52 protein-coding genes and 1 tRNA gene (1 of these 53 running past the window's edge) are annotated in these 57,671 nt (G+C 39.0%); 24 read left to right on the forward strand and 29 right to left on the reverse strand.

The annotated features are described in order from the left end of the window. Positions 1-323: 323 nt before the first annotated feature. The 3 genes from H5180_RS17190 to arsJ all read left to right on the forward strand — a co-directional run bounded on the left by H5180_RS17190 (position 324) and on the right by arsJ (position 3,512). Positions 324-1,166, forward strand: coding sequence for a metalloregulator ArsR/SmtB family transcription factor (locus H5180_RS17190; protein ID WP_182758698.1), 843 nt, complete (start codon positions 324-326; stop codon positions 1,164-1,166). Positions 1,167-1,265: 99 nt separating this feature from the next. Continuing rightward, on the forward strand, positions 1,266-2,276 hold the full coding sequence (locus H5180_RS17195) for an ArsJ-associated glyceraldehyde-3-phosphate dehydrogenase (RefSeq protein ID WP_145238745.1): 1,011 nt from the start codon (positions 1,266-1,268) through the stop codon (positions 2,274-2,276). Between the two features lie 6 nt (positions 2,277-2,282). Next, the gene (gene arsJ, locus H5180_RS17200) at positions 2,283-3,512 is read left to right on the forward strand and encodes an organoarsenical effux MFS transporter ArsJ (RefSeq protein WP_182758699.1); all 1,230 of its coding nucleotides are present in this window, start codon (positions 2,283-2,285) and stop codon (positions 3,510-3,512) included. Here the strand turns inward: arsJ and H5180_RS17205 are convergent. Further along, on the reverse strand, positions 3,506-4,273 hold the full coding sequence (locus tag H5180_RS17205) for an EAL domain-containing protein (protein WP_182732028.1): 768 nt from the start codon (positions 4,271-4,273) through the stop codon (positions 3,506-3,508). The genes arsJ and H5180_RS17205 overlap by 7 nt on opposite strands. Before the next feature lie 350 nt (positions 4,274-4,623). Here H5180_RS17205 and H5180_RS17210 point away from each other — a divergent pair, with 350 nt between their 5' ends. Both H5180_RS17210 and H5180_RS17215 read left to right on the forward strand, forming a co-directional pair. Continuing rightward, a complete protein-coding gene (locus H5180_RS17210) occupies positions 4,624-5,061 on the forward strand; it encodes a hypothetical protein (RefSeq protein ID WP_182735831.1) in 438 nt (145 codons plus the stop codon). Positions 5,062-5,342: 281 nt separating this feature from the next. After that, positions 5,343-6,659: a tyrosine-type recombinase/integrase gene (locus H5180_RS17215; RefSeq protein ID WP_182758700.1), complete on the forward strand. Its 1,317-nt coding sequence runs from the start codon at positions 5,343-5,345 to the stop codon at positions 6,657-6,659. A 52-nt stretch (positions 6,660-6,711) separates the two neighbouring features. On the opposite strand, the gene H5180_RS17220 is transcribed toward H5180_RS17215, so the two are convergent. The 5 genes from H5180_RS17220 to H5180_RS17240 form a co-directional block, all read right to left on the reverse strand. Further along, complete coding sequence (locus H5180_RS17220; protein WP_182758701.1) at positions 6,712-8,736, reverse strand: C39 family peptidase; 2,025 nt, start codon at positions 8,734-8,736, stop codon at positions 6,712-6,714. 55 nt (positions 8,737-8,791) lie between these two features. After that, entirely contained in the window at positions 8,792-8,956 is a 165-nt protein-coding gene (locus H5180_RS17225; protein WP_171034671.1) for a hypothetical protein, read from the reverse strand. A 222-nt stretch (positions 8,957-9,178) separates the two neighbouring features. Further along, entirely contained in the window at positions 9,179-9,523 is a 345-nt protein-coding gene (locus tag H5180_RS17230) for a hypothetical protein (protein WP_182758702.1), read from the reverse strand. Positions 9,524-9,764: 241 nt separating this feature from the next. Then, on the reverse strand, positions 9,765-10,631 hold the full coding sequence (locus H5180_RS17235) for a hypothetical protein (protein ID WP_182758703.1): 867 nt from the start codon (positions 10,629-10,631) through the stop codon (positions 9,765-9,767). Then, on the reverse strand, positions 10,631-10,858 hold the full coding sequence (locus H5180_RS17240; protein ID WP_138588601.1) for an AlpA family transcriptional regulator: 228 nt from the start codon (positions 10,856-10,858) through the stop codon (positions 10,631-10,633). The genes H5180_RS17235 and H5180_RS17240 overlap by 1 nt, the downstream gene beginning before the upstream one ends. A 214-nt stretch (positions 10,859-11,072) precedes the next feature. Here H5180_RS17240 and H5180_RS17245 point away from each other — a divergent pair, with 214 nt between their 5' ends. Then, the gene (locus tag H5180_RS17245) at positions 11,073-11,273 is read left to right on the forward strand and encodes a hypothetical protein (RefSeq protein WP_182758704.1); all 201 of its coding nucleotides are present in this window, start codon (positions 11,073-11,075) and stop codon (positions 11,271-11,273) included. 269 nt (positions 11,274-11,542) lie between these two features. Here the strand turns inward: H5180_RS17245 and H5180_RS17250 are convergent, their stop codons facing one another. Together H5180_RS17250 and H5180_RS17255 are read right to left on the reverse strand one after the other, a co-directional pair. Further along, entirely contained in the window at positions 11,543-11,920 is a 378-nt protein-coding gene (locus H5180_RS17250; RefSeq protein ID WP_182758705.1) for a hypothetical protein, read from the reverse strand. A 59-nt stretch (positions 11,921-11,979) separates the two neighbouring features. Next, complete coding sequence (locus H5180_RS17255; protein WP_182758706.1) at positions 11,980-12,189, reverse strand: hypothetical protein; 210 nt, start codon at positions 12,187-12,189, stop codon at positions 11,980-11,982. Positions 12,190-12,304: 115 nt separating this feature from the next. Here H5180_RS17255 and H5180_RS17260 point away from each other — a divergent pair, with 115 nt between their 5' ends. Continuing rightward, entirely contained in the window at positions 12,305-12,586 is a 282-nt protein-coding gene (locus H5180_RS17260; RefSeq protein ID WP_182758707.1) for a helix-turn-helix domain-containing protein, read from the forward strand. A gap of 23 nt (positions 12,587-12,609) precedes the next feature. Here H5180_RS17260 and H5180_RS17265 read toward each other — a convergent pair whose 3' ends face one another. Further along, positions 12,610-13,530, reverse strand: a complete 921-nt coding sequence (locus tag H5180_RS17265; protein ID WP_182758708.1) for a hypothetical protein — start codon at positions 13,528-13,530, stop codon at positions 12,610-12,612. Between the two features lie 491 nt (positions 13,531-14,021). On the opposite strand from H5180_RS17265, the gene H5180_RS17270 reads away from it, so the two are divergent. The 3 genes from H5180_RS17270 (at position 14,022) to H5180_RS17280 (ending at position 19,391) form a co-directional block, all read left to right on the forward strand. Then, complete coding sequence (locus tag H5180_RS17270) at positions 14,022-14,243, forward strand: hypothetical protein (protein WP_182758709.1); 222 nt, start codon at positions 14,022-14,024, stop codon at positions 14,241-14,243. Beyond that, a complete protein-coding gene (locus tag H5180_RS17275) occupies positions 14,236-15,117 on the forward strand; it encodes a site-specific integrase (protein ID WP_182758710.1) in 882 nt (293 codons plus the stop codon). Before H5180_RS17270 ends, H5180_RS17275 begins: the two co-directional genes overlap by 8 nt. A gap of 224 nt (positions 15,118-15,341) precedes the next feature. Then, positions 15,342-19,391 carry a hypothetical protein gene (locus H5180_RS17280; RefSeq protein WP_182758711.1) on the forward strand — a complete coding sequence of 1,350 codons (4,050 nt, stop codon included), beginning with the start codon at positions 15,342-15,344 and terminating at the stop codon, positions 19,389-19,391. A gap of 150 nt (positions 19,392-19,541) precedes the next feature. On the opposite strand, the gene H5180_RS17285 is transcribed toward H5180_RS17280, so the two are convergent. From H5180_RS17285 to H5180_RS17315, 7 genes are all read right to left on the reverse strand, one after another. Then, positions 19,542-19,618, reverse strand: a tRNA-Ile gene (locus tag H5180_RS17285). Between the two features lie 282 nt (positions 19,619-19,900). Next, on the reverse strand, positions 19,901-20,251 hold the full coding sequence (locus tag H5180_RS17290) for a low molecular weight protein tyrosine phosphatase family protein (RefSeq protein WP_182758712.1): 351 nt from the start codon (positions 20,249-20,251) through the stop codon (positions 19,901-19,903). Then, positions 20,251-20,952 carry a peptide chain release factor H gene (gene prfH / locus H5180_RS17295; RefSeq protein ID WP_145238719.1) on the reverse strand — a complete coding sequence of 234 codons (702 nt, stop codon included), beginning with the start codon at positions 20,950-20,952 and terminating at the stop codon, positions 20,251-20,253. The genes H5180_RS17290 and prfH overlap by 1 nt, the downstream gene beginning before the upstream one ends. Beyond that, a complete protein-coding gene (locus H5180_RS17300; protein ID WP_182758713.1) occupies positions 20,949-22,139 on the reverse strand; it encodes an RNA ligase RtcB family protein in 1,191 nt (396 codons plus the stop codon). The genes prfH and H5180_RS17300 overlap by 4 nt, the downstream gene beginning before the upstream one ends. Positions 22,140-22,552: 413 nt before the next feature. Further along, complete coding sequence (locus H5180_RS17305; RefSeq protein ID WP_182758714.1) at positions 22,553-23,308, reverse strand: NUDIX hydrolase; 756 nt, start codon at positions 23,306-23,308, stop codon at positions 22,553-22,555. A gap of 166 nt (positions 23,309-23,474) precedes the next feature. Continuing rightward, a complete protein-coding gene (locus tag H5180_RS17310) occupies positions 23,475-24,128 on the reverse strand; it encodes a hypothetical protein (protein ID WP_182758715.1) in 654 nt (217 codons plus the stop codon). Between the two features lie 254 nt (positions 24,129-24,382). Next, a complete protein-coding gene (locus H5180_RS17315; protein WP_182758716.1) occupies positions 24,383-25,567 on the reverse strand; it encodes an NAD(P)/FAD-dependent oxidoreductase in 1,185 nt (394 codons plus the stop codon). A gap of 324 nt (positions 25,568-25,891) precedes the next feature. Between H5180_RS17315 and H5180_RS17320 the strand changes: the two genes are divergently transcribed. Next, the gene (locus H5180_RS17320) at positions 25,892-28,018 is read left to right on the forward strand and encodes a S8 family peptidase (RefSeq protein ID WP_182758717.1); all 2,127 of its coding nucleotides are present in this window, start codon (positions 25,892-25,894) and stop codon (positions 28,016-28,018) included. Positions 28,019-28,126: 108 nt separating this feature from the next. Here H5180_RS17320 and H5180_RS17325 read toward each other — a convergent pair whose 3' ends face one another. From H5180_RS17325 to prlC, 5 genes are all read right to left on the reverse strand, one after another. Then, entirely contained in the window at positions 28,127-28,600 is a 474-nt protein-coding gene (locus tag H5180_RS17325) for a peroxiredoxin (RefSeq protein ID WP_145238704.1), read from the reverse strand. Between the two features lie 105 nt (positions 28,601-28,705). Beyond that, the gene (locus tag H5180_RS17330; protein ID WP_145238702.1) at positions 28,706-30,631 is read right to left on the reverse strand and encodes a methyl-accepting chemotaxis protein; all 1,926 of its coding nucleotides are present in this window, start codon (positions 30,629-30,631) and stop codon (positions 28,706-28,708) included. Between the two features lie 121 nt (positions 30,632-30,752). After that, positions 30,753-31,508: a class I SAM-dependent methyltransferase gene (locus H5180_RS17335; RefSeq protein WP_145238699.1), complete on the reverse strand. Its 756-nt coding sequence runs from the start codon at positions 31,506-31,508 to the stop codon at positions 30,753-30,755. A 57-nt stretch (positions 31,509-31,565) separates the two neighbouring features. Beyond that, positions 31,566-32,747, reverse strand: a complete 1,182-nt coding sequence (locus H5180_RS17340; protein ID WP_145238696.1) for a two-component system response regulator — start codon at positions 32,745-32,747, stop codon at positions 31,566-31,568. Positions 32,748-32,873: 126 nt separating this feature from the next. Beyond that, positions 32,874-34,925: an oligopeptidase A gene (gene prlC / locus H5180_RS17345; protein WP_145238693.1), complete on the reverse strand. Its 2,052-nt coding sequence runs from the start codon at positions 34,923-34,925 to the stop codon at positions 32,874-32,876. A 131-nt stretch (positions 34,926-35,056) separates the two neighbouring features. Between prlC and gorA the strand changes: the two genes are divergently transcribed. The 5 genes from gorA to H5180_RS17370 all read left to right on the forward strand — a co-directional run bounded on the left by gorA (position 35,057) and on the right by H5180_RS17370 (position 41,942). Continuing rightward, positions 35,057-36,415, forward strand: a complete 1,359-nt coding sequence (gene gorA, locus H5180_RS17350; RefSeq protein ID WP_145238690.1) for a glutathione-disulfide reductase — start codon at positions 35,057-35,059, stop codon at positions 36,413-36,415. A 93-nt stretch (positions 36,416-36,508) separates the two neighbouring features. Then, the gene (locus tag H5180_RS17355) at positions 36,509-37,729 is read left to right on the forward strand and encodes a site-specific integrase (protein WP_008467214.1); all 1,221 of its coding nucleotides are present in this window, start codon (positions 36,509-36,511) and stop codon (positions 37,727-37,729) included. Next, positions 37,726-39,429, forward strand: a complete 1,704-nt coding sequence (locus tag H5180_RS17360; RefSeq protein ID WP_182758718.1) for a hypothetical protein — start codon at positions 37,726-37,728, stop codon at positions 39,427-39,429. Before H5180_RS17355 ends, H5180_RS17360 begins: the two co-directional genes overlap by 4 nt. A 9-nt stretch (positions 39,430-39,438) precedes the next feature. Further along, positions 39,439-41,526: an integrase gene (locus tag H5180_RS17365; protein WP_182758719.1), complete on the forward strand. Its 2,088-nt coding sequence runs from the start codon at positions 39,439-39,441 to the stop codon at positions 41,524-41,526. Continuing rightward, positions 41,523-41,942 carry a hypothetical protein gene (locus tag H5180_RS17370; RefSeq protein ID WP_064668647.1) on the forward strand — a complete coding sequence of 140 codons (420 nt, stop codon included), beginning with the start codon at positions 41,523-41,525 and terminating at the stop codon, positions 41,940-41,942. Before H5180_RS17365 ends, H5180_RS17370 begins: the two co-directional genes overlap by 4 nt. 285 nt (positions 41,943-42,227) lie before the next feature. Here H5180_RS17370 and H5180_RS17375 read toward each other — a convergent pair whose 3' ends face one another. Both H5180_RS17375 and H5180_RS17380 read right to left on the reverse strand, forming a co-directional pair. Further along, positions 42,228-43,628 carry a heavy metal sensor histidine kinase gene (locus H5180_RS17375; protein ID WP_182758720.1) on the reverse strand — a complete coding sequence of 467 codons (1,401 nt, stop codon included), beginning with the start codon at positions 43,626-43,628 and terminating at the stop codon, positions 42,228-42,230. After that, complete coding sequence (locus H5180_RS17380; RefSeq protein WP_182758721.1) at positions 43,618-44,304, reverse strand: heavy metal response regulator transcription factor; 687 nt, start codon at positions 44,302-44,304, stop codon at positions 43,618-43,620. Before H5180_RS17380 ends, H5180_RS17375 begins: the two co-directional genes overlap by 11 nt. Before the next feature lie 166 nt (positions 44,305-44,470). On the opposite strand from H5180_RS17380, the gene H5180_RS17385 reads away from it, so the two are divergent. From H5180_RS17385 to H5180_RS17420, 8 genes are all read left to right on the forward strand, one after another. Beyond that, positions 44,471-46,285 (forward strand): copper resistance system multicopper oxidase, encoded by a 1,815-nt coding sequence (locus H5180_RS17385; RefSeq protein WP_024589686.1) that lies wholly within the window; start codon positions 44,471-44,473, stop codon positions 46,283-46,285. Further along, positions 46,282-47,145: a copper resistance protein B gene (locus H5180_RS17390; protein WP_024606961.1), complete on the forward strand. Its 864-nt coding sequence runs from the start codon at positions 46,282-46,284 to the stop codon at positions 47,143-47,145. The genes H5180_RS17385 and H5180_RS17390 overlap by 4 nt, the downstream gene beginning before the upstream one ends. A gap of 22 nt (positions 47,146-47,167) precedes the next feature. Then, a complete protein-coding gene (locus H5180_RS17395; RefSeq protein ID WP_024589684.1) occupies positions 47,168-47,575 on the forward strand; it encodes a copper resistance CopC family protein in 408 nt (135 codons plus the stop codon). A gap of 11 nt (positions 47,576-47,586) precedes the next feature. Then, complete coding sequence (locus H5180_RS17400) at positions 47,587-48,492, forward strand: copper resistance D family protein (RefSeq protein WP_182758738.1); 906 nt, start codon at positions 47,587-47,589, stop codon at positions 48,490-48,492. A gap of 20 nt (positions 48,493-48,512) precedes the next feature. Next, positions 48,513-49,001, forward strand: coding sequence for a DUF4440 domain-containing protein (locus H5180_RS17405; protein WP_002963268.1), 489 nt, complete (start codon positions 48,513-48,515; stop codon positions 48,999-49,001). Between the two features lie 9 nt (positions 49,002-49,010). Next, the gene (locus tag H5180_RS17410; RefSeq protein WP_182758722.1) at positions 49,011-49,535 is read left to right on the forward strand and encodes a DUF411 domain-containing protein; all 525 of its coding nucleotides are present in this window, start codon (positions 49,011-49,013) and stop codon (positions 49,533-49,535) included. Between the two features lie 142 nt (positions 49,536-49,677). Further along, positions 49,678-50,187 (forward strand): DUF305 domain-containing protein, encoded by a 510-nt coding sequence (locus H5180_RS17415; RefSeq protein ID WP_016900198.1) that lies wholly within the window; start codon positions 49,678-49,680, stop codon positions 50,185-50,187. Between the two features lie 33 nt (positions 50,188-50,220). After that, positions 50,221-50,952, forward strand: coding sequence for a MauE/DoxX family redox-associated membrane protein (locus tag H5180_RS17420; protein WP_182758723.1), 732 nt, complete (start codon positions 50,221-50,223; stop codon positions 50,950-50,952). Between the two features lie 216 nt (positions 50,953-51,168). Here the strand turns inward: H5180_RS17420 and H5180_RS17425 are convergent, their stop codons facing one another. The 6 genes in view from H5180_RS17425 to H5180_RS17450 are tightly spaced (at most 25 nt apart) and all read right to left on the reverse strand, a layout consistent with a single transcriptional unit that may run on beyond the window. Further along, positions 51,169-51,495, reverse strand: coding sequence for a DUF6488 family protein (locus H5180_RS17425; RefSeq protein ID WP_016900200.1), 327 nt, complete (start codon positions 51,493-51,495; stop codon positions 51,169-51,171). A 25-nt stretch (positions 51,496-51,520) separates the two neighbouring features. Beyond that, positions 51,521-52,051, reverse strand: coding sequence for a hypothetical protein (locus H5180_RS17430; RefSeq protein ID WP_165724355.1), 531 nt, complete (start codon positions 52,049-52,051; stop codon positions 51,521-51,523). A gap of 13 nt (positions 52,052-52,064) precedes the next feature. Further along, entirely contained in the window at positions 52,065-52,760 is a 696-nt protein-coding gene (locus H5180_RS17435; protein WP_165724357.1) for a HupE/UreJ family protein, read from the reverse strand. Then, positions 52,750-55,893, reverse strand: a complete 3,144-nt coding sequence (locus tag H5180_RS17440) for an efflux RND transporter permease subunit (RefSeq protein WP_182758724.1) — start codon at positions 55,891-55,893, stop codon at positions 52,750-52,752. Before H5180_RS17440 ends, H5180_RS17435 begins: the two co-directional genes overlap by 11 nt. A gap of 9 nt (positions 55,894-55,902) precedes the next feature. Further along, positions 55,903-57,141: an efflux RND transporter periplasmic adaptor subunit gene (locus H5180_RS17445; protein ID WP_182758725.1), complete on the reverse strand. Its 1,239-nt coding sequence runs from the start codon at positions 57,139-57,141 to the stop codon at positions 55,903-55,905. Positions 57,142-57,149: 8 nt separating this feature from the next. Continuing rightward, positions 57,150-57,671 carry the final stretch of a TolC family protein gene (locus H5180_RS17450; protein ID WP_182758726.1) on the reverse strand. 759 nt of this gene lie beyond the right edge of the window, so the window shows 522 of its 1,281 coding nt (coding positions 760-1,281); the start codon falls outside the window, past its right edge; its stop codon occupies positions 57,150-57,152.

A 57,671-nucleotide genomic window follows, 5' to 3' on the forward strand; every position in this document is an offset into this window, starting at 1 on the left:
TAAACTCAAGTTTTACTCGACTAACTGATTAACTCTTGCCTCGCTAAGCGTTGCTGTCTGCCGTCTCAGTGGGGTCGCATTATAGGGCGCGGCGAATTTTACGCAAGCGTTTTTTAAAGAAAACTATAAAAAACATGCCTTACGCTTGCTTTTTAGCCAAGATGCTTAAAAACACATCTAAAAAATAGATAATCGCTATTGTTTAATCCTTCTAAAATAGGGTTTCACATTCATATACGTTGATATTAATAACACTAGTATTGTATATATGAAATTTCATATATACACTTAATGGATATTGTCAGTCAGAATATTTAATTTACATGTCCCAAAGTAATAGTTCAAAGCAAAGTGTGCTCTTTCTGTGCACTGAGAATTCAGCCCGTTCACAAATGGCAGAAGTATTACTGAGAAATAAAGCGGGAGAGATTTTTGATGTTTATAGTGCTGGGATCGCTCCTAAAGATATTGATCCTAGAACAATTAATTGTTTGCAAAAGTTTAACTTGCCGATAACTGAGCTCAGCGCAAAACATATAGCTGAGTTTACAGATAAGACTTTTGATTATGTTATTACGCTATGTGAAAGAGCAAACAATGAATGCAGAGCTTATAAAGGCGCACTGTTGCAACTTGCGTGGGATATTGCAGATCCAAAAGTAATGGTAGGTTTAGAGCCCTTTGTCGCAACCCTCTATGAACTTGATAAACGACTGGATATGTTTATTGACGTACACGGTAATATTAATAACCTGCAATCACATCAGTATGTGCCACTATGTAGTAGTACCATCTCAGATCAAGATAACGAGTTATCGATAGATCCAAGCATATTTTATAAATGCTTAACTGATCAGATCCGATTAAAAACTTTAATGTTAACCAACTACTATGGCGAGTTATGTGTTTGCGAATTAATGGTAGCACTGCAAGAGCAAAGCCAACCAAAGGTATCGCGTAACTTAGCCGTATTAAAGAAAGCCGGCATCATTACAGATAGAAAGCACGGACAATGGGTGTTTTACCAAATTAATCCAAGATTGCCACAATGGAGCAAGACGATTATTAGTACAACCACTGAAAGTAATCTCCATCTGATCATCAACAGCCTTAAGCGATTAGCGACTATGCATAAACGACCTAATAAATTGAGCTTTTGCAGTTAACGATAACTTTAATAAACACAGCACAATTTAACATTGGCTAACGTAATGAAGCGCTAGCTTTACCGCACTTACAACCCAACAATTAATCAGGATGTAATTATGACAGTAAAAGTAGGTATAAATGGTTTTGGCCGTATGGGTCGATTATCAATGCGCGCAGCATTTGATTGGCATGATATAGAAATTGTCCATATTAACGATCCAGGCGGTAATGCTGAAACATTCGCTCATTTAATGACGTTTGATTCAGTACACGGTAAATGGCATCACGAAGCAAGTCATACTGAAGATACTATTATAATTAATGGTAAAACAATTGCTTTTACGCAAAACACTAAAACAGAACAGACTGATTGGTCTAACTGTGATGTCGTTATTGAAGCGTCGGGTAAAATTAAAACCAAGGCACTACTGCAAGCTTACCTAGATCAAGGTGTAAAACGCGTTGTTGTTACAGCACCAGTAAAAGAAGAGGGTATTTTAAATGTAGTAATAGGTGTAAACGACCACCTTTATAATAAAGAGATTTACCCAATCATTACCGCTGCATCATGCACAACTAACTGCTTAGCACCAGTAGTAAAAGTTATTCATGAAAAGATTGGCATCAAGCATGGCTCAATCACCACCATTCATGACATAACCAACACCCAAACAATTATTGATGCGCCGCATAAAGACTTACGCCGTGCACGTTCATGCGGCACAAGTTTGATCCCCACTACAACTGGTTCAGCTACTGCAATAACGCATATATTTCCAGAGTTAAAAGGTAAACTAAATGGCCATGCTATTCGCGTACCGCTAACTAACGCATCAATTACTGACTGTGTATTTGAACTTGAGCGCGGTACCACCGTTGCTGAAGTAAATAAATTACTTAAGGATGCTGCTGAAAATGAACTAAAAGGCATTATGGGCTACGAAGAACGCCCACTGGTATCTATTGACTACAAAACCGATCCTCGTTCCAGCATCATTGATGCGCTATCAACCATGGTGATCAACGACACTCAAGTAAAACTTTATGTGTGGTACGACAATGAATGGGGCTACGCGAACCGAACTGCGGAACTGGTACGTAAAGTTGGTCTAGCTGACAAGGAATAATTAACCGTGGATCGATTCACAGCACTCTCCCCACAAATAAAACAATATTTGATCATTACCGGTAATTACTGGGCATTTACTTTAACTGATGGCGCCTTGCGGATGCTCGTGGTGCTGTATTTTTATCAATTAGGTTACAGCCCACTTAGTATTGCTATGTTGTTTTTGTTTTATGAAATTTTTGGTGTGATCACCAATTTAGTGGGCGGATGGCTGGGAGCTCGATTCGGCCTGAATAAAACCATGAACATTGGCTTAGCATTACAAATTGTGTCTTTGGCAATGCTTATGGCACCTGTAGATACACTCACCGTAATTTATGTGATGGCTGCGCAGGCGCTTTCAGGGATCGCAAAAGATCTGAATAAAATGAGCGCCAAAAGCGCTATTAAGTTACTAGTACCAAAAGACGCGCAAGGCCAGCTTTTCAAATGGGTGGCTATTTTAACGGGTTCTAAAAATGCGTTAAAAGGTGTTGGCTTCTTTTTAGGTGGCGTACTGCTGACTTTGCTAGAGTTTCATGGCGCAATGCTAATCATGATCTGCATGCTCACTATGGTTTGGCTATTTAGTTTATTCGCATTAAAAGAAGATTTAGGCAAAGCTAAAAATAAAGCCAAATTTAGTGAGCTATTCTCTAAGAGCAAAGCAATTAATGTACTTTCTGCGGCACGACTATTTTTATTTGCCGCCAGAGATGTTTGGTTTGTTGTGGCGCTACCGGTATTTTTAGCGGCTACATTTGCCTGGGATCACTGGTGGGTTGGCGGCTTTATGGCATGCTGGATTATTGGTTATGGCATAGTGCAGTCTTTTGCGCCTTATATTACAAACATAATGAGTACAGGAAAAAAATCAGTTCAGGTGCCCTGTGGCCGTAGCGCTTTTTTATGGGCCAGTTACTTAACAGCTATACCGGCCATGATTGCCTTAGCTCTGCATTTTGACTTTTATATACAAGCATCCGTTATTATCGGTTTACTGATATTTGGTGCGGTGTTTGCGATTAACTCATCATTGCATAGCTATTTAATTGTAAGCCTTGCTGATAGCGATGGCGTGTCACTTGATGTGGGCTTTTACTATATGGCAAATGCCATGGGCAGATTATTAGGCACAGTGCTTTCGGGCTGGGTATATCAACAACACGGGCTAGAAGCTTGCTTGTGGATCTCAAGCTGCTTTATTGCCCTAGCAGCATTGTTATCGCTCGCGTTACCAAAGAGTAATCAATAATCATTAAAATCAATCGTTGGTAAACTCTCAAAACCTGGTTTTGCAAATAAATAGCCTTGCATTAATTCTATGCCCGCTGCTTTTAGCCAAGTATATTCCTGAAGAGTCTCTATCCCTTCAGCTAGCGGAGTGATATTTAGATCACGAAACATATTTAAGCTATGGGTCACAATTGCTTGGCGTACTTTATCTGAATCTATATTGCGAATAAGCTCCATATCTAACTTAATAATATCAGTCTGAAAATCGGCTAATAAATTAAGTCCTGAATAACCAGATCCAAAATCATCCGTGGCTGTTGTAAAACCTAACGACTGGTAATACTCAACCACTCGCTTTATATGAGCACTATCTTCTATTTTCTCAACTTCAGTAAACTCAAACATAATACGTTGAGTAGGAAAATTATATTTTTTAGCGGCTTCTAATGTAGTACGAATACAGCGTTCTGGCTTATAAATAGCATTAGGTAAGAAATTAATGCTTAACATCGAATCAACGCCTAGTTTTGCGGCTAATGCAATTGCCTTAATGCGACAGAGCTGGTCAAAAGTATAACGATTAGCATCATTCACTTTAGAAATAACTGAATACGCAGATTCATTATTTAAACCACGAACAAGTGCCTCGTAACCAAAAATAGAGTTAGTTTGGCAATTTATTATTGGTTGAAATGCCATTGTAAAATCAAAACCAAGGCTTTCTTCATCCGTGCAATTGCTACACAACACTCTATCGCATTCCATTGATTTATCATTCACTAATTAAACCTCCCCAATCTTTTATCTTAAGGTTAGTTGTTATTTTACAACACCGCAATCAATCTTACAGAATTACAGCAAGGAGTAATTCTTCGAGAACTTTTAAAACAAACAGCTTGTTTGTCAACAGCTAAACTGATGAGAATATTTTTTACAAAAAAGTATCCAAAATATTGAGGCAAATTATCACACCTTTAAGGAAATAGCATTAAATGCCATTAACATAACCTTTAATTAGTAATATTTAATCTTAAAAATACAGACCCTATTTTTTGGAACGAAAAGTGCATAAAAATATTTATTCAGACCTGAACTAAAATCAGTCAATTTTTTATCACGTAGAGGACTTTATGAAGTTGAATGCTTTTCATCCACAAATACAAATTGAATCACATAATATAAAGCAAAATAATTTAAATACACAATCGACTACAAGCAACGTAGATGTAAAGTCTCAGAATGATAAAACAAGCACTTCTGAAAACAGAAATATTGCGAACACTGACAGTAAAGAAGATGATGAAACCAAACAGCCTGAGGAAACTTCGCAGGAACAAACTCTAAAGAACATAGATCAACTACAGAATAAAATAAAAACGGTAAAAAATGACGAAACATTATCTAAAACACAGCAACAACAGCAATTAACGGAGCTAAATAAGCAATTAGATGATGAATTAAGTTTTATACAGTTAACGGTTAGAAAAAATGTCTCAACCTTAGTCAATAGCTTATTTACATCTGCAGGTAATACAAGTTCAGGATTGTTATTTAATAACAAAGCGTAAATATCGTATTGATAAAACGAACAACTGAGTAATTTTGTTTATTAGGTATTTACTTGGGAAGCTTTTAAAAGTGGTGGCCCCTCCCAGACTCGAACTGGGGACCTAACGATTATGAGTTGCAAAACAAGGACTTACTACGAGTTACTTTTTGATATAACTATTTACTAATTTTCATAGCTATATCATGGGGTTATTGAATAAACCCTACCTCTGATGCATAAATCATTATGTATTTCAGAACGTTAAATTTTACGTTCAAAGTAGCACAGAGGTAGCACCATATGTCAGACACAAAATTTCGCTTCACAGAATTGTCGCTTGAAAAGATAGAATCAAACGGTAAACGCACTCGTTATTATGACAATCTATTGTCAGGACTCATTTTAGATGTGAGCGTAGCTGGTAAAAAGTCATTTAGAGTTTATAAAAAGATACCAGGGAGAGATACTCCTATTAATGTCACCCTTGGTTACTTTCCATCAATTGCACTCGATGATGCAAGGCGAATGGCTAGAAAGGTAATGGCAGATATAGCTGAGGGTATTAATCCTAATGACCTTAAGCGCCAGTTTAGAGCGGCTTCGATTACTCTGAAAGAAGCTTTTGATTCATACATCGAATCTAGAGATCTCAAGCCTATAACCAAAAGAGGTTATAAGCAAAAAATGGACTGCTATCTACCGGACTGGCATAACAAGCGCCTAGCCGATATTAATCAAACAATGATTTTGAAGCGCCAACGAGAAATAACCTCAAGAAGCCCTGCTCAAGCAAACTGTACCATGCGCCTACTACGTGCTTTGTTTAACTTTGCTAAGGCTGAATACAAATCTTCAGAAGGTCGCTCACTATTTCCAGAAAACCCTGTAGCTGCTCTTTCTGAAAAACGTAGTTGGAATAATATAAAACGTAAAACAAGACGACTGCGCCGTTCACAGCTAAAACCTTTTGTAGATGCATTATATGAAGTAAGAAATGAAGCAGCTAAATATCGTCAAAATAGTCGTGTCGGTTTTTGTGATTATCTGGAGTTTTTAACCTTTTCAGGCCTGAGAAGGTCTGAGCTACTGCAACTGCCTTGGTCACAAGTACATCTTGAAGACAGGATATTTATTTTAGAAGATACAAAAAATGGCTTGGACGTCGAGTTCCCTATTACAGATCGATTAGCTGAGATATTTAATCGACGAAAAGAATACAAGGTATCTGACTATGTGTTTGGGACAAACAGTAAAAAGGGCTACCTCACTGATCCTAAAAAAACGTTAAAACATGTATGCCAAATTGCAGGAGTAAAAATCACTTCGCATGATTTGCGCCGTACATTTACATCAATGGCTGAGAGTAGCGGAGTATCCGGATACCTCCTGAAACGCCTTCTAAACCATATTACAGATAAAAGTGATGTAACTGCTGGCTATTTAATTTTAACCGCTGAGGAGCTTAAAGAGCCCGCAGAAAAAGTAACCGAAACAATAGCCAAATATGCAGGTTTGATTGAGCAAAAACCTGATGATCAAATGAGTGAAATGAAAAGTCTGTTAGCAAGCTTAACTAAGGAACAAAAAGTTGAGCTGATGAGCGCTTTGCTTGCTTGAATTGAATGTCAGGTGTGGCGATTTTACCAAACCTGACATCTAAGGCTGTTACTTACTTTGGGTGATATTCATCAATCTCAATATTTTCAGGATTAAGCCTCGAATATATTTCTAAAAACTTATTCCTCGCATTTGCTAATAATTCATTGCCGTTATCATAGCCTGAGCTATATCTACCAGACTTTGAATTAATAACCCATTTATCATCTCTATAATGCAGCTCACCACCGATACGCGCAGACTTAAATCCTGTTAAAGTTGGGTGCCCTCGTCTTTCAACTTCCTTACCCAGCAATAAAGCACCATCAATAGATATTACCCAAATTCGAAATTCCTCATCAGAGGTATTAAGCAGCTCAGCGAAATCATCAGCTAAGCACTTTTCTTGCTTTCCATAATAACTAAGCCCAGCTTGGTTATGTAATTCACCGCCTGATATTTCCTCTCTATTAATTCGTATTGGAGCCCTAGGTTTACCGAATTGCTTATCTAGGTAAGCAAAGTAGTTATCTTTTTCTTCTTTAAACGAACGAATTAATGGAACAAGGAAGTCTTTGCCAGAGTAATCCTCATGTAACGATTGATGCTCAAGGATATTCTTAAGTGGTCGTGAAATAACATCAAAACCATCTTGATCATATATTGAAATGCCAGCTACGGCATCCCCTTGAGGGATTTCAGTAGAGTCGAATAATATATCAAACAAATGTAAGCTTCCGCTCTTGAACTTGGCACACCAAATATATTTTGCTAGAGGCTTACACAAGATTGCTTCTTTATTGGCAACTTCCGGCTGTTGAATTAGACTACTTTTATAGTCAGCTGAGCTAACCAGCTCTATTTCATGAGTGACCTCAGGGCAATCTTCTTTTTGTTCTTTATAGTAAAAAAAGTACTCATCAATTAGAGAATTACAAGTATTTGAAATATATTCAGATGGAATTCTAATTTTTCTATAGTTTGGGACTATCAAACTATCTGGAATAAGAACTTGATCTGCATCTTGCCAATTACCATTATCATCTTTTTCTTCTAAAATAAGACCCCATTCAATTGGCGACTCAGCTTTACTATTTGTTATTGAAGCAATTTGATTTGGATCATTAACTATTCGTACTCTTGCAAAAGGACCAATCCTATCATCGTGAATATATAGATAGTTATTACCGTTACGCTCCTTGTACCCTAAAACTGTGACTGCATGGCCTCGCCCCTCACTTACAAGTTGAGCCTGCTCCTCTTCCCAGTACACATCAACACCAAGAATAATAGGAAGGTCACTATTTAAATAACTTTTAACTATATTAAAAAAATTATCAGATTCAGCTTTTGAGGTATCAATATTAAACTTATGATTTCTTAGCTTTTGTATATCTAAAGAACGAAGGATTTGCTTATTAGTTAAACCATTATTAGGAAAACTGTTGTGAGAATCGGCAACGTGGTTGATTGCTGATAGTGTTATTTCGCTTGATGATGGTACTGTTCTTAAGTCATTCTTATCTAATGCTTGAAGTGCAGTCCAAATTGAAGTAGTTGCACATGCTGATACGACTTTATCTTGTTCTTGGAATGCTACTGTATCTACATGTAAATTTAGGCCAAATAAATTAACTTTGTATCTATGGTTCAGAGCTTTTTTATTGTCACTACCAACAAAGCTTTCATACAGTCTTAAACAAGATTTACCAATAAAAGTTTTGGGTAATGGTTTCACGACTATAAAGCCAAGGTAAGCCTTCTGTAATTGTTCATGCTCTTCTTCATTATATTCACGAAGATAAGATTGGAACTCAGGGTGGTTTATTTCTTTAGAAAAAAAATGCAGCCTAGCACATCGATCACCATACTGATTAAAGCACTTTACATAATACCTTGAATAATCCTCTAAAAAGTCCCGATCGACATAATCTGGCTCAAGCAATATCGTTTGAGCATTAAAGTCTGAAAGATAACGGTATAAATACTTTATCTGATACTTAGAGTTGATGTCGGGAAATTCAGAGCCGAATCTCTCTTTAACCAAATTACTTAAAGTTTCTTTGGCAAATTCACATAGAAGGAAGTCTGACTGCATTTTTGTTCCATCAAAAAAGGCAGCCTGGCAGCTGCCTTCTCATCCACAGAGATGATTAAAGGTTATAACTACGAGAAAAAAATTTATCTGTAGGGGTCTGATTACGAGCTTTTTCTGAGTAAGCTTTATCGCGTTTGTTTTGACGGCTATTAAAACCACGGGCTATCTCTTTATCAGCCTCTTTGCTTCCTGCAAGTTTTGCTAACTTTTCAAAAGTCATATTAAGAACCTATTCTGTGATTCAATTGGGTCGAATATTATACAGACAAAGTATTTTCTATCAATATCTGCGGATTATTTTTTTGTGATCGCCAACTAGAAGAAAGTAAAAAAATTTTACTTTCAAATAAAAAATAGCAGTTCAATACAATCTGTACAAGCTTCAGACTATCTTTTCGTACTTATATTTTAGGTAAAATGCAATTCAATAATTTATCCACTGCTAACCTTGACCAAATAAACCTTTTAGATGGAGCTGTGCCAAAGAGTCCATTTCTTTTAACATTTGGTGCCTCACGGCAGCCTCTTCCCGTTTTTCTTTTGGTGCATTAGCTCTTTGCCTTTTTTCGAAGAAGTCATCAGGGAGAGCGATTTTAACAAGGTCTTCAATTCGCTTCTTTGGCTTAAAATTATGGTTTGTGCTTGCAGAAGAGAGTGCAAATTTTAAAGTTCTATTTTTATCAATGATAAGATAAAGAGTCATCCCCACAGCCTTGTATAACTGAAGGTCTTTGATGTAAGGCAGGTTCTTCATGTACTTTTCGTACTTATAAGTTTTGTTATTCACAGTTAAGTGTCCTTAATAATAAGATTTTTGGATATTGAGAATTTAAGGTGTTAAGCAGGGAGCTAGAGGCCTTGATAATAAAGGGCTGCATTGGTGGTACTGTCCTTCAGTGACAAACTTTTGCACGCCAGAGACAAACATTTAGCTCCCAGTGACATAAATTTGTTCGCCAATGACAAACTTTTGACCGCCAGTGACATTACTAGAAACTACTTATACATAATTTTTAAGCAGCTATACACTAGTCACCTCTACCGCGAAGTAGATAGTTGTTAGGTGGAATGACTATACCTTTATCCTCTTTATCTACATGAATTCCTGAATGAGGATGGCAGTCAAGAATGAAGTCTAAAGCGTGTAAAAAGCGCCGTTTGAACCTACTTAAGTCGAATCGTTTAAAATAAGGAAAGATGTCTTTGTGGAGAGTCACCCAAGGAACAAAACCAACTCTTTTGCGTCCGTAACCTCGACGTATGAGAAATAGGTAGAGATCATGGGCGAGAACAATGTCCTTAGCTCGAGCAAGTTGAAGGAATCTTAAATCAATGGGAATAATACTTTTATCATCGGTAATCAACGCCTTAAAACTGCTCGAGGGAGTGTAGAGAATCTGCTTATATTTAGCGTTGAATTGACCAACGTCATACTCATTCGTGATCACATTATCTGCTTCAGCGAAAAACCCTCTTCTTCGAGTTTTATCTTCTGAATTATTAGTTGAAACAACTGTAAATGTAGTATCAAACACTCTTTCGAGAGAGAGTAAAAAATTAGCGTATGTGCCACCTGATATACAGTCTTGCCCTGTTATTTGATGAAACAGGTCGCTTACCGATTTGGCTATGACGTATGAAGGTAGTTCAGGCCTTCGACTTATCTGTGTTGTAAGATGAGCAATAATCAACCTTGCATAATGACCATGAGGCAAGATTTGAGGGCTACTCAACATTACAGTTTTGTACTTGCCAAAACCTTCGACATTGCACTTCTCAAGCTTTTTAAGAGGCAAAATACATGGGTCTATTAAAAATGCAGGGTATAAACCAATGGTGCGCTCTTCTGTAGGGCACTTTGTAATTATTTCTATGTTGTTATGAGAAAGGGCCATTAGTAATGAACCTCCCCGCTGCGAATTAAAGGCTGCGTTTCAATCCAGTGGTGGAATTCTGATATAGGAAAGAGTGTTTTACCTCCTTGCTTGATATAAGGAGGCAGTGAGTGACACGCTTTAGCTTGTCTATTCTCACTGAGCTTGTTGTATAAGGTTTGCTTAGAGCAGCATAAAGCTTCTGCAACTTCATCTGCTGTATAAAATTGCGGTTTGATTTTTGGCATAAAGCACTCCGTTTACTAATATATGGAATGCCTTACTATTATGGGAATAAAGTTACTGATTTCTCAAAAAAGCTACCCCAACATGCAATACCCTTTTTTATATACAGCATGTATATATAGACAGTAAAAAATCTACAAATAGTGACAAAATTGTTGAATCACAAAAAAATATGATTAAATTGATAAGTCGGTCAAAAACAAAGGAGCCGACAAAATGGCAATTAAGAAGAAAGAAAAATATAAGAATTACTGTAAAGTTATAGAACTGAACAAAGTAGATAATGTTTATAAGCTACAAATCACTTTAACTCTAAGGTACTGGCTAATGCTGATATTTTTAGTTTTCCCCAGTCACCTTGTTAACTCTAAAATTGAACACGTTTCTCAAGCTATTTCTTCTTTAGGTGTATTGTAAAGTGATTAATTAATAGTAATTAACTGTGCACCTTTCGGTAGGTGCACTAACTATTATTTTTAAGATAAAACAAAACAGCGAAGAAGATCACAAGACTTAGAATCAAAGCGCAACCAGCGAGTACAGGAGCCATGTTTAAATCCTGCCTTCTTTAATTGCTGTGAAAAGATCATTTTTCAGCTTGTCGTAGCGTCGAGTAGCGCGAATCGCCAACACCATTAAAATCCACATTTGAAACCATTCGTATATTGTCATAACTGCAATCTCTGCTAATGCTTTGCACTTGAGTATAGAAAAGATCCTTCCCAATTACACAAAGCAATAATCCACTCACTAATATTTTGTTGCTTCTGCTCATTACACCCCATGAAAGGAAATGTGATTTTTTTGCTTCGAGATTTGAAATGACTGAAAGGCTCTAGTCTAATATCCCAAACCTCACCGATTTCATTAGTTACATCGAAAGCCAACGCTTTTTGAGAAATCAAAGCAAAAAAGATTTCCTGCTCTGATTGCACTTCTTTCTCAAATGATAGCCCTAATGGTTCACATTCAGCTTCGATACCAGCCAAGCGGCTTTGAAACTCAACGACTACAGGTATAAATGGCCTTAGTTCAACATTTTTATATAGCTCTATAGGTAACATACATTGCTCCTTAAAATTAGGCATGCCTAATTTTGAACACTGCCCTATTCTTTAAGTGATTAGTAATAGGTGTCGTAAAGCTCTCCACGTGATTGTGCATCTTCAGCTTCTTCACGCGACATAAATTCACCATCAGCGATAATATTGCCCATACCATCATTCAATTGTTCTAGTTGCTCGCTTTCTTTAGACGACTGCTCATCGCTTGTAAATATACCTGCCAGCAAGTAGACAGCCCCAACTAATACACACACAAATGTTTCAAGCATATTCATTCCTCTCCAAATTCAAATTACCCACGAAAGCGAAAACTAAGAACTCCTTAGTATCCAGATTCAATTAAAGCTAAGAAACTCTTAGTTTTCAAGCTAAGAACAATAAATAATGAAAACTAATGACGAATCACCATTTCCAAAACGCTTAAAAGAAGCAAGAAAAGCCAAAGGGCTATCGCAAAAACAGTTGGGAATTTTGGCTGGAATGGATCAGTTTGCAGCATCAGCAAGAATGAACCAGTACGAAAAAGGTGTACATTCTCCAGACTTTAAAACAGTGAAAGCATTGGCTGATATTTTAGAAGTGCCAACTGCGTATCTATATTGTATCGAAAATGAGTTAGCAGAAACTATTCTAGAGAATCATGGTAAAGCATCAGGCAACACCTAAGATTATTTTTACTAATTAATTTTTTATTTTAAAAGTTTAGGAAGCTTATCCATATGATATTCAACTTTTAAAATTTCTGATGATTTAACTTTTTCAATAGTCGAAGTTTTTTCATTGTATATTAGGAACCAATTATGACCTTCTTGAATGATTTTTACTTTAGCTTTAGAGTCAGCTAGATAGAGTGTTGCATTAACCACTTTTGAGCCACCCAACGCCGTTGGTATATAAGGATAAATATTATTAGAATAAATAGAAATAAATTGAAATAGGCCATAGCCCAAGCAAAGAAAAGCAAACATCAGAGAAAAATATTTTTCATGTTTTGGATCTGAATCAAGATCTAAATGATTAAGCTGTACCCCCTTTTTTTCATCATCTTGAGAAATCGCTATTCCATAAGCACCTAAGAAAAAATACAAAGTAAACTTTGAGTATTGACCTAATAATTCACTCTCACCGCTTGCAAAAAAAAGAAGAGCTATAAAAGGGATTGTAATTATATAGATTAATATTTTAAGTAACTTTGACTGAAACCGCTTTCCTCTCATGACCTCTATAGCTAATAAAGCAAAACTACTATAGAAAATATAAATACCTAAATCCATGTAAGCGCCAAATGCTGAGAAAGGAAATTCTAAAAAATCAGCACTATGCAAAATACTGTATATGCCTGCTGGTATCGATGAAATTCTCAGCAACCAAGGGAACAAAATTTTTGGCTCGTAACTTTTAGAAACATCTGAAATATTCGTTCTATAAAACACAAACAGGAACATTGATGTGAAAATAAATACTGAACCAAATCCAGTAAGCATATACCTCGCTTCTACAAGCTCAAATTCATAACTGCCATAACTTGCCAAATATGAGTTATGTACAACAAAACCTACTAGGTATAACAATATAGGAACTCGTATAAAATTATTTCTTAAAAAATCCATTTCATTCTCAATAATTGAAACTTTTAATTGTGCGAATTACATCATATGTACTTCTTTTAATTGATGGAACTACAATTTTAATATTTAAAATGAGGCATCATGAGCAATTGCCTCCTCTTTTCTGGGCTTCGCCCATACCCCGCTATGTAGAAGCCTAAAATAGGCTTGCACATAGCGGGGTATGGGCTTTTGAGTATCTTACACGCAGATTTTTATTTGCAGATTGAAATATAAATTAAAGCTGCTAATCTAAATATTAATCAAGCCCTTCGGGCAAGAATAAAACAGGCGCTGCACTGCTGCCTTCAACACGTTGTTACATTCTCTGTAACCCCCACTTCAGAAGCTTTCAGCTTCATTATAAAACCAAGTCTTTTGATTTTTAGGCGCGATCAGTCCGAGCCTTACGCATGCGTAAAACAGGGGCGAATAGGCGTTAGCCGCTGAGCTTAATCAGCCAGTTTTTCTTACAATCACACCGGAGAATAACTATGACCTTTAATGCTAAAGCAGAAGCATTGCGCCTAAAAAATGAGAAAAAATTGATCAGTAAAAAACGATTTAAACCATCCAAGCTAGATAAACATAAACAACGACTTCTGGCTCTTTACGAAGAAGATACGAGTATAGCCAGCCTACAAAGATGGCTCTTGCGTAAAGGAGTGAGAGTACATTGGACAACTGTAAAACGTTGGGTACAAAAGAATGGCTAAGTTCGCAAAACCAGAAACGCAAGCGGAGAAGCTAGCTAAAAACTTATACAAGCACAAAATTATTAAATCTCTAGGAACTGCTCGAAGCTATAAAACTGCACTGATAAAAATAGCTCGGTGGTCAAAAGATATTGGGATTAATGGAGTTCAGGGCATGAGCCTTCAAGATGCTTATAAATACCTTGATTACCGCAGTGAGTTTGTAGGCCAAAAAACGTTGGATATGGAACGGCAAGCAATTCAAGCTATGTTTAAACTCAATGGTAAACTTGGCCCTAAAGAAACGCTGACTGTAATAAAATCCGAAAAAGAGATAATCGAAAAGTCTCGCGCCTATACTTCAGCCCAAGCTCACGCAATCAGTGAACATCAAACTAGAAAATATAATTTATCTACACAAATAGCCTACGCAGCAGGCTTAAGAGCCCATGAACTATTAACTATAGCAAGAGTATCAGAGCGAAAAGCAGATAGCCGCCCAGCGTTAAACAGTAAATGGCTTGGTCGAGAAGGTTGTATTTATACAGTTAAAGGCAAAGGTGGCCTAATCCGTGATGTACTAATACCTAACACTTTAGCTAACCAGCTAGAACAAAGGCGCTTAGCACAGCCTATAACCGTTCGTGACAGGGAAATTAACTATTTGCAACGCTACGATCTTGGCGGTGGCCATAAATGGTCGTGCTCATTCTCTAAAGCATCTAGTCGCACACTCTTTTTTTCTAATGGCGGTCATGGTCTTAGACACAGCTATGCACAAGAGAGAATGGCTGAGCTAAGGAGTTTCGGTTTAAGTAGGGCAATAGCTCTCGAGACAGTATCGCAAGAGCTAGGCCATTTCAGGGCTGAAATTACTGAAGTTTATTTAAAGTAATAACTCTCATGAACTCTATACAGACTTAAAGCAGATTCTGGTTTTTAGTTGATTAGTTGAGTGATAGATATCAAGTCATTATGAGTAGTAATATTGCGATAGCAACTCAGCGAATCGTCCCCAACTCTTCGAGTAGGTACGACTTTATTACAAATTGGACGCAATTTATTAAAAATGTTACTTATGTATTCATATCTATACTTTATTTCTAAGGGTAATGGGAATTGAATACAGGACGTAAACATCTTTGGGATCGACGAGTTAGGCGTTTAAACGTAAAAAAACCCAACAAATTTGATAATAACACCTGTTTTTTTTCTGACTTCATCCAAAATAAGCATATCATCTTACTTGGAAGCCCCGGTTCGGGTAAATCTCATCTATTTGAGCATGTGGCTCGATTTAAAGAAAGTTCAGCAATAAAGGTAGCTTCCTTTCTAAATAAACCTGCTTCTCATTTGGGACACAATATTTTTCTAGATGGACTTGATGAGTCGAGGGCTGGCGCTGACGGAGCTATCTTAGGCCAGATTGTCCAGAAATTATATGAACTTGAACCTGAGCATTTTTCACTCTCTTGTCGAGAAAGTGACTGGTATGGAAGTGTTGACCTCGGTATATTAAATGACTACTTCGAAGAAGATGTGGTGATTCTGCGTTTAGAGCCTTTGGATTACTTTGAGCAAGCCTCTATATTGAATGATCTAAATATTGATATTGAAATTCAAGAATTTTTCGAAAATTCCCAAACTCATGGATTAACTGGTCTGCTGGAAAACCCACAAACTTTAATAATGCTTGCGAAATCTGTAGCTTTTGGGGGTTGGCCTAAGACTAAGAAAGAGTTATTCGAATCTACAGTGACTTTGCTTCTTCGGGAGCATAATCAAATGGCGTCCACAAAGGAGTTAGGTCGATTCGTTCCCCAAGAACTGGTAGATACTGCAGGAGCTATATTCTCATGTAGGCTTTTAAGTGATGTAGAAGGTTTTGCAATTGATGAATCCCATAACAGCTTAACCCCTTCCATTCGTAGCCTTACTGAATTCGATACAATAGATGTTAATAAGACAATTGCTATCTTAAGTCGGAGACTTTGCGTAAATAGTGATACTGAAGGGGTATTTGATTATTGCCATAGAACAATTGCTGAGTTCATAGCTGCTAAATGGATTTCAAAGCAGCTAGATGAACGGTTACCGATTGGACGAATTTTATCAATCGTTGGTTTAAACGGATTTCCAACATCTGAATTAAGGGGGCTGTTCGCATGGTTAGTGGTTTTTCAACCTAACACAGCTGAACAATTAATAATAAAAGATCCTTATGGTGTTTTGACTTATGGTGACCCAGCCTCTTTATCTGAGAGCAACAAACTCATTTTGTTAGATGCTCTAGCAGAGCACTCAGAACGCAATCCTTGGTTCAGAAACACCTATTGGGATGAACCTAATATCGGTGGGTTAATAAGCGATAGGTTAGTGCCTAAATTGGCAAGTATATTACTTAATAAGCAAAGCAGCTTTCAACTTAGAGCCCTTATTTTTGATGCGCTTGAGCAATCAAAACCAATACCTGCACTTCTAGACACTTATAAGCAAATAGTTGATGACAGTGACTTTCGTATACGTGATAAAGAGAGCGCAGTAGTTTTGTTGTCAAAATTAACAGACCCTCCTTGTCAATTTGTGCGAACAATATATAAGCGACTGTTAACACAAAGTGATGAACTTTCCTTGAGAGTCAGAGCGAAGCTTATATCGAGTTTCTTTGGAAGTGTATTTACTTGGAAAGATATTGCGCAACTGCTTGATAGCTTGTCTGATTATGATGGGGAGGTAGCAATAGGAGAGTTTTGGAGTATTGTGGACTTAGCCAATGACCAAGAAGCCGTATTATTGTTAAATAACTTCCCTAGCAATGATGATGAAAATATATATAGCCAAGAGCTTCAAGAGATCGACTCTGAACTTCAATACTTACATAATTCTTGGTTCAATCAAGTCCTTAAAAGTGAAGCCTACTTCTCTGGTAAGGAATTGTTTAATTGGTTGATGCGAGCTCGCTCGTTAAGAAGAGCCTTTACCCCTAGATGGGCCAAGGAAAACAATTCACTGTTAAAGAAACAAAAGCATAAATTGAAGGAGGCCTTTCGGTTTTTGCTTTTGGATAACACCACAGAAAGATCTATACATTATAGGGTGAATCGATTTCGAATGGACTTTCCTGGACTTCTTTCGGACGAGGAGCAACTTTCAGAGACTATGGTTGCCTTAAGTAATTGCCCTGCAGAATTAAAAGAAGATATTTATGGGTTTGCTTTTAAGTTATGTTTCCTCCAACCTGAAAAAAATGTTGATAAGTTTACTTATTTAGTTGATTTACCCAAAAACTCTAATTGCCAATATCTTCAGCCAATTGCGGATCAAGAATTAAATTGTGAAGTAGAAGATTGGCGATATGAAGATATTGCTCGAAGCTTAAGATTTGAAGCCAAACATAACAAAATCAGAGAGTGCAATCTTAATCAATTTGAGATAGAAAAAGATCTTATTAGAACCGGTGAGCACTTGGGGCATTTAGGTTGGTTAGCTCACTTATACTTCGGTCGATACGGCAATATACCTGAGTGTCGGCTTGACGATCCCCCATCAATATTATCAGCTTATTTCGAAGGTCGTAATTTTACCTACGTTCTGGAGGGTTTTAAGGCTTTATCAGATAAAACGAATCTGTTTGACCTAGATTACATTATTCAGCTGACTAAGGAAGGTAAATCTGCTCGTATGCTAGATGCGTTTTTAGCTGGGTTTTATGAGTTATGGAGAGAAACTAAGAGTATATCTGCTTGGTCACTAGATAAGAGAAAAATGGCGTTAATATTGGATAGTTTTTGCTCTAAACCACAATTTAAGAAAAAAGAGCATATTTCTAGGGGCTGGCTGCAGGCCATTTTGAGTGACAACCCACAATTAGCAGTTAAAACATATTATGAATATATGAGTGCAGAAATTAAATCGGGATTTCAGTACCTTCGTGCTCAACAAATATTTTTGCAATCAAAAGAACTCAGGCTGTTTCGCAGAGATGTAATCATAAAGCTGTTAAAGATGGACTCATCTAAAGCCTACGCTAAAAACTTTTGGTATGGAGCATTAAGAGATGGAGTGGAGCTAGATGAGCTTAATCCTATTCTTGTTAAAATTTTAGAAAATGCTAAAGAACTACCTGATGAAATGCAGGTTTTTTACGAAGCGCAAGCGTTCCTTTTACTTCCAGACTATAAACTTAAATTTTCCTCTCATAATAAGAATAAGCTAAGTATGCTTTGGATTGTTAAGGAGGAAGTAGAGAACCTGGGATCTGTTCTCGAGCAAATATCGACAACAAGAAGAGTCTCAATATATAGCTTTCTTGGGACTGAGTTTGCGAAACATTTTGTAAATGAGCCCAGACCTAAGGGCGGGTGGTCTGGAAATAGGCAACCACATGACGCATCTTCTTTTGTAAGAGATATAGTCTTCAGGCTCGCATCTATCCCGTTGCCTGATGCAGGAAATGCCCTGAGAACTATGTTGGATGCGCCCGAGTTTCGTACATATCAGCAGATACTGCAGACTGCTATTCATGATCATGAGCAGCTGTACAGAGAAGCTAACTTTAAAAAACCAACATGGACGGAGGCAGCAAATACGCTTTTCAATCATAAGCCATCAAATATAGATGACTTAGCGTCTTTAGTGGCGGACCATTTAGGCGATCTAGCCCAAGTGATAAAATCCGATAATGCAAATATTCATAAGCAATTTTGGAATGTAGACCAATACGGAAGACTGGCTGACCCTAAGCCTGAAAATGAGGGAAGAGATGCTTTATTAACGCTTCTTCGAGCTAGGCTACCTAATTATATAAGCTCAGAGCCTGAAGATCTTCAATTTGGAGGTAAAAGAGCTGACATAGCATGTAGTTACATAGAGCAAGAGTTAAAGCTACCAATTGAAATTAAGAGGCATTACCACGCAGATTTGTGGAACGCTCCTGAAGAGCAATTGTATAAGCAATACATGAGGCATGGGGAGAGATCGGGGAGAGGGATCTTTTTGGTTTTTTGGTATGGGTTAGATGACAAACGAAAAATACCTAGCATGCCAAATATAGTAAGCATCAAACCTAAATCACCTGAGGAATTAGCCTCTGCATTGGAAGAAACCTTAATTGAGCAGCTTAAGCAGGTCATTGAGGTTGTGGTTGTCGATGTTTCAGGAGATATCTAGATACAGGATGATATTGTTCGAACAGGTGTATCAGAGGCTCAACACGGGGGGCTTTATCCTTAGCTAAAAAATAACTATACTGAAAAGTAGCACAGAGGTAGCACAGGGTAATTTCTGTTAGTAGGTGTTTACTTGGAAAGCTTGTAAAAATGGTGGCCCCTCCCAGACTCGAACTGGGGACCTAACGATTATGAGTCGTGTGCTCTAACCAACTGAGCTAAGGGGCCATTTTGTATTAGCTTATGTTTTTAAAAAACAAAGCTAAATTTTTGAAGCGTTTAACCACCTAAGCGACTAAAGCGGGTTGCAGTATAAAAAGTTTTTACTGGCTTGTCACTAGCAAAAACCTTTATTTTAACAATCAATAAGCTAACTGCTTAAATAGTAGTCGCAAAAAGCTTTTATTGGTGACTAAAGCCACTCACACGAGTACTTGTATCATGTAGGAACGACTTTAGTCGCGAATGTTTTATCTTGTTCGTACCGATTCACAAACAAGATAAAAAACGCTACGCTAAAGTTAGTGCTAAATAGCTGCCAACGCTTTGTTTTATAATACTTACTAACTCGTTATCCATATATTGGTATTCATCAGCAATATCTAATACTTGAATATCTTTATACGTTAATAAATGTCCAAATTGCGCTTTAAGTCTATTTTTGTGTTTTTGCTCCATAACAAATATGACATCAGCCCATTGCATCATTTTGGCATTCACTGTTCTCTTTGCATTAGGGCTGGTGCCTGCTGAGCTAACAGCGAGCTCTGGGTGATTTCTCCATACTTGCTCAGCCGTTGGGCTTCGCCACTGATTGCGACTACAAATGAAAAGTACATTTGTCTCTTTATGTTCCTTCATTAATTATGTACTCCTTTATTAACTGAGCAGTCACGGTTTAAAACAAACTTTTCACCAGTGAATGTTTTTACAGGGTTACCACGCTCAACTTCCCAGTGCTGCTGCCAACGTGCTGTTTCTTGCTGAGTCATTTTATCCAACGCTACTTGCTCTAGTTTTTGAAACAACAACACACTTGCTAAACGCTTATTGGCATGTTGACTGCGCTCACTCTCAACACGTACCGAAGTCCCCGTTGCTGTGTGAGTTGCTCTTACCGCTGAATCAGTAGTATTAACATGTTGACCGCCAGCGCCAGACGCGCGGCATGTTTGAAAAGTTACGCCTTTATCAAGCTTACTTTCATCAATATCGAACAGTTGCCCGCTAAAAAACCAGTTTTTACGTTTATGCTTAAGCCGATACTGACTTTGACACACCCACAACATAGTACCTTGCCATGACTGAGCCAATTGCTTAACTTGGCTTTCCTTTTCTGAATAAAATTTTGTTAAATAAGCTGTTGTTGAATCTAGCTGCCCTGAACCAACTTGTAATAGTACCGATTTAAAACAGTCCAGCTCTTTAGTAGCAACGGTTTCAACAATATCGAGCCTTATGCCCTTTTCTCGACATTGCTTTTCAATCGTTTTCAGCGCCAAACCAACAGCTTTGCAACACTCGATAGGGCCCTGCCCAGCAGATAGTTGTAGTAATATCATGATGAACAATCTCCATTTGTTTTAAAGGTTAGTATCGGGCGTAACTTAGCCACAACTTCAATTAACCCTGCATCGACCATATCGCTGATCACCGTTTCGCACTTTTTGTATGCTTGTGGTGCTTCGTCGTATAGCAATTCTTTATTACCACAAACAACTCTGCTGCCTAACGCTGTACGATATAAATCTTCGCGCTTGTATTTATGACCTAATCGGCCATGGCACTCACCACGCTGCCATTTTCGCCCCGCGCCGTGTGCAAGTGAAAATAAACTGGTATTGATACTTTCCTGCACTGTTAGATCATTACCAATAAACTCTGTAAATACAGGCTTTACAAGATAACTGTAATCGCCACGAGAGCCTGGGATCACTACATAACCTTTATCACTCGGTGTTGCACCTTTTCTGTGTAACCAGCCAGCGCATCCGTCAATGTTTTTAGCCGATACTAAATTATGGTTAATATCTAAGCTACACTCACCATTTGCTCGTATAGCCTCTAAAAACCGCTTAGCAATCAACTCACGATTAAGCTCTGCAAAGCGCACCGCTTCATCATGCTTGCTCATGTAATCTTTAAAGTCAGCATCACTTTCACATAAGCCATCATGATTATGGCCCGCTATATGTTCAACCAATATTGATTGCCCTAACCCGCGCGAGCCTGAATGAACCAATAGTTGAAGATGCTTTTTACTTAGCCCTAACTCATCTAAAGCACTTTGATTGTATATCTCATCAATCGCTTGAAACTCAGCAAAATGATTACCGCCACCAATGGTGCCCAAGGCACTATCATAACCCTTGATAGTAATATTTTTTGCCGCTTTGCTACTTTCTATGATTGAGAACCAACTTTCATCAAGTGGCAGCTCAATATGTGTAAATTTTTTGGCTAGTTTATCCAAATTTACTTTTGCTACTTTGGCTGTGGTTTGCCACAGCGCCATACCGCAGCCAATATCGTTACCCACTAAAGCAGGATAAATTTTGTTAGTAGTGAAAAATGCAGCCCCGATAGGATACCCTCTACCTGGGTGTAAATCAGGCATGCCCGCAACACGTTGCATACCATTTAACTCTGATGTTTTGATCAGTTGCTGTATTGCCAGCCCTTCAATCCACGTATCAACAGACGCAATAAGGCTAACTTTATCAGTTATTTTTTGGACGGATTTGCCCATAATACCAATTCCTTTTTCTTTGTTAGAAAAATAGGATTAAAACGAAATACGAATTGGCAGGTCTGGATCTATATTGAAATCAAACGAAAGGAACGCGTTTAAACGCAATGTTTACTTAAATGTGCTTAATATATAAAAGCGTATTTAAGTAACAAGTTTCTTATCGGATAAGACCTGCAAAGGATGTTGATGTAATTGTCATAATATTTTCTCCTTCACAGTTAATTGATGAATCCAACACTTAGGGTAAGTGCTGAACAATTGAACGAGCGCATGTTAATCAGTTTTTGAACATAAAGCAAACTAAAATTATGGCGTGTTTTATGTATTCCTATGTTTTATATCTGTGTAGTTATACGAGAGCTGTAAAACGAAGAGGTTCAGCAGTATAAACATAATAAAATAACTGCTCACTAATTAGCAGGAAACTTTGCGATTAAGTCAGGGACGATGGTGAGGTAAGGGTATACATTATTATTTGAGCTGAATTGGTTAACCTCATTTTTATCAAAAAACCGTAAGCCGGATAATTCCTCATCTGTTCGGTTATCAAACTCTATAGCTAACTGCTCCCTATTTATATTTAACTTAATGTTAAATATAATAAATATGCTCATTGTATTGGTCAGTACGATTGAATTTAAGTTGATTAGCTCAACAAACTCTTGAGTTATATTAGCTTCTTCAAACGCTTCTTTTAAAATATTATCTCTAATATCAATTGCGGTATGGACTGCTAATTCATCTTTCTGCAATCCCCCACCAATAAGATCAATAAACTTATCATCATTACTATTGGCTTTTTCTCCAAAAACAAAAAAATCATCTTTTGTTGATATCAAAGCCCCTGTGTTTATATGATATGGAAAGTACTTGTCATCTAAGTCATGAGTTCGACTTAATTTCATCAACGAACGGACTGTTGAATATCGTACGGTACTTAGCCTTAATTGCATTGAGCCACTTTTCAACTCTGCAATATTTTCTAACCGATAATAAAGCCCATCCCATACTTCAACACCGCTGTTTTTAGACTCTTCAAGTACTTCATCCCATATATTATTAAGGTTGTTTTCATAAGGAGTTAAATTTAGCTCAGAGCTAGAAATTACGACTTCAAAATCTTCAATATCACTGCAATCATCTATTATAATTTTCGACTTATTCATAGTTCCAACTTTAAATTGATGAAATGACCATTGTTATGCTCCCATCTTAATTACTTATTATTAGAAGCAACATATTACACTCAGTCGGTGAAACCGGTTGTCAGTATTCTGGATACCCAAAAATTGCGCCTGTCCTTTTTTATTTCTAATGACTTCCGCACAGTAGTCACTTTTTATCTAACCATTTGTTCATTGCTTGATCGTAGGCGTCGGTTACTTTTGTTTTAGCACAAGTGGTGCCTACTAAATAACTATCTGGTAGGTCACTTTTTGGCATTACACCAGCTCCAATCGATACTTTTTTAAAGCAGTTATCTCCTAGGCGATAGATAGTTAATTGCATGCTTTGCTTTTCAACTTTTAATGAGTCTATGCTGGTTTGCTGGTGCTCCTTTGGCACTGTAATACGCAGTGGTTGTGCTAAAGCTTGTGACGTTGGAGGTGTTGATGGGAGTGTATTTTGCTGTTGCTTTAGTATGCTCTTTAAACCTAATTTAAGGTCTATTTTTTTATAGCTGTTAGAGTCTGCTTGTGCCTTGGGCGGCGTTACAGGCTTTATTGTTTTTTTAATTTTTACAATCGTGTTTGCAGCAGGAATAATTGGTTTTTCAAGCTTTTTCAACAGCGTGGCTTGCTCGTGCTGGTTGCTATTTTGTCCTATTGCTGGCAATGATTTAGGCGGCGTCATACTAACCATATATGCTTTAATTGGGGGAGTGTCTGTCACTATTAATTTGGGGGTTTTAACATTCATTAATATTGAAAAAATTATCCCGTGGAGCAGTAATGAAATAATAAGAGGCCAGCGCCACGTTGTCACAATATTTGTTCCCTAAACAATAAGTGTTCCCTATAACACTAATTTAATATGACCACATAGGCGCTACAAAGTTCCTAATATTAACAGCATGTTATTATTTTTCTTAGCATTGACCAAATATTTAAACTCTTGTTTTAAAATGGGTGTAATAAGAATTATGCAACTGCTCATTATCTATAACCTTAAATCAGCTAGAGAAATGAGCATGTTGTAGCATATCTCACTACAGGCAAACTTTATTGTCTCTGCACAAGCTAACAATACTGCCCTGCTGCGAAGCCGCAGCTCCAAGCATATTGGAAGTTATAGCCGCCTAGCCAACCGGTTACGTCGGTTACTTCACCAATAAAGTACAGCCCTTGGGCTTTTTTCGCTTCAAAGGTTTTTGAGCTGAGTTCGTCGGTGTCTATACCGCCTAGAGTTACTTCCGCTGTGCGGTAACCTTCGGTGCCGTTGGGTTTAATTTGCCAGTTATGAATGTAATTAGCTAGATCGTCAATTTGGCTATGGGTGAGCTGATTTACATTGCAATCTGGAATGGCTTTACTCTCATGCAGTATTTCAATAAAGCGTTTTGGCAAAATAGTCGCAAGGCTATTTTTTAATGATTTTTGTGCTTGGGTTTCTCGCCATGTTGCTAATTGCGCTGTTAAATCAAGCTCTGGTAACAGGTTTATAGTCACTGCTTGCCCTGCTCGCCAAAATGAGCTGATTTGTAATATTGCGGGGCCTGATAAACCACGGTGAGTAAATAGGATGTTTTCTTTAAAACTGGTGCCGTCTTCACTGCTGACGATACATGGCACGCTAATACCCGATAGCCCTTCAAAGCGGTCTTTATCATGTTGGTGCAAGGTAAATGGTACAAGTGCTGCCATGGTCGGTAATACTTTTAAGCCAAATTGCTCAGCAATTTTATACCCTATTGGTGTTGCGCCTAGTTTTGGCATGGTTAAGCCACCAGCGGCAACAACGAGTGACTCACAGCTGTATGACTGTTGTTCTGTGATCACGAGATAGCCAGTAGCGGTTTTTTCAACGCTAAGCACTTCGTTACGCAGCGCAACATTAACACCCGCCCACTCGCACTCTGTTAGCAAAATATCAACGATATCTTGTGCGCTATTGTCGCAAAATAACTGCCCAAGGGTTTTATGGTGATACGCCAAACCGTGTCTGTCCACCAGCTCAATAAAATCATGCTGGGTATAACGGCTCAAACACGATTTTACAAAGTGTGGATTACCACATAAATAATTCTCAGGGCTGGCGTTTTCATTGGTGAAGTTACAACGTCCGCCGCCGCTGATGAGAATTTTACGACCAGGCTTTTTGCCCATATCAAGCACTGTAACACTGCGGCCACGGTATCCTGCTTGTGCTGCACACATTAGACCTGCGGCTCCGGCACCGATCACTATTACATCTACTTGGGTCATTTGTTCATCTCATGAGGAAATTTTTGCAATTGTAGCAAATTTAAAAGTACAAACTGAGCGGTATTTCACTATTTTATTATTAACAACAAAGTCTGAAAAAATAAATGTTCACCTCGCTATTCCACAAATTAATTAATACTTTATAACCACTACAACGACATAATAAAAGTCATAAAATCGTATTTAGCCATATAAACATCCCGATATAACTAAAATAGAGACATTAATAATAAAACGTTATTTTAACTATTTTAACAGATCATTTACTTTTGTTCCCCTTCACGACAATTCATCGTGAAGCTTAATAACAATCTAGGGATAATTATGACAACAAGAAAAACATTTAAAAAATGCGCTGTAGCGCTTACTGTAAGCGCAATATTTGCAGCGACATCAAGCATGGCAAATCCTAGCGAAGCAATAACACCATCTATTGCTGACATAACAACAAAACTACAAAGCCAAGCTCCTCTCGGTACACGTTTTATCATCAAATATAAAAATAACGCTGATGAAATGAGCACAATGTCGGCTGCTGAAACTAGCCCACAAATGATGAATAAAAAGGCCCAAGGCTTTGTTAAAAACTTTACCAGTAAAAAAGGAAAAGTTAAGGCGCAATATATCCGTGCAATGGCATTGGACAATCATCATGTTATGCGTGCAAATAAAAAACTAAGCGCTGACGAAGCCCAACAATATATGCAAGAAGTAATGGCTTCAGGCAATGTTGAATACATTGAAATCGACCAGATGTTAAAACCATTTGCAACGCCTAACGATCCTCGTTATGACGACCAATGGCATTACTATGAGCAAGCTGGCGGGTTAAACCTTCCAACTGCATGGGATACCGCAACAGGTAGCGGTGTAACAGTGGCAGTATTAGATACTGGTTATCGTCCACACATTGATCTTAATGCCAATATTTTACCTGGCTACGATATGATTTCGGATACATTTGTCGCAAATGACGGCGGCGCACGCGATAGTGATGCACGCGATCCAGGTGATGCAGTATCTGCCGGTGAGTGTGGTAATAATAACAGTGCACAAGGTTCAAGCTGGCACGGAACCCATGTTGCAGGTACTGTTGCAGCCGTTACGAATAATGGCGAAGGTGTTGCTGGTGTTGCTTATGATGCTAAAGTTGTTCCGGTACGCGTACTTGGTAAATGTGGTGGTTTAACATCTGATATTGCCGACGGCATTATTTGGGCTTCAGGCGGGTCAGTTTCTGGCGTACCAGCTAATGCTAATCCTGCTGATGTCATCAACATGAGTTTGGGTGGCAGCGGCTCTTGTAGCTCAACAACACAAAACGCGATTAACCAAGCACGTAATAACGGCACTGTAATTGTCATTGCCGCAGGTAATGATAACGACAATGCTAACAACTATAACCCTGGTAACTGTAATGGCGTAGTAAATGTTGCATCGGTTGGTCGTAATGGTGGGCGAGCTTACTACTCAAACTATGGTACATCTATCGATGTTGCAGCACCTGGTGGCGCGCAAAGCTTTGCTAATGATTCAGAAGGTGTTTTATCTACACATAACTCAGGTTCATCAAGCCCTTCTAGTGACAGCTATCATTACTCACAAGGTACATCGATGGCAGCACCTCATGTTGCTGGTGTTGCTGCTCTTATTAAACAAGCAAAGCCAACTGCAACGCCTGATGAAATTGAAAGCATATTAAAATCAAGCACTCGCTCATTCCCTGCCACATGCAATAACTGTGGTACTGGTATTGTTGACGCTGCAGCCGCAGTTGCTGCTGCAAGCGGTGGTACTACACCACCCGTTGGCGGCAATGAGTTACTTGATGGCCAAGCTCAAACGGGCCTAAGTGGCGCTGCGAGTAGTGATACTTTTTATACAATGACTGTACCAAGTGGCGCAAGTAATGTGACTTTCACTATGAGTGGCGGAACGGGTGATGCAGATTTATATGTACGCTCAGGTAGTAAACCCACTACATCAACTTATGATTGTCGTCCGTATAAAGGGGGTAACAGCGAAGAGTGCTCTATAGACAGCCCAACTGCTGGTACATATCATGTGATGGTACGTGGTTACTCGGCTTACTCAGGCGTGAGTTTAGTTGGTAATTTAACAACCTCTGGTAACACAGGTAATCCACAAGCAGGTGGTGGAACTGTATCTGATATTTCAGCTAATGCAGGGCAATGGAAACATTATACCCTTGATGTTCCAGCAGGAATGGCAAGCTTTACCGTAACAACGTCTGGTGGCTCAGGTGATGCAGATTTATTTGTTAAGTTTGGCAGCCAACCAACAGGCTCTAGCTATGATTGCCGCCCATATAAAAACGGTAACGCAGAGACATGTACGTTTAGCAATCCTCAAGCAGGAACTTGGCACATGAGTGTGAATGCTTATAAAACCTTTGCCGGTTTAACGCTTGACGCACAATACCAGCCTTAATTAGCAATAAGGCATAGGGTTTGTATTAAACTCTATGCCTATAAGTGCTATTTGCCAGTTCCCTTGGTAACTTTGGCCGAATGAAAGTTCGGCTTTTTTAGCTCTTTTTTAAAGCTTTTCAAGTACCGCTTCTGCGCGACTTACTGCAAACTCTTTATCTTGTTCAACAAATAAACCTGTGACTTGCTGATCTTCAACAATCATTGCATAACGCGTTGAGCGTACACCACCAAATGCAGCAGTGTCTTTATCTAAACCAAGTGCTTTGGTAAAGCTAGCATCGCCATCGGCAAGCATCTCGATTGCTTGAGCATTATGTTGCTCACCCCATGCTTTCATTACAAACGCATCGTTTACTGATACACAGTAAATAGCGTCAACGCCTTTGGCTTTTATTTTATCTGCTAGAGTAATAAATTCAGGTAAATGTGCATTTGAACACGTAGGTGTAAACGCGCCTGGCACTGCAAATAACACCACTTTTTTACCTGCAAAAAGTGTTTCATTGGTAAGTGTTTGCATACCGTCGTCAGTAAGCTGTGTAAGACTAACGGCTGGTAATGTTTGACCTTGAGAAATCATGATATTTCCTTTTAAAGTGATGGGTTTTGAACAACACCAAAATAGCACAAAAGCGCAACCAACCCTAACATCGAGTTGCGAGTAATTGTGCCTTTGCAAGCAAAGTTACAATCCTAAACTACTGCGAATAGTATGCATTTGCTGCTGTAAACGCTGATGAATATCAGCCACTAATAAACTGGATTCACTCACCTGCCCTTTCATACTTTGCATTGACTGGCTGAAGTTCTCTAACAATGAGTTTTGCTGCTTTGCCAACTCCATGGCATCAAAAGCGACTTTATTAGCATCCTGTGCATTATGAGCTACCCCTTCGGAGTTTCGTTTCAGCTCTTGGGCATTATCGGTTTGCAATTGAGCATCATCAGCTAATGCTGATATTTGCGTTGACACCATAGTTGAGTTTTCACTCAATAGATTGAGCTGGTTATTAATATCACTCAGCGAACCTTGTGTTTGCCGAGCTAACTTGCGCACTTCATCTGCAACCACAGCAAAACCACGGCCATGTTCACCTGCGCGCGCTGATTCGATCGCAGCATTGAGTGCCAGCAAATTAGTTTGATCTGCAATATTGCGGATCACTTCAATAACTTTCCCTACATCTTGTACACCACTGAGCAACTCTTGCAAGCTATGTAAACCTTGCTCCACCCGCTGTTGTGTATTTGAGCTAGCACTGAGCATGTTTTGGGCAAACCCTAAACTTTGCTCCATTGCTGAAAACGTATGCTTGGCGTTATCTGCTACTTTGCCGTTTATATCGTTTACTTGCTCACCAATATGTTGAATATCAGCCAATAATTCTTGATTTTGTTCAACTTGATGATGACTGGCATCTGTTTGCTGACTTATCGTATGTAGATGCTCGCTCATTTCTTGCATAAAATCGTTAATCACCTTGAGCATTTGTGCACGCTCTTCAGCCTCTAACCGTTGACGCTCAATTAACTGGTTAAAGTAACTAGCTATTTCACCAACTTCTGTTTTTGAGTTACTACTTTCAATATTTTTTAATTCGTTACTTTCGATTAAAAATGCAAAGCCATCACGTAATTGACGAAGCGGGGTTAATACTTGATTTCGCTGTACAAAGTAAACACCAACAGCCAATACAACCAACATGCCAATGGCAATACAAAACACTACAAATACTCGCTGCTTTAACGTACCTTGCTGAATTTTAAGTTGCTGCTCAGCATTTATCACCGTGTCAGAAAGTGTACTGATCTGTTTGCGCAGAGCCTGTATGCCTGTTTGACGCTGCTGAGCTTGTGCAATGGTGTTCTCTAAATCACGTGGGTAGCGGTTCGGCCAGCTTCTTAGCTCAGCCTTAATTTCACCTGCTAAATCTTCGGCTTCTTCATCTATAAACAAACTATCTTCATCAACTTCACTCATAACGCCCAAGTTTTCAAGCTCGTCAATCTGCTTTGCTAAACGGTTTAAGTTAGCAATACTTTGTTGTAAGTTGGTTTGTGTGTCTTGATCAAAACTAAGCATTAGCTGATAAGTAAACAACGACAAATTTGTCACTTCGCGGTAGTAATCACTGCCAAGCTGATAATAAGCCTGAGCGTTAGTATTTTGTTGCCCTGCTTTGTTAGCATAACCAATTAAAGAAGAAGCTGAGCCCGCCATTTGCCTAAGTGCATTATCAAGTAATGCTGTTTCATTACCTGACAGTTTACCTAAAGCACGATACTTACCTTTTATATCAGTATCGAGTTGGCTTAATTGCAGATCTAACTGTTGTTTTAAATCAATTGGTAAAATAGCAAGTTGGGTGTCTTTTACTTGGCTAATTAAATCCGACGCTTTCCCTAAATACTGACTATCGCCCTGTGCTAAGTAATCTTCTAGTAAGCCTTTTAAATCAACGAGTATTTTATTTTTTAATTGATTATAAGATTGGTCTTGTTGTTCGAGTTTAACTAAGGTTTGACTTGCCCAGTACAAGGTTCCGCCTAACAGCAGGCTAGCCAATGCCAGCAAAATAGCCAGCAACCGAGTGAATGATGACACGCGCATGAAATTAAATTCCTTTGGGTAACTGCGCGTACACTATTAACTATTTATGACAGTTTAATGAAAATCGATATGAAACTCTTATAACTTTATGGGAACAAAAATAAAAAATACGAATAAAGCCTCACACCATGGCGGCTTTGACATACACATCAAAGCGATTCTTTTTGGTTTTAATCTGCATGCTAGGCGTCTGATTATTTAAAAATGGTGCGTAATCAGGCCGCTTAACAACCACTCGCTTACTAGCCAGTGGGTAGGCAAATGCGAGTAAGTCATCAGCATCATTATCTGCGCCAACCAAGTCTTGAAACACCCGCATTTCTTTTTTAACCAGTGCTGACTTTTCACGGTGTGGAAACATTGGATCCAAATAAACTACATCTGGCATACTTTCGCATTGCGCGAGTAAGGTATGACTTGAGCCAAACACTAGGCTCATGTTTTGCTTCATCCACGGACCAATTTCATTATCGCTATAAGCACGTTGCAAACCATCATAAAGTAATGCTGCAACAACCGGATGGCGCTCATGTAAAATCACTTTACAACCCAGTGATGCTAACACAAAACCATCACGGCCAAGCCCTGCGGTCGCATCTAGAACAACGGGGGTCGCTCCTTTATTTAAACCCACCGCTTTAGCAATTGATTGCCCTTTACCGCCACCGAATTTACGCCGATGAGCAACAGCCCCAGTTACAAAGTCAACGCTAATAGCGCCAAGTTTTGGTTCATCGGTTTTTCGTAAGCTTAAGCCTTGATCATCATAATGAAGTGAAAAGCCTTCGCTTTGTGCCGCCCACTCAGCGAGCCCAAAACGCAGCTCAATTTCATTAAGATAAGGACGTACTTCTTTAAAAGGACACTGTATAACCAAAATAAACTCCGACCGTAAATAGCTTGCGAAGTATATCAATTGCTTAACGCTATAGCACTAAAATAGCTCAATATCAGTTTGCGAAGTAACGTCTTGAGAGTGCTCTGACGCGGCTGTGTTGCTCAAGCTTTCTATCAATTCGCTGCGCGACTCAATAATGTGATTGAGCTGATGCTTAATAAAAGCCAAGTCATCATTCAAGATAGTTAACTGTAATTGTGTTTGCTCTAATTGCTCAACCTGCAATGCCAACGCTTGGTTCGCAGCAAAAGCGGGATCTTGCTGCATAAGTGCACGTAATTCAGATAACTGAGTTGTCAATTTAGCTACGGTTTCTTCACGCGCCTCGCTACTGACAAATAATTGCGAAGAAAGCTCATTGAAAGCATTACCAACCGCATGCGCTTGGGCTAGCGCCATTTCCTTTACTTCCATATCTTGAATTTTGGCATTGGTCACCTCCAAAATATGCGGGAATAAATCTTTATAGCGACCATACAGCACAACATCATCTAAAGGCATATTTTTAATTAAAATAGACACTTTAGGATAATTAACAATAGTACGACTACTAAAATCAACAAAGCGATTAGAGTAACGGTGCTTTTCTAATAACTCTTGCTCTAACGGACAAACACCACCGTCATCAGTACACACAACTCCTACATCTTGATACCAAAATGCCACAACCACATCGAGATTCAGCGGTCGGAAGAATTCAAAAAAATAGGCCGATAATGATTGCACATCATGGGCGTGATAGGTTTGCCCAACATAACGCATTATGCGCCCCATATCGCCGGAGTCAGTCATGGCGATTTCAGCAGTGCTCTGCGCGCGCGCAACATCATTTTTTAACTTAATAGAATGCTGACGATATTGATACAACACCCGAATACGCGCCATTAATTCTTCTGCATTAAAGGGCTTTACAATGTAATCGGCAGCACCGGCATTATAACCTTTAACACGTTCTGGTAATTCGCTTTTACCCGACAAAAACATCACTGGAGTATCTTTGGTTTGCTCATTACTTTTCAGCTCACGACACACTTCGTAGCCTGTTTTACCCGGCATTTCAACATCCAATAAAATAATGTCAGGGCTATATTTATAAGCTTGCCTTAAACCTTCTTCGCCATTTTTAGCATGAATTAACTGACAAAACCCCGCTAATGATTCCTCTATTACACGATGAACATATTTATCATCATCGATCGCCAGTACCAGTTTTGTCATGCCCAATTCCTTTTTATTAATTACTTAAAAAAGCATAGTACGGAGCCCTGATTTTGCGACAATTTATTACTCTAAATAGTAAAAAAGCGCCAAACGGCGCTTTTCAAGATTAAATATACGTAGTGCTTAAGCTGCAATACCACTGTGGCGCAATAGTGCATCGACACTTGGCTCACGACCACGGAAGTTTTTAAACAACTCCATTGGCTCTTCACTGCCGCCTTTTTCTAAAATATGCTGCATAAAGGCTTGCCCAGTTTCTGGGTTAAAAATACCTTCTTCTTCAAATTTGGAAAACGCATCAGCTGAGAGCACTTCGGCCCATTTATACGAATAATAACCTGCGCTATAACCACCAGCAAAGATATGGCTAAAACCATGTTGAAAACGGTTAAACTCTGGTGCTTTAACAACTGATGTATGGCTACGTACTTCATCTAAACGCGCTTGAATTTGGCATTCTTCACCCGCTTGATAATCGTTGTGAATTCTAAAATCAAATAACGAGAACTCGATTTGACGCAGCATTTGCATGCCTGAGTTATAGTTTTTAGCTGCTAGTAGTTTATCCAATAACTCTTTAGGCAATGACTCGCCCGTTTCATAGTGACCTGAAATAAAGTTAAGTGCTTCTTCTTCATAACACCAGTTTTCTAAAAACTGACTTGGCAGCTCAACGGCATCCCATGCAACACCATTAATACCCGCAACTGGCGCGGCATCAACTTGGGTTAGCATATGGTGAATACCATGGCCAAACTCATGGAATAAAGTGGTGACTTCATTATGAGTAAACAGTGCAGGCTTATCGCCTACCGCTTTATTAAAGTTACACACTAAATACGCTACAGGCGTTTGTAACTCGCCATTGGCGCGTACTTTGCGACCCATGCAGTCATCCATCCACGCACCACCGCGTTTGTGATCACGCGCGTATAAATCAAGATAAAAACGGCCACGCAGAGTATTGCTACTGTCGTAAATTTCAAAAAAGCGTACATCTTTATGGTAACTATCAATGTCTTTTAACTCTTTAACACTAATACCAAATAAACGATTTACTGTTTCAAACAAGCCGCTTAGTACTTTATCTGCGGGGAAATACGGGCGCAGTACTTCGTCTGATATTGCGTATTTCTCTTGCTTAAGCTTTTCACCGTAATAACCATAATCCCACGCAGCGAGTTGCTCAATGCCATGTTTTTCTTTGGCGTAAGCTTGCAGCTCAGCGAGCTCTTGCTCAGCTTGTGGTTTAGATTTAGCGGCTAAGTCTTCTAAAAATGAGAATACTTGCTCTGGCGTTTCAGCCATTTTAGTGGCTAATGATTTTTCAGCATAACTGGCAAAACCTAATAGTTGCGCAATTTCATGACGCAGCGCGAGTTCTTCACTCATGATCTCAGAGTTATCAAACTGACCAGCGTGTGGGCCTTGATCAGATGCGCGTGTTGCAAATGCCGTATACGTCTCTTCGCGTAATTCACGGTTATCAGCATAAGTCATGATCGGTAAGTAAGACGGGAAATCAAGGGTAAATACCCAGCCGTCCAATTCTTTGCTTGCTGCTGTATCTGCCGCTAACGCTAACGCCGACTCAGGTAAACCTGCGAGTTCGCTTTCATCAGTAATGTGCTTTTGCCAAGCCAATGTGGCATCCATCACGTTATTGCCAAATTTAGCCGCAAGTTCTGATAAACGTGCGCTGATCTCGCCGTAGCGCTTTTGCTGCTCAGGCGCCAAGGCGATGCCCGATAATTCAAAGCTACGCAATGCATTAGTAATAGTTTTTTGTTCTGCCGTACTTAACGTTTTAAACTCATCACTGTTGTGTAGTGCGTTGTAGGCTTCATACAACCCTTGGTGTTGACCAACAAAGGTTGAATACTCTGAGATAAGTGGTAAACATTGTTCGTACGCTTCACGTAATTCATCGCTATTAACTACGGAGTTCATATGCGATACCGGAGAAAACATTCGCGATAATTTATCGTCAACTTCTTCAAGAGGTAACACTAAGTCCTGCCAAGTGAATGATTTATTAGCCAGCACTTCGTCTATTTTAGCGCGGCATTCGCTAATACCCGCTTTTAGCGCCGGCACAACATGCTCTGGCTTAATTTTTGAAAACGGTGGTAAGCCTTCAAGGCCTATTAGTGGGTTATTTTGTAAATCGCTCATGTTAGCTCTCAAATCGTTTCGAATATGATTTTTAAGTTGGGGCGTACGTCTCGAAATACAAGGGGCTTTTAACGGGTCTGCCATGTGTTATTATCAGAGAAATACGTTTTATATAAACTTGAGGACTAAAGATGGCTCAGCATTTTGATTACATTGCGATTGGCGGCGGCAGCGGCGGGATAGCGTCAGCTAACCGTGCAGCAATGCGTGGCGCGAAAGTGGCACTAATTGAAGCAAAACATATGGGTGGAACCTGTGTAAATGTAGGTTGTGTACCAAAAAAAGTAATGTGGCATGGCGCTCAAGTTGCTGAAGCAATTAACTTATACGCCCCTGATTACGGCTTTAATGTTGAAGTAAAAGAATTCAACTGGAGTAAACTAGTAGAAAGCCGTGAAGCCTATATTGGCCGCATTCATAAGGGTTACGATAATGGCCTTGCTAAAAACGGCGTAACAGTTATTAAAGGCTTCGCTAAATTTATTGACAGTAAAACAGTCGAAGTAGACGGCGAGCACTACACCGCCGATCATATTTTAGTGGCCGTAGGCGGTCGCCCTAGCATTCCAAATATACCAGGTGCTGAACACGGCATCGATTCAAATGGCTTTTTTGAGCTGAATGAACAACCAAAACGCGTTGCCGTTGTTGGTGCCGGTTATATCGCGGTAGAGATTGCCGGTGTACTACATAGCCTAGGTACAGAAACCCATTTATTTGTTCGTAAAAATAAACCACTGCGCACCTTTGACCCATACATCATCGACACCCTTGTTGATATTATGGCCAAAGAAGGCCCGACGCTGCATACCGAATGCTCACCAAAAGAAGTAGTTAAAGAAAGCGATGGCAGCTTAACTATCCACTTTGAAAATGGCTACAGTCAAAATGTTGATCAAGTCATTTGGGCCATTGGCCGTACACCGACGACTGATAAGATTAACCTAGTCGCAGCGGGTGTTGAAGTAAACGAAGGCGGTTACGTTAAGGTAGACGAGTACCAAAATACCACGGCTAAAAATGTTTATGCTGTGGGTGATATCATCGAAGGCGGTATAGAGCTTACCCCTGTTGCAGTAAAAGCAGGCCGTACTTTATCAGAGCGTTTGTTCAATAAAGACCTGCCAGATGATTTAAAAATGGATTACAGCTTAGTTCCTACCGTGGTATTTAGCCACCCGCCAATTGGTACCATTGGTTTAACTGAGCAAGAAGCAATTTCGCAGTACGGCAACGAGAACGTAAAAGTGTATAAATCAAGCTTTGCTGCTATGTACACTGCGGTTACTCAGCATCGCCAAGCATGTAACATGATGCTAGTGTGCGCAGGCCCTGACGAGATAGTTGTAGGCTTACACGGCTTAGGTTTTGCGGTTGATGAAATGATCCAAGGCTTTGCAGTAGCTATGAAAATGGGCGCAACCAAAGCAGATTTTGATGCCGTTGTTGCGCTGCACCCAACTGGCTCAGAAGAGTTTGTTACTATGTAAATTTTTCTCTGGAAAAGTGAAACTTTACATTTGCTAACTCTGGAAAACGAACTAAGCTGACCAAGTAACGTACAATTTTTGGTCGGCTTTTTCATGCTCACAATAGTTCAATCAGATGATTTTAAAACTGAGATCCAAACTCCCTTTTGCAAAACAAAATCAAGCATTCAGCTAAAAGGCTTTCCAACTTTTTATGAAGATGGTGAATACGTCATGCCAATAAACCTTTGGATGAATCACCTCATTAACGTTAAGCGCGCAAAAAACATCAATTCAAACGTTCGTGCCATAAGTCGATATTGGCGCTTTTTAAAAAGCCATGAACTCTCTTGGAAAGACTTTCCAACTATCAAATCAAATAAGCCCACATATATTTTCCGAAACCAAGATCTTTTGGCCTCAGTGAAAGCCGGTGAGCTAAATAGTTCAACAGCAGCTGTATATATGAACCATATAATTAAATTCTACGAGTGGGCATATTACGAGAGGTTAATTAACTTCTCTAAGGAAAATAAACCATTTGAAGTAGAGTTTGTTAGCATCAAAACGACTGGGATGCTTGCGCATATCAATCGTAATTATGTTGTTAGAAGCTCAGACTTAAGGATCAGGGTCCCAAGGCGTACACCAGAGCAAAGCTTGAATCCCCTTACAGAAGATGAGGTAAAATTATATTCGCGAGCACTCAAAGAACAGTCAATTGAGTTCCAAATACATCAACTATTACAACTCATGTGCGGCCTTCGTATAGAAGAAGCCTGCACCTTTCCTGCTAATCTAGTGAATAGATGTGACCCGAATAAATACCATATTCAAGTTAGTATAGGACCTCATAACGGTGTACTCACCAAATTTGGCTCAGTCAGAACTATCGAAATTCCAACACTGTTAATGAACAAGATGCATCGCTACTTGATTAGTGAGCGTCGCCAGAAAAGAGAGTCTAAAACCGATAAACCGATTACGGAATTATTAATTACCAATCGAGGTAAACCATATACTACCAATGCAATACAGCGTCACTTTAGCTTAACTCGTAATTACATACGCAATGAGCTAAATACCCACTTTCAGCATAGAACTCACGATTTACGTGCAACTTACGGTACATTTCGCCTTGCGTCCCTTTTAGACGAAAAAGTTGGGTTGTCACCATTCGATGCTATGTCATTAATCATGGGGTGGATGGGACATAAAGATGAGAAAACAACTTGGCGATACCTGAACTTTATAAACCGAAGCAAGGCATCGATACGTGCAGTTTGCTTTTTAGATCAAGTTATGGAGTCAGTCATTAATGAGGATCTCTCGTGATTAACAAATCAAATTTAAATATTGACCTTAAACTTAAGTTAAATATTTATGGTGATCAATTTGTATACCCAGACTTTCAAAGATTTAGATACAAAGGCGTGCCTAAACTTTTTGAAATGCATCGGGGTACTTTGCTTAACCGAGACAACCAAATTATTAAGTGGTATCAAGCATTCAAAGCTAATACAGAATATACTGACACAACAATGAATACCCTTTTTAGAACATTTACACGGTATGTGAATATTTGTGACAGTATTCCAGTAAATCCAGATTCAAAAGAGGGTATCAATGCATTTGAAACAGCTCTAGTTCACAGCGTTAGAATTGGCAGCAAAAGTTCAAACACAGCAAAAGGTGAATTAAGTAGTATAAGAACAATAATGAAGATGCTAGATCACCCTGTTGATGAGTGGTTTTCTAAATTCAAACTATTTCGCAGCCAAATAAATCCAACTCAAGCATACTCAGAATCTGAATTGAAAAAGTTAATTAAAATACTAAAAGAACTATATTTTCAGCTTTCCAAGCAAATTCAAACCTCACCTAAAGAATACATTCAAGCAAGGAGAAGCGACCAATACGCGAACTTTTCTTTTAATAAAATCGAAGTGCCTGTAAGTGGTGCTATTACCAAGTGTTACTGTGCTGCATATTTCTTACTTGCCTATTACACATGGGCAAACGCTAGTACGATAAGAGATATGGATATCCCCAAATCTTCACAAAAAAAGGGACAGCAAGGTAAGTGGTTTGTGCAAACAGCGTTAAAGAAGAGAGCTAATAAATTTGTTACCATCGAGCTCGGCGATAATCTTAGCACAGACATTCCAAAGCATGCGCTAAATTTTATTAATGACCTTATCACCCTTACGCACGTGCTGTTTCCAGATGCCAATAGACTACTTCATCAATGTCTTAACGGGATAAATAAGCCCTTGTGCCCAACGCATATTCGTTCCAATATGAATTGGCTAATTAACATATTCGATTTGACTGATGACAATGGTCAACAACTTAGGCCTGAAGCTAAACGCTTTAGAGCTACAGGTGCATCTAATTACTTAGCGCTCACAGGAAACTCACTCGAAACATCCATGTTGCTCAATAACACACCTGATGTAGTGCGAAAACACTATAGCAGAGGTAACGAGTCAGAAAATAACGCCCAACTTCAAGCCACAGCTAACACCTTAGAAAATGCAATTAAATGTGGTGATATTAGTAGAGCACGAGAACAAACTCTTGAGCAAATGAATCTAGAAATACTACCCTATGATGAATTCGTAAACCGCTATGCTAAATCAGGGAATGGTCAAAAAACACCTTTAGGTACAGGTTGCAAAGACCCCTTTGATAACCATGGAGATCGTTTTCGAAGAAAGGCCTCAATCGATAGTGTGGACATGAGTCATCTCGCTTGTGCTGATTTATTGAATTGCTTTTCTTGCCCAAACCAAGTGCTGGTTGAAGAAGTTGATGATATCTGGTGTTTATTGAGCTTTTACGAAGCATTAGAGGATGCCAAAGAAGATCACCTCAACATGTCACACTTTAAAAACAATTTTGATCGAGTACTAAGCAAAATAAAGCAAGTGCTTTTTAGTATCGACTTAAAAGTACGCAGGCAAGCTGAGCGGAAGCTACATACCAATGGTCGTCACCCTTTTTGGCCCGATACGCTTAATTTGGTTTTATAAGAGGTGATTATGAGGCCACTACTAGCTACTCCAGAGGAAATTATAAAAGAGAACACTGTTCTTGTAGAGCGTGCAATACAGTATTATAAAAGTAAAGATTGGGATAACCTCAACAAAACCCCTGTAATGATAGATCAGGATGGGAACGTTTTAAGCCATTTCGGCGACCAAACCTGGGATGTAACACATTATATAGATGTCAAAATTGTTTCGAAAAAGCGGGCTTCTTTTACTCATTTAACAACCATTTCCTTGTTGCAAGAACAAAAATTACTCGCATTCCTTGGTTTATTTGCGGTTGGTACCCTAAGGCAAGGAGCAACGATTAAAACTACAACATTTTTAGAGAGAAATCTCAATTTAACCCAAGTATATAAATACATAGAATCTATCAAAGCAGATTCGATTTGTGTTCTGAACCATCCCATACAGTTTTCTAGGTTTTGCGAATATTTAAAGTCACTTAAAATGAGTGGACCATATATTTCTAAACTCATTGTTGCATTAAATTGGATTCAGGCTGTAAGAAAACAAACCCCCATAAAACTATCATTACCTTTGACGACATCAATTACAGAATTAGGCCGTCAATTAGGTTGCCCAACCAAACTAGAAAGTGAGCAGTTTTACGCTATACCATCACGCTTGATGCAACTCATATACTCAAAGGCTATCGAGTATATAGATACTTACTATCCTATTCGAGATACATTATTAGCTATCCAGACCGAGCAACAAGATAACTATGAAATAGGCAAGGCTGTTGTCGACAGAAAAATAAAAACAGGCCAGTGGAACTGGCTCACATCAAATTCACCTCACTACAAAGCTGAAATAACCAAAGCTAAACCACAAAAGCCAACTGACATACTTCAAAGTTACGCTTCAAACATTGAAATTAAGGGATTAATTCCCCTCAAGATCACTGAATTTGATTGGCTGTATTCTCACATTTTAATGTGTTGTTTTTTAGTTTGCGGTGCGTTTTCTGGTATGAGAAGAAGCGAGCTTTATGGACTACATTCTGATAGCTTTAAAACATTAAAACTTAAAGAACAGACATTTTATTCTTTGCAATCAATGCATAGTAAAATGACTCCTGCAGTTCCAGAAAAAGCTGAGTGGCTAACATCTCCAATAGCAGGAAAAGCGATAGAACTCGCATCAGCTTTAACTCAGAATATGCGTATTCAGCTAATGCTCTCTGATGATAGGCTGGATAACGAGCGTGCCTCCAGTATTTGGTTAGTACAGAAACTAAAAAGTCGAACACCAAACATATTTACAGGACCTCCTTTTGTCAAGCACTATCAAAGACTTGTAAAGGAAGCTGGCGCTATTGTAAACGAGCAAGACTATGAAGAATTTAAGCTTCTAAACCCCAACCTAAACATACACGCCTACAAACAGAAAATTATTGTTGGCAAACCATGGGCATTGACAACTCACCAACTCAGACGAACCTTTGCAGTATTTGGTAAACGCTATAATTTACTTTCTGACGTTGCCATTAAACAACAGTATAAGCATATATATTTACCAATGTCTCAATGGTACTCAGAAGGAGGCGTAGCAGCCAAAATAAAACATGTAAAAGTGGACTCAGAACTCAATAATTTACTTCAAGAAGTAGATAGAGAAGTCACTACACAACTGCTGCATCAGTGGTATAACTCAGATGACAAGCTATTTGGTAAGAAAGGTATAGATGTTGTTAAAGATAGAGAAAATACCGCTGTAAAATACTCATCTTGGGATGCATTATATGCTCAAGTATCTGCTGGTAGAATATCTATTGCTGGTACACTTCACTCCTACTGCATGGCTGGTTATGAATGCAGAATGGAAAAGGTAGTATCACCAACCAACTGCTTTAACTGTGAAAACGTTGTTATAGACGAAACAAAAGCACAAGCTTGGCAAAAACGACATCAGTGGATTGTTGAGACTATAACTGAAATGGAGCAGCATACTAAACTATCTCAATCGCAGCTAAGCCATTTTATTACGCAATTACGTGCAGCTGAAAAGGTTATGGACTACTTTGAGATAAGCTACACTCCATACAAACCCGAAATTGAGATCAGACAGCTTTGAGTAAGTCAGAGAATACAAGGTTAGAGCTTCTAAGCGCAATTGACAGGATACTTTCTGGCGATACAGTACGTATTGATGCCAAACGAGGTTTAAGTGCCATTGCAGTTGAGGAAGAAGCTAACCTTGGTAATGGCTCAGCTTACTATTACTCAGACGTCATTGAAAAAATTAAACTACTAAAATCAAAAGCTATAACAAAAAAGCAAGCACAGCAAAACTCAGATGTTACTAAGTTACGTGAAAAGCTTGCCAACGAGAAACGGTTAAAAGAAAAATATCGAGCGGAAATAGCCAGCTTAAAAGAGCAAATGGCACAAATGGCTTCTACCCACAATGCCCTAGCGCTTTCAAATCACCAGCACTTAAAAAAGATAAATGATCTTGAGTCAGAGTTATTTTTACTGAAGAAAAATTAATATATCTTCAATTGCTTAAAGCATCGCCTAAAAAATGAAACAAGGTTAAATGAGATGTACCCTGATGAAGTTCAACAATTAAAAAGCCATATAACAAATATTGCAGCTCAACATAATGGGTTAGCACTTACGATACTACAATATCAATATAAAGCGGCTGAACTAACAATGTGGAAAAGGTAAAATAATTATTTAACTGAATAAGTACAATTGTCAAAGGCAAGTTTCAACACATGAGCCGATTATTAGTATAGCTGACATTAAATGAATACTATTTAAATAAATTTAAATAAATTTAAATAAATTTAAATAAACATTAAAGCAGGTATTCTGATCGTTTGAACAAACCTTTACATTCCCGCCATTAGCTTCAGCTAAGGCTTTAACTATAGCGAGCCCTAAACCAGCGCCATCACTATGGCGTTGACGAGACTTATCTGATCGATAAAAGCGATCAAATAAATAAGGTAAATGTGCAGAAGGTATTTTCTCACCGGTATTACTCACACAGATACATACTTTTTCAGCAGATGTTATTTCACTACATACCGTAATTGATGACCCCTTCGGTGCATATCTTATAGCATTCGATAACAGGTTTGATAACAATTGACGAAAATGTAGCTTGTCACAATAAAAGCTGATGTTTTCACCTGCTTTATGAAGTATCAGCGATGACTCTTCAGCTAATGCATCAAAATACTCAAACAGCACCTCAATTTCTTCATGGCTGGATAAAATATCTTGGGCTGGTTTAATTAGGCCGTTTTGAGATTTTGCCAGCCAAAGCATGTCGTTAACCATCTTAGTTAGCCGCTCAAGCTCTTCGAGGTTAGAAAATAATAACTCTTGGTACTCTTCGGATTGTCTTTTTTTAGATAGACCAACCTGTGTTTGAGTTATTATATTGGTAAGCGGTGTACGTAGCTCATGAGCAATATCACTGGAAAAATTTGATAGGCGGATAAACTCACCTTGTAACCTGTCTAGCATTGCATTGAAAGATTGCACCATATTAACAAGCTCAATCGGTACTTGGCCTTCATCAAGCCTTACATCCATTTTATTAGTTTGGATATCATGCATTTTCTGGCTTAAACCACGTATTGGGTTGAGTCCTTGATGTATAGCAAACCAAGCCACCAATAAAATGAGTACCGCTGAACCAAACATAATAGCCCAAAGGCTTTGCTGAAATTGATTGAGAAAGTGTAAATGAAAGCTCATATCAATAGCAGCTGTGATCTTATAAAGTTGCTGCTCAGTACTAAAGTCACTCACTAAAGCGCGATAAGTATGTGTGTTTTTTTGCCATTCAACTATGTTGTTTTGGTTAAAACGGTTTGAGGTGGTTACTTTTAAAACAAATTCGCTAAAGTCTGTTGCCGTACTTTTATATATAAGCCTTCCTTGAGCTGTATTAACTTGATAATAAACCCCATGATGACCCGCCACGGCTTGAGATAACGCATTTCTAAGGTTTTTTTCCGACGCGTATGGCTTAGATAAAACGGATTTGACAGACTGTGTGATAACTTTTAATTCACCACTATCTTGTTGTAAAAAATGATGATTTATTGAGCTACTTATAAGCGAAGCGACGAGGGTTAAGCAGCCTATCACTGTCAAAGCAACAAACAATACCACTCGCATTGTTAAAGATAATGGTTTTTCATTAAGGCTCATCGGTTATTACCTCAAGCTTGTAACCCATGCCACGCACAGTGTGTATTAGCTTTACTGGAAAACCATCATCAACTTTACTTCTGAGTCTGCGAATGGCTACATCAATGACATTTGTATCGCTATCAAAGTTCATATCCCAAACTTGAGAAGCGATTAGTGAACGAGGAAGTACTTCACCCTCACGGCGCAGTAATAGTTCAAGTAAACTAAATTCTTTATTGCTTAGGAGTATACGTTGTTCGGCACGAAATACATTCCGCTTTTGAATATTAACTTGTAAATCATAGGTTTGCAAGATGTCTTCGGTTTTATGCGCGTTTCCGCGACGAAGAAGCGTGCGTACCCTTGCTAACACTTCAGAGAATGCAAAGGGCTTTATTAAGTAGTCATCAGCGCCTAATTCAAGCCCTTTTACTCTGTCATCGACACTGTCACGAGCCGATAGAAAAAGAACAGGAACGTCTTTATTCACTTCACGAATAGATTGTAAAATTCGCCAACCAGATACATCTGGCAACATTACATCCAAAATTATGACATCAAATAACTCAGTCATTGCTAAATGATGCCCATCGAGCCCATTACGTGCTAATGAAACTTGAAAACCAGCTTCACTCAGACCTTGCTTTAAGTAATCACCTGTTTTCACTTCATCTTCAACAACTAGTAAGCGCATGCAAAACCTTTATTAAAGTTATAATTATTGTCTGTTATAAGATTATGCCGTATTCACCGTAACAGCAACATGACATCAAGATTACAACTTTGTAATGTTCGCGTCATGTTAAAGACAGGTCTATTTTCTATACTTAATAACTATTCTGCTATGAAGGAGTAAGGAAATGGGGTTTAAAAAGTCATCACAACAGGTTAGCACACCACGAAGACGATTTGTTCAAGGCATAATTGCAGGTGGTGTACTTGCTGCTTTTCCGAGCGTGTTACATGCTGCATCATCTTTAGTAGCAGGAACACTAACAGGCACTGTGCCCGAATTAAGCGGCGAAGTCATAGATCTGGTCATAGATGAATCGCCGGTTAACTTTACCGGCGTAGTACGTATGGCGACAACAATTAATGGTTCTATACCCGCTCCAACCTTGCGCTTAAAAGAAGGTGATGATGTTACTATAAGAGTAACAAATAACTTATCAGTACCGAGCTCTATCCATTGGCATGGCATCATTCTACCTTATCAGATGGATGGCGTGCCAGGTATCAGTTTTAAAGGCATTATGCCGGGCGAAACCTTTATTTATAAATTTAAGCTACAGCAAAGCGGTACATATTGGTATCACTCCCACAGTGGTTTTCAAGAAATGACAGGCATGTACGGTGCATTAATTATTGAACCGCGAGAAAACGATATTATTAGTGCAGATAACGAGCATGTTATTCAATTATCTGATTGGACTGATGATGACCCTATGGCGCTGTTCCGTAAATTAAAAGTACAGAGTGATGTATTTAACTTCAATCAACCTACTGTTCCAGAGTTTTTCGATGACGTTTCAAGCAGCAGTATTTCAAATGCTCTACAGCGCCGAAAAATGTGGAATCAGATGCGAATGAACCCTACAGACTTAGCTGATTTATCTGCATCAGCAATGACTTTTTTAATGAACGGTAGTACTCCAATGGCAAACTGGCGTGGATTATTTAAAGTCGGTGAAAAGCTTAGGTTAAGGTTTATTAATGGCTCTAGTAATAGCTTTTTTGACGTGCGTATCCCCGAGCTAAAACTGACGGTTGTACAAGCAGATGGGCAAAACGTTGAACCAGTGACAGTTGATGAATTTAGATTCGGCCCTGGTGAAACCTATGACGTGATTGTTGAGCCAAAAAATGATGCGTATACGATTTTTGCTCAAAGCATGGACCGCTCAGGTTACGCAAAAGGAACTTTATCAACGGCACCTAATATTGATGCGCCAATACCTGCTCTGGATCCTGTTGAGTGGTTAACGATGACCGATATGATGGGCAATATGACCCACGGCGGTGAGCATTCTGCAATGGCTGGTATGTCAGGCATGAACTCTAAAAAAATGGATCATAGCGCAATGGGCCACGGTGCAATGGCGATGGATCATAGCAAACATGGTATGTCTGAAAACCCATTGGCGGTTGCCAGCTCTAAAGTGCGTCATGCAAAAACGGAGTATGGAGCCTCAGTTGATATGCGCGTTGATATGCCTAGAACAAATCTTGATGATCCCGGTATTGGTTTACGTAAAAATGGTCGCCGTGTTTTAACACTTGCAGATTTACACTCACTTGAAGGGATCACTAACCAGCAAGAGCCAGAAGCTGAAATTGAGCTGCATTTAACCGGCAACATGGAGCGTTATAGCTGGTCATTTGATGGCTTAGAATTTGGTAAAAGCACGCCAGTGCATATGAAGCATAACCAACGTTTAAGAGTTATTTTACAAAACGATACCATGATGACACACCCTATGCATTTGCATGGTATGTGGAGTGATTTAGAAAACGAGCAAGGTGATGTGCAAGTGCGACGTCATACGATACCTGTTCAACCCGCACAAAGAATCAGCTTCTTAACCACCCCTCACGATGTAGGGCGCTGGGCTTGGCATTGTCATTTATTATTCCATATGGATGCCGGCATGTTTAGAGAGGTAGTCGTATCATGAAACAATTAAAACTATCTAAATCATTAGGTTTATTAATGTTAACTGGGGCTTCATTAATTAGCTTCCCTTTATTAGCGCAAAGTGAAATGGCACAAAAGAGTAGCGCTAAGATGCAACCACAAGGGGGAGATGCACCTAAAGATGCAAGAGACCCTCATGCTTACTCTGCGGGAACAACTTTAACAGAAGGCCCATATGTGCTTGAGGGCAATGAGCGATTAACACTCGCTGATGAGCATCCATTTTACGCATTACTAGGCGATCGTCTTGAATATAACGAGCAAGCAAATGCAGGTGTATTTGACTTACAAGCATGGTACGGCACTACCTTTGATCGATTGGTAGTTAAAACTGAGGGGGATTTCAGCGAAGGAAGCCTTGAGGAAAACCAAACCGATATTTTATGGGGTCACGCCGTATCAGCATATTGGGATACTCAAGCAGGTGTTCGTCTTGATTACAATAAAGAAGGTGAAAATCGGCAATGGTTGGCTTTTGGCTTACAAGGTTTAGCCCCTTACTGGTTTGAACTTGATATGACAGCGTACGTAGGTGAGCGAGGCAGTACCGCATTTACGTTAGAGGCAGAGTACGAACTACTACTCACGCAAAAGTTAATTATACAACCGCGAGCCGAAATTACACTTTATGGCAAAAACGATAAACAAAACGAACTTGGAAGTGGCCTATCAAGCAGCGCGATTGGTTTTAGGGTTCGTTATGAGTTTACACGCCAGTTTGCGCCCTATATTGGCGTTGAATGGAGCAATAAATTTGGCAGTACCGCCGACTATGCCACATCAAGTGGACAAAGTAGCAATAACACCGCATTTGTTGCGGGTATTAAATTTTGGTTTTAATCATTTTAAATAAGAGGTAATTATGAAGTTATTTAATTCTGCAGTAGTTATTTTAGGTTTAGTGCTTACATTTTCCGCATCAGCGCATATATCACTCAAGCAATCAACACCTACGCAAGAAGCCATGTTAATGCAAAGCCCAGAGCAACTTTCGTTAACTTTTGGTGGTGAAGTAAGGCTAGCAAAAGTCATCATCAAAGATGAAAAAAATAAATCAATAAACTTTGATTTCAAACCTAGCTCCACCCCAAGCACAGACTTTAATTGGTCGCTGCCGAGTTTAGCACATGGTACCTACACGGTTAAATGGACAGTACTTGGGGGGGATGGACATAAAATGTCAGATTCGTTTTCTTTTATGGTACATCAAAGTGAGTCAAGTAATATGATGCAAGAACAATCTAATGCCCACAGCAAACACAATCATTAAGTAGCAGCATGATACAAGTAAGTGAATGGTCAGTACTTTTACTATTATTAAAGCTAGCAAGCTATAGTGCTTTGGCCGCACTTGCTGGTACTTTTTTAATTCGTTTTATTATCGCCAGTAATTTATCTGGTCATCACTTTATAAGTTTCTCTCAGTATTTAAAGCGCTGGCAAATTCAATGTGTGGCATTGGGTTTTATTGCTGTCATTTTACAAGTACCAATTGAAGCTGGTGCAATTGCAGAATCTGGTGTAGCGGGAATGCTAGACCCTTTTATGCAAGAGATTGTTTGGCAATCAGTTATAGGAGAACAAGCTCTTTTCAGAGGCGCAGCGCTTTTTGTGGCTATGATTGTTGCACTTAATTGGCGCATTAACATAAAGCACCGTTTTGCAGTGGTTATAAATAATACAGTTATGTTGGTTTTGCTTATATCTATTGCATATAGCTTCACTTTCACAGGTCACAGTGCAAATGAAAATGGGTTAGTAAAAAGCATTTTAACTTTTCACCTTCTTGCAATAGCAAGTTGGGTGGGGTCACTGTGGCCACTATATAAAAGCTGTACCATATTATCTGTTCATGAAGTTAAGAAGGTAATGCACCTGTTTGGGCACTTAGCCATCATCGTTGTATTTGTGCTGCTTATTTCAGGTTTAGCGCTTTTGCTTAATTACCTGCATTCGTTATCAGCGCTGTTCACGTCAAGTTATGGGCAATTAATTTTGCTAAAACTGCTACTAGTGAGCGCGATGCTTATGATGGGGGCTTGGCACAAACTAATTTTAGTTCCGAGAATCACCCAAAAACAGCATGTAGGTACACTAAAACGTTCCATCAGTGTAGAAATGCTGATAGCTGCTTTTGTACTTATTACAACAAGCGTGTTCACCACACTTGTTGGTCCCCCAAATTAATTTAATAAAAAGAGAGCAACATGTTTAATAACTCTGCAAAAATAATCATAACATCGCTATTACTTTTTGGCGCATTGAACTCACTAGCTGTAAGCGCACACAAGAATGAGGAACATGCAAATGAGCGTGTGTTATTTGTTGGTACCGATACCCCAGCTGCGCAAGCAGTAAGTGCCTTTCACCAAGCATTAAATCAAAGTGATCAAAAAAAAGCTCGCTCATTATTAGCTGATAACGTCATTATTTTTGAAGGCGGAGGCGTTGAGCGTTCTGCCGATGAATATGCAAATCACCACATGCTAGCGGATATGAAATACCTCAGTTCGGTTAATAGCAAACTATTAGAACATCAGGTTTATATAAGTGGTGATATCGCTTACTCCATTTCGCGAAGTGAAACGATGGGCAGCTACAAAGGTAAAGCCATTAACACAACGGGTATGGAGTCAATGACTCTAAAAAAGACCCGCAATGGCTGGAAAATCACACATATTCATTGGTCAAATTAAGGAAGTAACATGCGATTAACGTACATAACAACTGCACTTTCAGTGATGTTGGCGGTGTCTATATCAGTAAAAAGTATGGAAAACCCACACAGTGTATTGCCAGTCCAAGAGGCCATAGAAAAAGATAAAACAGAGATTGAGTTGACAGTTTATAAAAGTAAAACCTGTGGGTGCTGTAAAAAATGGATTGAGCATATTAATGAAAGTGGCATTAAAACAAAAGCAATAGATGTTGCTGATATGGGGCTAATTAAAGCTCAATATCAAATAAAGCCAAATATGCGCTCATGCCATAGCGCTGTTTCAGCCGATGGGTATGTTTTTGAAGGGCACGTGCCAGCTAAATATATAAAGCAGTTTTTAGCTGAACAACACCCTCAGAAAACGATCGGGCTGACAGTTCCGGCAATGCCTGTTGGCACGCCAGGTATGGAGATGGGCAATCGTTTTCATAAATATAATATTGAAGTACTTACTCAAGATTCACAGCAACATACTTATAAGCATATCAGCAAATACGCAGTGCAGTTTTAACTCTTATGGCATAGTTATTGAATTAGCCGTAAGTATTAATGCGATGATTAAATATATAGTGGGCTTACGCCTTATAAATTGTAAGTAATACCCCTTAGTATAAATAAAATACAAGTTGAACAACTGAAAAGGAGCCATTGTAATGTCACAGTATTTAAAATTTTTCTTAATGATAGCCACATCAACATTAGTCATGTTTGTACTAATGTATTTGAATAGTTATCAGCTAAGCCATGTGTTTTTTAGTGAAACGCGTACCTATATGGCTATTTATATGGGGGCTGCAATGGCGGTAGTTATGCTGTTGTTTATGCTAAATATGTATAAGGATAAAAAGAAAAACAGCGTAGTTTTAGGGATCAGCATTATTAGCTTTGTAGGCGCATTATTTTTAGTACGTTCGCAAATAACGGTCAACGATCAGTCTTGGATGTCAGCCATGATACCGCATCATTCAATCGCTATACTGACTAGTGATAGAGCTAATATCAAAGACAAGCGCGTCCAAGAGCTTGCAACAAATATTATTGAAGCACAGCGTCGTGAGATTAAAGAGATGCAGTGGTTACTGAACGATATAGAAAAAAATGGCCTAGCAGAAACTCAGGAACAAGCACAATCTAGAGCTGTACCGGATTTTAATGCTAAGTAAAATTTTATAAGAATACGTAAAAGGGAGCTAAACATGAGTAAATCAGCAGAGCTTTATAGAATGGCAACAGATGAGCATATTTGCCCATTTGGCTTAAAGTCAAAAGACCTTCTAGAACGCGAGGGTTATGATGTTAATGATCACTTATTATCTTCTCGTGAACAAACAGATAAATTTAAAGCAAAGCACAACGTAGAGACCACACCACAAACATTTATTGCTGATAAACGTATCGGTGGTTATGACGACTTACGTGATTACTTTGATAAGCCAAAAGCTGGACAGCAAGGTACAACTTACACCCCGGTTATTGCAATCTTCGCGGTCGCATTTTTACTAAGTTTGGCATTTAGTTTTGCAATGGGTCATGGATTAATTTCCATGAAAACCGTGGAGCTATTTGTTGCGTTAACTATGGCTGTGTTGGCAATACAAAAACTTCAAGATTTATTTAGTTTCTCAAATTCATTTATCACTTATGACTTAGTGGCGATGAAAGTAGTGAGGTATGCCTATGTTTACCCATTTTTAGAAGCGTTTGTTGGTATTGGAATGATAGCTGGGTTGCCAGCATATAGTATTGCTCCTATTTCATTATTTATTGGTGGTGTTGGTGCTGTTTCTGTTTTTAAAGCCGTATATATAGATAAGCGCAAACTCAAATGTGCATGTGTAGGCGGTGATAGTAATGTACCGTTAGGCTTTATTTCACTTACAGAAAACCTGTTTATGATCGCTGCTGGGATATGGATGCTTGCCAGGTAGAAGGTAAAGTATTTAATTTAAAAATATAATGAACAGTTTATTTATGGGGGTACCTGACCCAGTCTAAAGTCTGAATTATCTCTTTGAGTCCAGCATCAATCTGTTCTGACACTTCGAAGACCTCACCAACTTCGATTGCTAAATAGCTAAAAGTGTTTTTGACGATAAATAGTTAATTGGCACTGTAAAAACTCACAGTGCCAATTAACAATTAGATTAGAAATCGTTTTTCGATTTTACATCTACAAGCTGACCATTTTTAGCTATTTTGAAATAAACTTGTTCACTATCATTTGATGCTTGGATAATATAAGTATCATCGCTCTCGTTTACGACAGTAAATGCTTCTGAAGAAATACCTTTCCAAGAATCATTTAGTTTTCCAACCTCAAAACCATAGTCTTTAAAGGCCAATTTCTTTATTGATTTAGCTGCAATACTAATAGCTTGTTGATCGCTAACGTGACCATGATCACTATGTGCTAGAACACCAGTACTCATTAATGAAATACAAACTAATGCTATTGGAATTAATCTATTCATTGTTTTCTCCTATTAAGTTTTAAGTTTATTGTTTTAAGCCAATTACTTTATATTGTCCTTTTACTAAAAGCTGTATAGCTACGGGGTTATCTGAGTTGTTTTTCCAGTACCAGCCATGTGAGCCCCCAAATGGGGCGGTAAAGCTGCCCTTCATTTCGCTTAAATTGGCAATTGCATAGCTTTCGAAGTAACCGGTTGTGTCTCCTGCTGGCTCTCCGTGTAAATCAAAATGTAAAGAAGCGCCATCGGTCATCCATTCGTAGGTCATTTTTTCATATTGTTGCATCTCAAATTTATATTCAACCCCGCGATTTGCAGGGATAGTGACTTCAATTGTTTGAAACTCATCACTGCCCACTTGCAATGAATCTGATGTTTTAAGTGGTTTTTGCGCTGATGTCTGAGCTATTTTAGTAACGCCCAGTTGTTTACCGAGCCCGGTTGGATCAATGTTATATTCTGCCGGAAGGATAAATAGCACAAAGGCGATTATCGCAACTAATGAAGCGGTGATACTGGCTTTTATAAGTGTTTTTGAACTAACTGTATGTTGCATATATTTCTCTAAATTAATTAATTATATAGCCGGTTAATTGAAGGCCGACTAGCATTAAGCCGGCACTCATTAACGCACCGTTGATAAATGTTGAAAAACGATGAAATGACGGCCGTTTACGCCACACATTAATGGCAATTAAGATAACTGCGAGCGCTAAAAATTGGCCAAGTTCTACGCCAATGTTAAAGGCAATTAAATTTGTCAGTAATCCATCTTCGGGTAATTGAAACTCTTGTAACTTGGTTGCTAAGCCAAAGCCATGAAACAAACCAAAAATAAGCACAGCCATTTTTGTATTTGGCTGCCAATTAAAACAACGCTTAAACCCACCTAAGTTATCAAAGCCCTTATAAATAACTGAAAAACCGATAATAGCGTCAATTAAATAGGCATTAATCTGAATATCGCCAAGCACACCAAGTAGTAAGGTTGTGCTGTGGCCGATGGTGAACATGGTGACATACAGCAATACATCTTTGCTGCGATATAAAAAGAAGATCACACCGATTAAAAACAATATATGGTCGTAACCGGTGATCATGTGTTTTGCCCCAATATAAATAAATGGCACAAACTGTACACCTTGGTTTTGCTCTAAAAAAGCGCGAGTACTATCATCGACTCCGTGTGCTAATGCCTCAAAGCTTAATAAAGCCAAAATAAGCATTAAAATCACTATGCTAAAGTTTATTATTTTAGTTGGCATCAGATCGCTCCAACGTTTCACTTTCAGTCAAAATAGACTCCTTTTCTTTGTGTAAAAGTCGATAGAGTGCGGGGATCAAAAATAATGTTAGTAAGGTCGATGAAATGATGCCACCAATCACCACGGTCGCTAGAGGTCGCTGTACTTCTGAACCAATTCCTGTATTAAGTGCCATAGGTATAAATCCTAATGAGGCAACCAGTGCTGTAGTTATAACTGGACGTAAGCGAGTTAATGCCCCTTCTGTTATCGCTTGATTAAGCCCCATCCCTGAGCTGCGTAACTCACGAATAAACGATACCATTACCAAGCCATTTAATATGGCGATACCAGATAAAGCAATAAAGCCAACAGCAGCAGATATTGAAAATGGAATATCACGCAACAACAATGCTGCAATTCCACCTGTAAGCGCTAAAGGCACACCGGTAAAAATAATTGCAGCATCTTTAAGTGAGTTTAAGGCTAAAATAAGTAAACCTATAATCATTAACAATGTAACTGGCACAACCACACTTAACCGCTCAGAGGCCGATTGTAACTTTTGAAACGTTCCTCCATATTCAATCCAATAGCCGGAAGGGATCGTAACTTCATTTTCAATAGTCGCTTGAATCTCACCAACAAAACTTCCTAAGTCTCGCCCTCTAACATTAGTGGTTACTACAATACGCCGTTTGGCATTCTCACGATTAATTTGATTTGCACCATTAGTTAGCTTGATGGTAGCTAATTCTTGTAATGGTATAGAGCTTCCATTTGGTAAGTTAATAGGTAAGTAACCCAACTTTTCAACATTACTACGTTGCACTTCTTCTAAACGAACGACAATATCAGAACGAATATCGCCTTGATAAAACTTGCCTGCGATAGCTCCTCCTAATGCGGTAGCTAACTGTGACTGAATTTGTGCTTTGCTTATACCAAACTGACTTAGCTTTTCAGTATTGGGTATAATTTCAAGCATAGGTAGACCTGTTGTTTGCTCAACCATCAAATCAGCTACGCCATCAACATTTGCAATCGCAGATTCAATTTCTTTTCCTAACGTAGCGAGTGTTTCAAAGTCATCACCAAATACTTTAATCGCTAATTCTGCGCGAACGCCGGCAAGCAATTCATTAAAACGCATTTGAATTGGCTGTAAGAATTCATATCTGTTACCTGGAATAGGCTCGACTAGTGCAGCTAACTCTTCTACTATTTGAGCTTTAGATTTATTTGGGTTTGGCCACTGATCTCGTGGTTTTAGAATAATAAAGTTATCAGCTACGCTAGGTGGTACTGCATCTGTTGCTACATCCGCGGTACCAATTTTTGCAAATACGCGTTCTACTTCAGGCATCTGCGTAATTTTTTCTTCCAAGACTTTTTGTAGCTCAATCGCTTGGCTTAAGGAAGTACCTGGAATACGAAGCGCGTGCATAGCGATATCACCTTCATCAAGATTTGGTGCAAATTCGCTCCCTAAGCGTGTTGCTTGATAACCAAAAAATGTCACAAGTAAACAAGCGATTAGTACTACTGCCCAGCGGCCTTTTAATGCTAATGCGAGTACTGGTTTATAAACACGGCTTAACCCCAGCATAATATGATTAGGTTTTTCTTTAATTGGCTTTTTAAATAATAGGGCGACCATTGCAGGCACAAATGTGATCGAAAGCGCCATTGAACAAAGCAAAGCAATCACAACCGTTAATGCCATTGGATGGAACATTTTTCCTTCAACGCCTTCAAGCGCGAAAATAGGTAAATAAACAACGGTGATGATGAATACACCGAATAAAGCGGGTCGAATAACCTCTCGTGTAGCCGTAAAAACAATATCTAAACGTGCTTTTAAAGAAAGAGGGGTATCACCTCTCATACTTAAACGACGTAAGCAGTTTTCGACGATAATTATCGTACCATCAACCAATAGACCAAAATCTAATGCCCCTAAACTCATCAAGTTTGCACTGACTCGCGTATGTACCATACCGGTTATTGTCATCAACATTGCAAATGGGATCACTAAAGCCGTTAAAAATGCGGCTCTGAAATTCCCCAGTAATATAAATAATACAACAATAACTAAAATGGCCCCTTCGAGCAGGTTAGTTTGAACAGTATTAAGCGTTTTATCTACCAGTTTAGTTCGGTCATAGACGGCTTTTGCAACTATACCTTCGGGTAAACTGGCATTGATTTCTTTTAACTTTTCACCCACGCCTTGTGCAACTGTGCGGCTGTTTTCTCCTATTAGCATGAACACGGTACTCATCACCACTTCGCGGCCATTTTGAGTAGCAGCACCGGTACGAAGCCCCTTACCATCACTTATAGTGGCAACATCTTTAATAAACACTGCGCTACCGTCGATGGTTTTAATGGGTAAATTTGTGATTTCAGTTAAATCAGCCACCTGACCAGGGACGCGAATTAACCATTGTGCACCGCTTTTTTCAATAAATCCTGTGCCTTGGTTTTGATTGTTTTGACCAATAATATCAACAACATCTGCTGAGGTAAGATTATAAGCCAGTAGTTTTTCAGGTTTAAACGCAATGAGAATTTCTCGCTCGTAACCACCAATAGGGTTTACTTCAACAACACCTGGCACCCGCATTAATTGAGGGCGAATTGTCCAATCATGTATTGTTCGTAAATCAATGGGAGTTACCTCACTACCGTCGGGGTTTTTAGCGCCAGGTATAGCATCAACCGTAAACATAAAAATTTCACCTAACCCAGTAGCTATCGGGCCAAGCTCAGGTAAAAGGTTTATCGGTAACTCGGAACGAGCACTAGACAGCCGCTCATTAACCAACTGGCGAGCAAAGTAAACATCGGTATCATCAGAAAAAATAGCAATAACTTGCGATAAACCATAACGAGACACAGAACGTGTGTTTACAAGCCCTGGTAGCCCAGCTAATGCATTTTCGAGGGGAAAAGTAACGCGTTGTTCAACCTCTAACGGCGTATAGCCTGGCGCTTCGGTGTTGATCATAACCTGAACATTAGTTATATCAGGTACTGCATCAATAGGTAGTTTAGTAAAATTCCATAAGCCTAATCCTGCAATGGCTAATACCATGACAAGAACGAGGATATTTCGCTTTATAGCAAAGCGTAAAATCGATTCTAACATTACGCTCTCCTAGTGATCGTGTGACGCGCCAGACTTTTCAATATCGGCTTTGATGATGTAGCTATTTTCAGTAACATACTCAGTACCAGCAGGCAGTCCACCTAGTACCTCTACCCATGTTGCATCTGAACGACCCAGCTCAAGCATCCTGACTTCATATTCATCAGCGACTTTTGTATACACGACCGTAAAATCACGAAAGCTCTGTAAGCCTATTTTCTTTACCGCTAAAGGAACTTCAAAAGAAGCAGTTTCAATATCGGCTTTAACAAAACTCCCTTCCAACAAAGGCTCAGCCTGTTGTGCCAACGTAACCCACACCATTCTTGCCTGATCACTTCTAACTTTTGGCTCTATAAATGATACCTTACCAGCAATATTCACAAGACTACCTTCTGCCTTAATGCTCACTAGAGTGCCTTGAGATACTTTGCTGTAATCGCTCGGGTAGACTGCTAATTTAACGACAGATTGACTCGCGTCTGTGATAACAAGCAGTTCTCGGTTATTCGTTTGCTCACCTGAATTAGCCATTTGTTTTGCGACAAAACCAGCAATAGGCGATTTTATCTCATAGGGGTTTAAACTTTCATTACTTTCAATCGTCATTAAAGTTTGGCCTTTATTTACTTTATCGCCAAGCTTTACATTTAAGTGTGTAATAACACCTTCAAAACGTGCAAAAACAGTGCGGTGCGCACTCGGCGGTAACCAAACCTGTCCATAAGCAGGGATCGTTTGATGAAGCTTTTGAGACCCTGCAATTGCAGTTTCAATCGCCATTGCATCTGCTACTGCGGGTTCGATTTTTGTTCGCCCCTCTAGGTTATCGTATTGCCAACGATATTTTTTTCCTTGGTAGCTCGCATTTACTGTGACAATAAAAGAGTGCGGTTCGTAAATTTCCATATCCCCACGTAAAAAGTCACTTTGGCTAATAAACTTAATATCATCAATCACATTACCTAATCGGGTTAACGTAACCGTTAATTCAACATCGTCGGGATTAATTGGGTTTTTATTATCCGTTAACCATACTCTAAACTCAGGTGGTACGCCTGTTTCGAAAATCGCTAACTCCAATGCGAAGCTTCCTTCACGAAGCATACGACCATTATGCGGCCCTTTTTCAGGCTCTGCTTGCTCTGTAGTAGGTGTTGATACTGCGCTAGCGGGTGAATGTACCCCCGCGCTGAGGCCGAGTAATACGGCAACGGTTATGGAGGGAATAAAGTTTGTCGTTTTCATAAATAATCTCATTGTTCTATCGATGCGCCAGTAAGACGCTGAATTTCTATATGCTGTAAATGTAAGCTTTCATAAGCGCTAAGTAGTTCTGATTGCGCGCTTAATTGCGCCAGACGCACGCTACTCCACTGGTTGTAATTCAATTTACCAACGTTAAATGCTTGTTTTGCTTGGGTAAGCGCGGTTTCTAGCGTGGGAATGATTTCATTTTTTGAGGTGGTAATTACATGAACAGAATGCTTAACTTCTTGAAGCAAAGCATAAAGCTGGCTATTAGCTTGTTGAGTTAAACTCTTCGCTTGCGCTGTTAATACATCTTGCTCGGCACGTAACTTAGCGACCGTTCCGGCATTGCTGCCAGATGCTCCCCACGGAATAGAAACACCGGCCACGAGCCCAAAGTCATCCGTAGATTCATAGCGACGTAAGCCTGTTGTGAATTGCCATTGTGGTTTTGCTTCAATTTGAGCTAATTCAATGTGTGATTGTGCAATACGTTTTTGACTTGCTAACTGCATCAAACGAGGCGC

Source organism: Pseudoalteromonas sp. SR41-4 (genome assembly GCF_014163985.1).
Classification (GTDB): domain Bacteria; phylum Pseudomonadota; class Gammaproteobacteria; order Enterobacterales; family Alteromonadaceae; genus Pseudoalteromonas; species Pseudoalteromonas rhizosphaerae.

Excerpts from the sequence above, each read along its gene's own strand:
- H5180_RS17300 (WP_182758713.1), bottom strand. The coding sequence starts at position 22,139 with ATGGGCAAATCCGTCCAAAAAATAACTGATAAAGTTAGCCTTATTGCG.
- H5180_RS17260 (WP_182758707.1), top strand. The coding sequence starts at position 12,305 with ATGAAAACTAATGACGAATCACCATTTCCAAAACGCTTAAAAGAAGCA.
- gorA (WP_145238690.1), top strand. The coding sequence starts at position 35,057 with ATGGCTCAGCATTTTGATTACATTGCGATTGGCGGCGGCAGCGGCGGG.
- H5180_RS17440 (WP_182758724.1), bottom strand. The coding sequence starts at position 55,893 with ATGTTAGAATCGATTTTACGCTTTGCTATAAAGCGAAATATCCTCGTT.
- H5180_RS17390 (WP_024606961.1), top strand. The coding sequence starts at position 46,282 with ATGAAACAATTAAAACTATCTAAATCATTAGGTTTATTAATGTTAACT.
- H5180_RS17305 (WP_182758714.1), bottom strand. The coding sequence starts at position 23,308 with ATGAATAAGTCGAAAATTATAATAGATGATTGCAGTGATATTGAAGAT.
- H5180_RS17375 (WP_182758720.1), bottom strand. The coding sequence starts at position 43,628 with ATGAGCCTTAATGAAAAACCATTATCTTTAACAATGCGAGTGGTATTG.
- H5180_RS17195 (WP_145238745.1), top strand. The coding sequence starts at position 1,266 with ATGACAGTAAAAGTAGGTATAAATGGTTTTGGCCGTATGGGTCGATTA.
- H5180_RS17190 (WP_182758698.1), top strand. The coding sequence starts at position 324 with ATGTCCCAAAGTAATAGTTCAAAGCAAAGTGTGCTCTTTCTGTGCACT.
- H5180_RS17365 (WP_182758719.1), top strand. The coding sequence starts at position 39,439 with ATGAGGCCACTACTAGCTACTCCAGAGGAAATTATAAAAGAGAACACT.
- prlC (WP_145238693.1), bottom strand. The coding sequence starts at position 34,925 with ATGAGCGATTTACAAAATAACCCACTAATAGGCCTTGAAGGCTTACCA.
- H5180_RS17235 (WP_182758703.1), bottom strand. The coding sequence starts at position 10,631 with ATGGCCCTTTCTCATAACAACATAGAAATAATTACAAAGTGCCCTACA.
- H5180_RS17250 (WP_182758705.1), bottom strand. The coding sequence starts at position 11,920 with ATGTTACCTATAGAGCTATATAAAAATGTTGAACTAAGGCCATTTATA.
- H5180_RS17210 (WP_182735831.1), top strand. The coding sequence starts at position 4,624 with ATGAAGTTGAATGCTTTTCATCCACAAATACAAATTGAATCACATAAT.
- H5180_RS17315 (WP_182758716.1), bottom strand. The coding sequence starts at position 25,567 with ATGACCCAAGTAGATGTAATAGTGATCGGTGCCGGAGCCGCAGGTCTA.
- H5180_RS17435 (WP_165724357.1), bottom strand. The coding sequence starts at position 52,760 with ATGCCAACTAAAATAATAAACTTTAGCATAGTGATTTTAATGCTTATT.
- H5180_RS17220 (WP_182758701.1), bottom strand. The coding sequence starts at position 8,736 with ATGCAGTCAGACTTCCTTCTATGTGAATTTGCCAAAGAAACTTTAAGT.
- H5180_RS17385 (WP_024589686.1), top strand. The coding sequence starts at position 44,471 with ATGGGGTTTAAAAAGTCATCACAACAGGTTAGCACACCACGAAGACGA.
- H5180_RS17320 (WP_182758717.1), top strand. The coding sequence starts at position 25,892 with ATGACAACAAGAAAAACATTTAAAAAATGCGCTGTAGCGCTTACTGTA.
- H5180_RS17265 (WP_182758708.1), bottom strand. The coding sequence starts at position 13,530 with ATGGATTTTTTAAGAAATAATTTTATACGAGTTCCTATATTGTTATAC.
- H5180_RS17255 (WP_182758706.1), bottom strand. The coding sequence starts at position 12,189 with ATGCTTGAAACATTTGTGTGTGTATTAGTTGGGGCTGTCTACTTGCTG.
- H5180_RS17395 (WP_024589684.1), top strand. The coding sequence starts at position 47,168 with ATGAAGTTATTTAATTCTGCAGTAGTTATTTTAGGTTTAGTGCTTACA.
- H5180_RS17380 (WP_182758721.1), bottom strand. The coding sequence starts at position 44,304 with ATGCGCTTACTAGTTGTTGAAGATGAAGTGAAAACAGGTGATTACTTA.
- H5180_RS17355 (WP_008467214.1), top strand. The coding sequence starts at position 36,509 with ATGCTCACAATAGTTCAATCAGATGATTTTAAAACTGAGATCCAAACT.
- H5180_RS17340 (WP_145238696.1), bottom strand. The coding sequence starts at position 32,747 with ATGACAAAACTGGTACTGGCGATCGATGATGATAAATATGTTCATCGT.
- H5180_RS17425 (WP_016900200.1), bottom strand. The coding sequence starts at position 51,495 with ATGAATAGATTAATTCCAATAGCATTAGTTTGTATTTCATTAATGAGT.
- H5180_RS17275 (WP_182758710.1), top strand. The coding sequence starts at position 14,236 with ATGGCTAAGTTCGCAAAACCAGAAACGCAAGCGGAGAAGCTAGCTAAA.
- H5180_RS17330 (WP_145238702.1), bottom strand. The coding sequence starts at position 30,631 with ATGCGCGTGTCATCATTCACTCGGTTGCTGGCTATTTTGCTGGCATTG.
- H5180_RS17245 (WP_182758704.1), top strand. The coding sequence starts at position 11,073 with ATGGCAATTAAGAAGAAAGAAAAATATAAGAATTACTGTAAAGTTATA.
- H5180_RS17415 (WP_016900198.1), top strand. The coding sequence starts at position 49,678 with ATGTCACAGTATTTAAAATTTTTCTTAATGATAGCCACATCAACATTA.
- H5180_RS17290 (WP_182758712.1), bottom strand. The coding sequence starts at position 20,251 with ATGAAGGAACATAAAGAGACAAATGTACTTTTCATTTGTAGTCGCAAT.
- H5180_RS17430 (WP_165724355.1), bottom strand. The coding sequence starts at position 52,051 with ATGCAACATACAGTTAGTTCAAAAACACTTATAAAAGCCAGTATCACC.
- H5180_RS17405 (WP_002963268.1), top strand. The coding sequence starts at position 48,513 with ATGTTTAATAACTCTGCAAAAATAATCATAACATCGCTATTACTTTTT.
- H5180_RS17325 (WP_145238704.1), bottom strand. The coding sequence starts at position 28,600 with ATGATTTCTCAAGGTCAAACATTACCAGCCGTTAGTCTTACACAGCTT.
- H5180_RS17410 (WP_182758722.1), top strand. The coding sequence starts at position 49,011 with ATGCGATTAACGTACATAACAACTGCACTTTCAGTGATGTTGGCGGTG.
- H5180_RS17270 (WP_182758709.1), top strand. The coding sequence starts at position 14,022 with ATGACCTTTAATGCTAAAGCAGAAGCATTGCGCCTAAAAAATGAGAAA.
- H5180_RS17445 (WP_182758725.1), bottom strand. The coding sequence starts at position 57,141 with ATGAAAACGACAAACTTTATTCCCTCCATAACCGTTGCCGTATTACTC.
- H5180_RS17240 (WP_138588601.1), bottom strand. The coding sequence starts at position 10,858 with ATGCCAAAAATCAAACCGCAATTTTATACAGCAGATGAAGTTGCAGAA.
- H5180_RS17420 (WP_182758723.1), top strand. The coding sequence starts at position 50,221 with ATGAGTAAATCAGCAGAGCTTTATAGAATGGCAACAGATGAGCATATT.
- H5180_RS17225 (WP_171034671.1), bottom strand. The coding sequence starts at position 8,956 with ATGACTTTTGAAAAGTTAGCAAAACTTGCAGGAAGCAAAGAGGCTGAT.
- prfH (WP_145238719.1), bottom strand. The coding sequence starts at position 20,952 with ATGATATTACTACAACTATCTGCTGGGCAGGGCCCTATCGAGTGTTGC.
- H5180_RS17215 (WP_182758700.1), top strand. The coding sequence starts at position 5,343 with ATGTCAGACACAAAATTTCGCTTCACAGAATTGTCGCTTGAAAAGATA.